Annotated in this window: 48 protein-coding genes and 2 pseudogenes (2 of these 50 running past the window's edge); 27 read left to right on the top strand and 23 right to left on the bottom strand. The window is 60.4% G+C overall.

The genetic code is table 11. The features are described 5' to 3' along the window. A protein-coding gene (locus RX328_RS29930) for a putative Na+/H+ antiporter (RefSeq protein ID WP_213252926.1) crosses the window boundary here: on the bottom strand, positions 1-1,221 show its 5' portion. Its footprint begins 42 nt before the window's first position; only the first 1,221 of its 1,263 coding nucleotides appear in the window; it begins with the start codon at positions 1,219-1,221; its stop codon lies off the left edge, out of view. A 261-nt stretch (positions 1,222-1,482) separates the two neighbouring features. Between RX328_RS29930 and RX328_RS29925 the strand changes: the two genes are divergently transcribed. From RX328_RS29925 to RX328_RS29915, 4 genes are all read left to right on the top strand, one after another. Further along, positions 1,483-2,778 carry an MASE1 domain-containing protein gene (locus RX328_RS29925; RefSeq protein WP_213252925.1) on the top strand — a complete coding sequence of 432 codons (1,296 nt, stop codon included), beginning with the start codon at positions 1,483-1,485 and terminating at the stop codon, positions 2,776-2,778. A 29-nt stretch (positions 2,779-2,807) separates the two neighbouring features. After that, complete coding sequence (locus RX328_RS43890; protein ID WP_409410844.1) at positions 2,808-3,023, top strand: ATP-binding protein; 216 nt, start codon at positions 2,808-2,810, stop codon at positions 3,021-3,023. Beyond that, the gene (locus RX328_RS29920) at positions 3,020-3,622 is read left to right on the top strand and encodes a response regulator transcription factor (protein WP_213252924.1); all 603 of its coding nucleotides are present in this window, start codon (positions 3,020-3,022) and stop codon (positions 3,620-3,622) included. Before RX328_RS43890 ends, RX328_RS29920 begins: the two co-directional genes overlap by 4 nt. 139 nt (positions 3,623-3,761) lie before the next feature. Then, positions 3,762-4,241: a Crp/Fnr family transcriptional regulator gene (locus RX328_RS29915; protein WP_213252994.1), complete on the top strand. Its 480-nt coding sequence runs from the start codon at positions 3,762-3,764 to the stop codon at positions 4,239-4,241. 40 nt (positions 4,242-4,281) lie between these two features. On the opposite strand, the gene RX328_RS29910 is transcribed toward RX328_RS29915, so the two are convergent. Together RX328_RS29910 and RX328_RS29905 are read right to left on the bottom strand one after the other, a co-directional pair. Next, positions 4,282-4,899 carry a L,D-transpeptidase gene (locus RX328_RS29910; protein WP_213252923.1) on the bottom strand — a complete coding sequence of 206 codons (618 nt, stop codon included), beginning with the start codon at positions 4,897-4,899 and terminating at the stop codon, positions 4,282-4,284. 154 nt (positions 4,900-5,053) lie between these two features. Continuing rightward, on the bottom strand, positions 5,054-6,289 hold the full coding sequence (locus tag RX328_RS29905) for a vanadium-dependent haloperoxidase (protein ID WP_317258535.1): 1,236 nt from the start codon (positions 6,287-6,289) through the stop codon (positions 5,054-5,056). 273 nt (positions 6,290-6,562) lie between these two features. Between RX328_RS29905 and RX328_RS29900 the strand changes: the two genes are divergently transcribed. The 5 genes from RX328_RS29900 (at position 6,563) to RX328_RS29880 (ending at position 10,887) form a co-directional block, all read left to right on the top strand. Beyond that, positions 6,563-7,609 carry a cyclase family protein gene (locus tag RX328_RS29900; protein ID WP_213252921.1) on the top strand — a complete coding sequence of 349 codons (1,047 nt, stop codon included), beginning with the start codon at positions 6,563-6,565 and terminating at the stop codon, positions 7,607-7,609. A 55-nt stretch (positions 7,610-7,664) separates the two neighbouring features. Then, entirely contained in the window at positions 7,665-8,150 is a 486-nt protein-coding gene (locus tag RX328_RS29895; protein ID WP_213252920.1) for a GNAT family N-acetyltransferase, read from the top strand. Positions 8,151-8,318: 168 nt separating this feature from the next. Then, entirely contained in the window at positions 8,319-8,597 is a 279-nt protein-coding gene (locus tag RX328_RS29890) for a rhodanese-like domain-containing protein (RefSeq protein WP_249726640.1), read from the top strand. Between the two features lie 7 nt (positions 8,598-8,604). After that, a complete protein-coding gene (locus RX328_RS29885; protein WP_213252918.1) occupies positions 8,605-9,777 on the top strand; it encodes an aminotransferase in 1,173 nt (390 codons plus the stop codon). A 45-nt stretch (positions 9,778-9,822) separates the two neighbouring features. Beyond that, complete coding sequence (locus RX328_RS29880; RefSeq protein WP_249726638.1) at positions 9,823-10,887, top strand: polyamine ABC transporter substrate-binding protein; 1,065 nt, start codon at positions 9,823-9,825, stop codon at positions 10,885-10,887. 508 nt (positions 10,888-11,395) lie between these two features. Here the strand turns inward: RX328_RS29880 and RX328_RS29875 are convergent. From RX328_RS29875 to RX328_RS29850, 6 genes are all read right to left on the bottom strand, one after another. Then, complete coding sequence (locus RX328_RS29875) at positions 11,396-12,331, bottom strand: lipid A biosynthesis lauroyl acyltransferase (protein ID WP_213252916.1); 936 nt, start codon at positions 12,329-12,331, stop codon at positions 11,396-11,398. A 118-nt stretch (positions 12,332-12,449) separates the two neighbouring features. After that, positions 12,450-13,727, bottom strand: coding sequence for a beta-ketoacyl-ACP synthase (locus RX328_RS29870; RefSeq protein ID WP_213252915.1), 1,278 nt, complete (start codon positions 13,725-13,727; stop codon positions 12,450-12,452). 87 nt (positions 13,728-13,814) lie between these two features. Then, on the bottom strand, positions 13,815-15,014 hold the full coding sequence (locus RX328_RS29865; RefSeq protein ID WP_213252914.1) for a beta-ketoacyl-ACP synthase: 1,200 nt from the start codon (positions 15,012-15,014) through the stop codon (positions 13,815-13,817). Next, positions 15,011-15,481 carry a 3-hydroxyacyl-ACP dehydratase FabZ family protein gene (locus tag RX328_RS29860; protein WP_213252913.1) on the bottom strand — a complete coding sequence of 157 codons (471 nt, stop codon included), beginning with the start codon at positions 15,479-15,481 and terminating at the stop codon, positions 15,011-15,013. Before RX328_RS29860 ends, RX328_RS29865 begins: the two co-directional genes overlap by 4 nt. A gap of 9 nt (positions 15,482-15,490) precedes the next feature. Continuing rightward, positions 15,491-15,784, bottom strand: a complete 294-nt coding sequence (locus RX328_RS29855) for an acyl carrier protein (RefSeq protein WP_028346689.1) — start codon at positions 15,782-15,784, stop codon at positions 15,491-15,493. A gap of 222 nt (positions 15,785-16,006) precedes the next feature. Further along, positions 16,007-17,932: an FAD-binding monooxygenase gene (locus RX328_RS29850; protein WP_213252912.1), complete on the bottom strand. Its 1,926-nt coding sequence runs from the start codon at positions 17,930-17,932 to the stop codon at positions 16,007-16,009. 197 nt (positions 17,933-18,129) lie between these two features. On the opposite strand from RX328_RS29850, the gene RX328_RS29845 reads away from it, so the two are divergent. From RX328_RS29845 to RX328_RS29835, 3 genes are all read left to right on the top strand, one after another. Further along, a complete protein-coding gene (locus RX328_RS29845; protein WP_213252993.1) occupies positions 18,130-18,597 on the top strand; it encodes a MarR family winged helix-turn-helix transcriptional regulator in 468 nt (155 codons plus the stop codon). A gap of 210 nt (positions 18,598-18,807) precedes the next feature. Beyond that, complete coding sequence (locus tag RX328_RS29840; RefSeq protein WP_213252911.1) at positions 18,808-19,377, top strand: inner membrane-spanning protein YciB; 570 nt, start codon at positions 18,808-18,810, stop codon at positions 19,375-19,377. 156 nt (positions 19,378-19,533) lie between these two features. Next, a complete protein-coding gene (locus RX328_RS29835; protein ID WP_213252910.1) occupies positions 19,534-20,157 on the top strand; it encodes a glutathione S-transferase family protein in 624 nt (207 codons plus the stop codon). Between the two features lie 26 nt (positions 20,158-20,183). Here the strand turns inward: RX328_RS29835 and RX328_RS29830 are convergent, their stop codons facing one another. Continuing rightward, on the bottom strand, positions 20,184-21,224 hold the full coding sequence (locus RX328_RS29830) for an alpha/beta hydrolase (RefSeq protein WP_312018046.1): 1,041 nt from the start codon (positions 21,222-21,224) through the stop codon (positions 20,184-20,186). 267 nt (positions 21,225-21,491) lie between these two features. Here RX328_RS29830 and RX328_RS29825 point away from each other — a divergent pair, with 267 nt between their 5' ends. The 6 genes from RX328_RS29825 to RX328_RS29800 all read left to right on the top strand — a co-directional run bounded on the left by RX328_RS29825 (position 21,492) and on the right by RX328_RS29800 (position 26,863). After that, on the top strand, positions 21,492-21,656 hold the full coding sequence (locus RX328_RS29825) for a hypothetical protein (RefSeq protein ID WP_213252908.1): 165 nt from the start codon (positions 21,492-21,494) through the stop codon (positions 21,654-21,656). 546 nt (positions 21,657-22,202) lie between these two features. Then, positions 22,203-23,468, top strand: coding sequence for an IS110 family transposase (locus tag RX328_RS29820; RefSeq protein ID WP_317258534.1), 1,266 nt, complete (start codon positions 22,203-22,205; stop codon positions 23,466-23,468). 1,773 nt (positions 23,469-25,241) lie between these two features. Beyond that, positions 25,242-25,598 carry a hypothetical protein gene (locus RX328_RS29815; protein WP_213257411.1) on the top strand — a complete coding sequence of 119 codons (357 nt, stop codon included), beginning with the start codon at positions 25,242-25,244 and terminating at the stop codon, positions 25,596-25,598. A 314-nt stretch (positions 25,599-25,912) separates the two neighbouring features. Next, positions 25,913-26,344 (top strand): SPW repeat protein, encoded by a 432-nt coding sequence (locus RX328_RS29810; RefSeq protein ID WP_213257410.1) that lies wholly within the window; start codon positions 25,913-25,915, stop codon positions 26,342-26,344. A gap of 107 nt (positions 26,345-26,451) precedes the next feature. Continuing rightward, positions 26,452-26,670, top strand: a complete 219-nt coding sequence (locus tag RX328_RS29805; RefSeq protein ID WP_213257408.1) for a hypothetical protein — start codon at positions 26,452-26,454, stop codon at positions 26,668-26,670. A 43-nt stretch (positions 26,671-26,713) separates the two neighbouring features. Further along, positions 26,714-26,863: a hypothetical protein gene (locus RX328_RS29800; RefSeq protein WP_213257406.1), complete on the top strand. Its 150-nt coding sequence runs from the start codon at positions 26,714-26,716 to the stop codon at positions 26,861-26,863. Between the two features lie 175 nt (positions 26,864-27,038). Here RX328_RS29800 and RX328_RS29795 read toward each other — a convergent pair whose 3' ends face one another. Next, a complete protein-coding gene (locus tag RX328_RS29795) occupies positions 27,039-27,512 on the bottom strand; it encodes a hypothetical protein (protein ID WP_213257404.1) in 474 nt (157 codons plus the stop codon). Positions 27,513-28,798: 1,286 nt separating this feature from the next. Here RX328_RS29795 and RX328_RS29790 point away from each other — a divergent pair. Together RX328_RS29790 and RX328_RS29785 are read left to right on the top strand one after the other, a co-directional pair. Then, positions 28,799-29,236: a hypothetical protein gene (locus RX328_RS29790; protein ID WP_213257403.1), complete on the top strand. Its 438-nt coding sequence runs from the start codon at positions 28,799-28,801 to the stop codon at positions 29,234-29,236. A gap of 482 nt (positions 29,237-29,718) precedes the next feature. Further along, on the top strand, positions 29,719-30,243 hold the full coding sequence (locus tag RX328_RS29785; protein ID WP_317258533.1) for a transposase: 525 nt from the start codon (positions 29,719-29,721) through the stop codon (positions 30,241-30,243). A gap of 414 nt (positions 30,244-30,657) precedes the next feature. On the opposite strand, the gene RX328_RS29780 is transcribed toward RX328_RS29785, so the two are convergent. The 7 genes from RX328_RS29780 to RX328_RS29750 form a co-directional block, all read right to left on the bottom strand. Continuing rightward, positions 30,658-31,101 carry a hypothetical protein gene (locus tag RX328_RS29780; protein ID WP_213256679.1) on the bottom strand — a complete coding sequence of 148 codons (444 nt, stop codon included), beginning with the start codon at positions 31,099-31,101 and terminating at the stop codon, positions 30,658-30,660. Positions 31,102-31,855: 754 nt separating this feature from the next. Next, positions 31,856-34,501, bottom strand: coding sequence for a Calx-beta domain-containing protein (locus RX328_RS29775; RefSeq protein WP_213256681.1), 2,646 nt, complete (start codon positions 34,499-34,501; stop codon positions 31,856-31,858). Positions 34,502-35,109: 608 nt separating this feature from the next. Beyond that, the gene (locus tag RX328_RS29770) at positions 35,110-35,739 is read right to left on the bottom strand and encodes an NYN domain-containing protein (RefSeq protein WP_213256683.1); all 630 of its coding nucleotides are present in this window, start codon (positions 35,737-35,739) and stop codon (positions 35,110-35,112) included. A 1,247-nt stretch (positions 35,740-36,986) separates the two neighbouring features. Further along, a complete protein-coding gene (locus tag RX328_RS29765) occupies positions 36,987-37,178 on the bottom strand; it encodes a hypothetical protein (protein ID WP_213256685.1) in 192 nt (63 codons plus the stop codon). Between the two features lie 172 nt (positions 37,179-37,350). Next, the gene (locus tag RX328_RS29760) at positions 37,351-37,566 is read right to left on the bottom strand and encodes a hypothetical protein (RefSeq protein ID WP_213256687.1); all 216 of its coding nucleotides are present in this window, start codon (positions 37,564-37,566) and stop codon (positions 37,351-37,353) included. 1,092 nt (positions 37,567-38,658) lie between these two features. Further along, positions 38,659-38,916, bottom strand: coding sequence for a hypothetical protein (locus RX328_RS29755; RefSeq protein ID WP_213256689.1), 258 nt, complete (start codon positions 38,914-38,916; stop codon positions 38,659-38,661). 449 nt (positions 38,917-39,365) lie between these two features. After that, complete coding sequence (locus tag RX328_RS29750) at positions 39,366-40,205, bottom strand: alpha/beta fold hydrolase (protein ID WP_213256691.1); 840 nt, start codon at positions 40,203-40,205, stop codon at positions 39,366-39,368. A gap of 621 nt (positions 40,206-40,826) precedes the next feature. Between RX328_RS29750 and RX328_RS29745 the strand changes: the two genes are divergently transcribed. From RX328_RS29745 to RX328_RS29725, 5 genes and pseudogenes are all read left to right on the top strand, one after another. Continuing rightward, on the top strand, positions 40,827-41,102 hold the full coding sequence (locus RX328_RS29745) for a hypothetical protein (RefSeq protein WP_213256693.1): 276 nt from the start codon (positions 40,827-40,829) through the stop codon (positions 41,100-41,102). 718 nt (positions 41,103-41,820) lie between these two features. Then, positions 41,821-42,243, top strand: a complete 423-nt coding sequence (locus RX328_RS29740; RefSeq protein ID WP_213256695.1) for a DUF2946 family protein — start codon at positions 41,821-41,823, stop codon at positions 42,241-42,243. 111 nt (positions 42,244-42,354) lie between these two features. After that, positions 42,355-44,747: pseudogene (locus tag RX328_RS29735) on the top strand (TonB-dependent receptor). A 1,443-nt stretch (positions 44,748-46,190) separates the two neighbouring features. Then, complete coding sequence (locus RX328_RS29730; RefSeq protein WP_213256697.1) at positions 46,191-47,108, top strand: glycosyltransferase family 39 protein; 918 nt, start codon at positions 46,191-46,193, stop codon at positions 47,106-47,108. Between the two features lie 534 nt (positions 47,109-47,642). Next, positions 47,643-50,102: a hypothetical protein gene (locus RX328_RS29725; RefSeq protein ID WP_249727243.1), complete on the top strand. Its 2,460-nt coding sequence runs from the start codon at positions 47,643-47,645 to the stop codon at positions 50,100-50,102. Positions 50,103-50,462: 360 nt separating this feature from the next. Here the strand turns inward: RX328_RS29725 and RX328_RS29720 are convergent. The 5 genes and pseudogenes from RX328_RS29720 to RX328_RS29700 all read right to left on the bottom strand — a co-directional run bounded on the left by RX328_RS29720 (position 50,463) and on the right by RX328_RS29700 (position 56,756). Continuing rightward, positions 50,463-51,493 (bottom strand): annotated as a pseudogene (locus tag RX328_RS29720) (IS110 family transposase). 273 nt (positions 51,494-51,766) lie between these two features. Next, on the bottom strand, positions 51,767-52,807 hold the full coding sequence (locus RX328_RS29715; RefSeq protein WP_213257396.1) for a hypothetical protein: 1,041 nt from the start codon (positions 52,805-52,807) through the stop codon (positions 51,767-51,769). Next, a complete protein-coding gene (locus RX328_RS29710; RefSeq protein WP_213257394.1) occupies positions 52,717-55,068 on the bottom strand; it encodes an ATP-binding protein in 2,352 nt (783 codons plus the stop codon). Before RX328_RS29710 ends, RX328_RS29715 begins: the two co-directional genes overlap by 91 nt. 366 nt (positions 55,069-55,434) lie before the next feature. Continuing rightward, positions 55,435-55,935 (bottom strand): hypothetical protein, encoded by a 501-nt coding sequence (locus RX328_RS29705; protein WP_213257392.1) that lies wholly within the window; start codon positions 55,933-55,935, stop codon positions 55,435-55,437. Then, complete coding sequence (locus RX328_RS29700; protein ID WP_317258532.1) at positions 55,932-56,756, bottom strand: tripartite tricarboxylate transporter substrate binding protein; 825 nt, start codon at positions 56,754-56,756, stop codon at positions 55,932-55,934. Before RX328_RS29700 ends, RX328_RS29705 begins: the two co-directional genes overlap by 4 nt. A gap of 10 nt (positions 56,757-56,766) precedes the next feature. Between RX328_RS29700 and RX328_RS29695 the strand changes: the two genes are divergently transcribed. Both RX328_RS29695 and RX328_RS29690 read left to right on the top strand, forming a co-directional pair. Further along, complete coding sequence (locus tag RX328_RS29695; RefSeq protein WP_213257390.1) at positions 56,767-57,339, top strand: hypothetical protein; 573 nt, start codon at positions 56,767-56,769, stop codon at positions 57,337-57,339. Between the two features lie 17 nt (positions 57,340-57,356). Beyond that, positions 57,357-57,671, top strand: partial view of a LysR family transcriptional regulator gene (locus RX328_RS29690; protein ID WP_213257389.1) — the 5' end (the start) only. The gene runs 648 nt beyond the window's last position; 315 of the gene's 963 nt are visible here — the first part of the coding sequence; it begins with the start codon at positions 57,357-57,359; its stop codon lies off the right edge, out of view.

The following is a 57,671-nucleotide window of genomic DNA, read 5'->3' as shown; positions in this document are numbered from 1 at the left end:
AACGAGCGCAGCCAAGGCAAGACCGCCTGCGCTGATCGTCCCGTCTTCGAAACTGTTCTTCAGGATTGCGAATCCCGCCGGATTCGGTGCGTTTGCAATTACCGTGAGCCCACCGCCCGTCACCGCTCCCGCGACCAGCGAGTATTTGAATTCGTCGGAGACACCGTCCACGAGCGAGCCAAGATATGTCAGGGCTGCGTTGTCAGTTACTGCAGTCAGCAGGGTGGCGCCCGTGAACAGCATGGTGGGCCCCATGTCGCTGAGAAGCGGTTGCAGCCACCATTTCTGCTGACCGCCGATCACCACCAAGCCGGCCAGGAAAAACGCAACCAGCAGGCCTTCCCGCAGGATGAGCGGCGACTGATAGCGCTTGTACGCCTCGGCGAAGCCGAGAAAGAACATGAAGAGCGCGAGAAACACGATCGGATGATGATTGAAGGCGACCACCGCGCCGAGAAAGGCGAGATGAACTGCGGAACTCCAGGGCGGGACATCCAGCTTTGCTGGCGACACTGCGAGCTTCCGCAGATGTTCTCGGAACAGAAACGTCACTCCTGCGGCATTGACCGCCACGGCGAGTGCCGCCTTCCATCCGAACGCCTGCAACATGAATGGAAGGTCAAAGCCCCACTGCTCTGCAACCATGAGTACGGGAGGCGCGGCGTAGGGCGTCAGCGTGCCGCCGATGGACACATTGACAAACAGGACTCCGACCGTGGCGTACATGAACTTCCTCGGCGCTCCGCCAGCAAAATACTGATCGCGGAGCAGTAGCGCCGTGAGTGTCATTGCGGCAGGTTCCGTGATGAAGGAGCCGAGCAATGGGCCAACCGAGAGCAGCGAGAGGTAGTACGCGGTGGGTTGCGACAGGGGAATCAGGTGCGAGACGAGGCGAAGCAGCGCCGCCGCCATCTGAATGACCGGTCGGCTCGCGGCAATGACCATGACCACGAAGACAAACGCCGGCTCCGTAAAATTGCGGCTTTCAAGATAGGCGAGCGCGCCGGTGCTGCCCATCTTCGCCACCATGAAGGCAATCAGAACCGCCGCCCAGAACCCGAATACCACCTCGACTTCTGCGAGCAGATGCCAAAGCCCGGCATGGCGCGGTTGAATATGCGCCATGCGTTCGAACGACCGCGTCGAGAAGGTGTGCAGCACAGCTATGGCAAAGATTGCCGCCGCCACCACCGCGACTTCGAAGGGCGTTTCATCCGGCACCGAGTCTCGCCCTTTTGTGCGCATTCCGATCGGGCTAGACTGACGACCAAGCCGCCTCTGAACAATTCGGTACGAAACCGTCGGGGCTTTTGCGGTGTGGTTATTCCCTGAGTAAAACTACCTAGTCGCGCACATCATGCGCCGCGGAGTAACGTGATCATGCGGCAACTGGAGTTCGAAAACACGGATTCAGGCGGGCCGCTGGTGCTTCGGATGTCGCGCTGGTATCCTGCGATCGGCTTGGGCTATCTAGTCAGTTACGTGCTGCTCGACTGGATCAGCTACGTCCATCCGTTCGCCACGTTCGGCATCACACCCTGGAATCCGCAAACCGGCCTCAGCTTCGCACTGATCCTGCTGTTCGGCGGCGCGTACATGCCTTGGCTGTTTGCGGCGCCGCTGACCGCCGATCTGATCGTTCGCGACATGCCTCTTCCGCCCGGGGTCGAGCTGCTTGTCGTGGCGATTACCGGCCTCGGATATGGTTCGGCTGCGCTTCTGCTGCTGCAGCGTCGCTTCGGCTTTGATCGTTCATTGTCGTCCCGCAGCTCCCTGCTATGGCTGGTGACGATAGCTGCCGCGAGCATTGCGCTCGTGTCGATTGGACACGCACTTGTTCTTGTACTGCATGGGATCATTGCATCACATGATTTCGCACAGGTGTCGCTACGAGCTTTCATCGGCGACTTGATCGGGGTGATCGTCTTCACGCCGTTTGTTCTCATCGTATTCACGCGGCGGAGCTTTCCCGTGGTCTCGTGGGAAGCCGCGGCCATTCTTCTCCTGGTTCTTGTCGGGCTCTGGGGCTTATTCGGCTTCACTGAGGCGCTCCGATTCCAGCTTTTCTATATGTTTTTCGTTCCGGTCGTCTGGATCGCCGTGCGGTTCGGTCTGGAAGGCGTGACGCTCGGCCTCGCCGTCATTCAGATTGGATTGATCGCTGCGATCGAGCTGTCACATGAAAGCGCAGCTGATGTCGTTGCCTATCAGGCGCTGATGACTGTTCTATCGGCGACCGGCCTTGCCATCGGAGTACTGGTTTCGGAGCAGCGGCGCACACAACATCAGCTCCGAATACACCAGGACGCCCTTCATCGAGCATGGCGGCTCGCAACCATGGGAGAATTTGCTGCCGCAGTCGCGCACGAGATCAACCAGCCGCTCACCGCGATCGGCAACTATGCCCGGCTTGCCAAGCGGGCCGTCGAGAAAACGCCTCCTGATACTGCAGCCGCCGCAACAGCAGCAGCGGAGGCGATCGTGCAAGTCGATCGAGCGGGAGCCGTCGTGAATCGCTTGCGCGATTTCATCCGGCTTGGGAGGATCGAGACGAGCCCCGTCAGTGTCACAACGCTCGTAGCAGAGGCAGTCGCGGTGTTCGGGCCTGAACTGGAGCGGAGGGGCATCGGGTGTCAAACGTCGGTTGTACGCGATGTTCCGCCGGTGCTCGCGGATGGCTTGCAGATTGAGCAGGTCATTTTAAATCTTGTCCGTAATGCCGCTGAAGCGTTGGCGGCGCGGGCCGGTATGATGGCAAGATCGTTATCGAGGGTCTGACAGGCCCGAATGGAAAGGTCACGATCCGCGTGAGTGACAATGGTCCGGGGATTGATCCCGATCTCGGTGACGACGCAATCGCTGCATTTGCCACGACGAAGCCAGATGGATTGGGACTAGGTCTCTCGCTTTCACGATCGGTCATCGAAGCTCATGGCGGGGAGCTTCGGATTGAAAGCACAAAGCACGGCACGACAGCATCGTTTACGCTGCCAGCCGTGCCCAGTTCGGGCTCGGGTGCATGACAATAGCTCTGATCGATGACGACGACGCAATTCTGCACTCTTTGAGCATGCTCCTTGAGGGGCGGGGAATCCCGGTGCGAGCGTATTCGTCAGCGGAGAGCTTTTTGAACGCGCTGGTCACCGAGCCGCCCCAATGCGTCGTTTCGGACATTCGCATGCCGGGGATGTCAGGTATTGAGCTGCAACAGAAGCTGAAAGAGCACGAGGGAGCGATACCGCTCATTTTCATTACCGGGCACGGTGATGTCACGATGGCGGTGCAGGCGATCAAGCAAGGCGCTTTCGATTTCATCGAGAAACCGTTGGACGATGAACGGTTGATCGCCAGCATCTCGCAAGCGATCGAAAGCGGAAACCGCCTTAGAAGCGAGCACAGAGAACGCGCGGCCCTTCAGGCGCGTGTGGCCGAGCTTTCACCGCGCCAGGTCGAAGTCATGCAACTTGTGGCGGAGGGTTTGTCAAACAAGGAGATCGCGCACAAGCTGGGGATCAGCACTCGGACTGTGGAGAATTATCGTGCCTGGGTGATGGAAAGGATGGGCGCCAACAGCCTCGCCGATCTTGTTCGAAAGGTAATTGCCCTGACATCCCGGGCCTGAATGAAACGCGCCGCTTTGGATGCCGGAAGCCGGTCTGCCTGCTCGATCGGCAGCCCGACACTCCCGCGAGCATTTGTCGCAGTTCATCCCGTGGGGTTGGCAGACTTGCCGCCGCTTGGAGCGGGCGTATATTTTGTCGATGGCTGTCAGCTCTCCCGATCTGAAAGCGTTCTTGCTCACCACACCTTTCTTCGGTGGCCTTTCAGATGCAAGCCTCGATCTCTTGATCTCGATGCTGGTCGAGCGCCGCTTCAACGCCGGTGCCACTGTCGTAGCGGAAGGAGAACCGGGGCGCTCCATGTTCATTGTTCACTCTGGCCAGCTCGTGGTGAGCAAGCTGGCGGATGCCGGACGCGTCATTCGCATGGCGGATCTCGAGCCCGGTGATTTCTTCGGCGAAATGACGCTTATCGAAATGCAGAACCGATCAGCTACCGTCGTCGCGCAGAGCCCAACCATACTGTACGAGCTCACGGCACAAAAACTCTACACGTGCTACAAGAGCGACATCCACGCGTATGTGATGGTAATGCAGAATATCAACCGCGAGCTGTGCCGGCGGCTCCGACGCGCCGACAATCGCATTGCCGAGCTGCAGATGCTTCACGCGAGACAATGACGCAGATTTCACGCACCGGCTTGTGGGATTGCGCAACTCGCTACGCACTCCGGCCCGGCGGGAGGACGACGACGATCGCGCCCAGCTTCACCCGGTTCACGAGATCGATGATGTCTTCGTTGGTCATGCGGATGCAGCCGGACGAGATGGCTTGACCGATATATTCCGGCTGGTTGGTGCCGTGGATGCGGTACAGGGTGTCCTTGTTGCCCTCGTACAGATAGATCGCCCGCGCGCCTAGCGGATTAGCCGGGCCTCCGGCGACGCGCTTCGGGTAGGGGCCGAGCCGGGCCTGGATTTCCGGCGTCGGAATCCAGTCCGGCCATTCGGCCATGCGCCCAACCGTAGCAATGCCGGACCAGGCCAGCGCTTCCTCGCCCACCGTCACGCCGTAGCGGATCGCCTTGCCTCCCGGCAGGACGTAATAGAGATAGCGCGCGTTGGTATCGACCAGGATCGTGCCCGGCTGCTCCTTGCGCGTGTAGTCGACAATATGTCGGCGGTAGGTCTCCGGAATGCTCGCTTGCGCATAAGGCGCGCGGGCGAGTAACTGCCGGTCCCTAGGGGTCAAACTGGCGTTCGATGACGGCGCAAGCGTCGTTTGCACGCAGCCGCCGAGCAGCCCCACCAGTAACAACGCGAGCCCACGCCCCATCATCGCGTGTCCTCCAAGAGTCACATGGACGCAATTTGTTTGCTCAAAAAGTGCAGAAATCAAGGCGGAGGTCCCAGACTGGTGGGAACGCAAGTCAAATCCGGGGCGAGACCCCGGATTTGCAATCCGGGGCTTCGCACGCGGCCGGCTCAAGAGCTCAACGCGTGGGCTTGAGCGTATTCTCGATCATGTAAGCCGCGACCTTTCGGCCCACTTCCTCACTGGTGCGGATCGCGAATCTGTAGTGCACGCCGCCCCAGACGCGGACATTCTTCTGCTCCTCGGCCATATCAGCCAAGCTGGCGAACTGCCGCGTGCGCTTCGCATCCCGCACATCGGTTGCCGTGAAAGGAACGGCGTTCACGGGACCGAACACCGATTCCAGAACTGCCGACGCGATCGTTGCGTTGATCGTCGCCTGCGAGGGATATTCGGGATGCATCGGGGTCGGGTTGAATGAGGTCCAGCCGGCATCTCGCTCAGTGGCATCGTTGCCATCCCGGTCGCCATTACGGATCGCGGTGACCGGTCGCCAGAAATTGTAGGCGTACTTGGCGTCCCAATTGACGATGTAGGCGTTCGCCAGACTCACGTTGAGCAGCGCGAATAGTCGGGCACATTCGACGAGCGGCATCTCGTGCTTCATCGCGAGCTCGCGTGCCGCCGCCTGCCATGCCGGGCCAAAATTAATGTTGTCCCAGAACTTGACTGCCTCGGCTTGCTCAGCGGTACGCGCCGTGCTCTTGGTGCCGCCGAGGCTCTTGACCTCGTTGTAGTCCCGGGCCCATTCGGCGCTCGACAGTGCCGGCGGCGGGCCCGGCCGGAACTGGTCGGCACTCTTGAATACCCATGGCTTCGCATGTGCATATTGCTCCCACACAGGCAGCGTGGTCGGCACATATACCCCCGGGGCCGTATACGGCCGGTAAGTGTCGGGAGCGGTGGTGCCGTCGTTTGCGCGGTCGGCCTGTACCGCGTCGGCGACCGCCATACCCAGCTTGATGCCTTCAGTCTTGGCAGACCCGTCCGGGATCGCCTTGAGCGATGCCGCGTAGGCCTCTTCGATCTTGTCTTTCTTTGCCGGGTAGATCTGAACAAGGATCTGCCGCGCGGCCGTCGCGGCCGCGGCTTCGGCCGACGCGCCGGGCGCAGCCGGATGCGTCGCGACCACGCGGGCGTAGCGGTTATGCACGGTATTGATCGCATCCGACATCGCAACATGCACCATGGCCAAGGTGCGCAGTCGGGGGTTGTTGCCGATGTCGGTGGACACCAGGGCACTGGTGGTCACGTTCCAGTCAGTGACGACATCGGCGCGCGCTGGCGCGCCCAGCAGCGCGGCAGCGATGCCCGTCAGCAAAGTAGCTGCCGACATTCCTAAAATGGATTTCATCGGAAGACTCCTTTTTGCCGCCCACGCGATGGGATGTTATTTCACGCCAGGTGGGCGTGGGCACCTTAGTCCTCCGCATTTCATCTTGGTGTGAACCACTTCACCTGTGGCGCGAGACATATGAGCGGGGCTATCGGCTTTTGCGGCACTAGCCATCGCGTCTCTCTGGATTTTTGCTGAGGCGGGCGCTGACCGACAATCTCGTTGATCCCACGGTCAGCTCAGGCCTAGACTGGCCAAGCTGAGCTATCCATGTCGTTCCAGGAGGATTCCATGAAGGTAGTTTCGCGATTCCTGCTCGCCGTGACCGTTCTCGCATTCGCCGCCGGCGGCGGCTACGCACAGGACGGTGGCATGAAGAAGTGGACAAAAGGAAAAGGGTGGGGCTGGGTCTGGGGGCCTCAGGACGAGGTCGGAAATCTCAACGAGATGACCGATGCATCACGTTTGGCCGCCTTGAAGCTCGTGACACAGGGTAGGGTCTACGATCTCGGTCTTCCGTACGACCGCTATTCATACAAGTGGCCCGGCCACAGCCCGGGAGAAATCATGAGCTTCCGCTCGCCCGCCGGCGTGAGGAGCCAGAAGGATCTGCCGTTCACCACGCCGGAGGGCGGCAATACGGGCATCACTGCCTGGCACAGCAACGCGATCTTCATGAACGATAACGTGGCGACCCAGATTGACGGGCTCGGCCACATCACGCATGGACCGAAGAACGAGTTTTACAACGGCTTCACGTCCGACGAGTGGGGCGGCGACTTCGGCCTTCGCAAGGCCGACGTGACGACGATCCCGCCGATTGTCGCGCGGGGCGTCTTGGTCGACGTTGCTGGCTTCAAGAACGTGGAGGCTCTTCCGTCTTCCTATGAAATCACTGTCGCTGATATCGAGGGCGCGTTGAAGGCGCAGAACGTCGACGTCACCCCGGGCACGGTCGTTCTGCTGCGCACGGGAACGGCCCGCTACTGGGGCGAGAACGGCCGCGACCACGCCAAGATCGGCCAGCACGACTCGGCAGGCATCGGCCTGACGGCCGCGAAGTGGCTCGTCGAGGAGAAGGGCGCGCTTGTGCTCGGTTCCGATACGTCCGGGCTCGAATATGTGCCGCCGAAGCCGGCCGACTCTCAGGCCGTTGGCGGCAGCTTCAACCCGGTCCATGTCTATCTGCTCGTCCAGCAGGGTGTCCACATCCTGGAGTTCAATAACCTCGAGCGGCTCGCCGCCGATCGTGTCTACGAGTTCGCCTATATCCTGACCACAAACGCCATCCGCGGTACTGTGGCCGGCACGGCGCTGCGGCCGCTGGCCCTCCGGTAATAGCGGCCATTGCTCTGCTGGTTCGGCAGGTCCGTTTCACGCAAGGCAGATGACGATGGGTGCCGTTTACCGTCGAGCGATGCGCAAGGACGCGGACCGTCTCTACGATATTCGGCGGCGATCGATCCTGGGACTTGCACCTCCGACGATGACCGTCGCCGAGGCGCAGGCGTGGGCGGCGAAGCTCACGCCTTCCGGCATGGAGCGGAAGCTGCGTGAGCTGGAAGTGTGGCTTGCCGAGCTGGGCAGCACTGTCGCCGGGTGGGGAGCCATTCGCGCGGACTGCCTGGAGGGCCTGTATACAGCGCCGGAATTCGCCGGGCAGGGGGTGGGTGCCGGATTGCTGGAGACGTTCGAGCGGCTAATGCGCGAGCGCGGCATTCGGGCGGTGCGGGCCGAAGCCAGTTCGAATGCACGCGAATTCTATCTCGGGCGCGGTTACCGGGCGACCGGTCCCCAAACGCCAAAAGGCGCCTGGCCCATTGCGAAAGAGCTGGCATCGTGTTCCTCCAACGGCGCCCGCGGCGGAAGCTCAGGCTGAAGTTTCGGAGGGTCGTTTAAACCGTTTACGGCGCTTGATTTTCGCCGCGCGAGGGGCGACTTTGGCGCCCGCGCGGCGCGGCTGACTGGAGCCTGCCGGCTTGTCGGGAGAATATGCGTGGCGGACCATCAGGTGCAGGATTTGACGCCGGAAGACGTTTCCAAGGGGATGGCGGAAGGGCGCTACCTTCTGGTCGATGTCCGCGAGCCCAATGAGGTGGCGGTGGAGGCCTATCCGGATGGGGTGGTCGTTCCGCTCCAGAGCTTCGATCCGGCAGCCATTCCAGAACCGCGGGGAAAGCAGGTGGTGTTCGCCTGCCGCTCGGGCAAGCGCTCGGTGACGGCTTCGCTCGCGGCGCAGGCGGCGGGGCTGCCTTATGACAAGCACCTGGCAGGGGGCATCATCGGCTGGAAGGCCGCGGGATTGCCGACCAAGACCGGCGGCTGATCTGCCAATGACCTCCATGAACAAGGTCTTTGCCGACCTTCCCGTCACCGTGTTCGAGGCGATGTCGCAGGCGGCACGCGACAACAACGCCATCAATCTCGGCCAGGGCTTTCCCGATGATCCCGGACCGGAGGACATCCGCCGCGCGGCGGCCGACGCCACGGTGAACGGCTATAACCAGTACCCGTCAATGATGGGCATTCCGGAACTCCGGCAGGCGATCGCCGCTCACTACGGCCGCTGGCACAAGCTCTCGCTCGATCCGATGACGGAAGTGATGGTGACCTCGGGCGGCACCGAGGCGCTGACCGCGTCCATTCTCGCCGTGGTCGAGCCCGGCGATGAGGTCGTCGTATTCCAGCCGGTCTATGACAGCTATTTACCGATCATCCGTCAGGCCGGCGGCATTCCGCGCCTGTTGCGGCTCGAGCCGCCGGGCTGGCGCCTAACGGAAGAGATGCTGGCGAGCGTCTTCAATCCCAAGACCAAGGCGGTGCTGTTCAACAACCCGCTCAATCCGGCGGCCGTCGTCTATCCCCGCGAAGACCTCGAACTGCTGGCGCGCTTCTGCCAGAAGTTCGATACCATCGCGATCTGCGATGAGGTCTGGGAGCACGTGATCTTCGACGGTCGCGAGCATATCCCGCTGATCACGATCCCGGGCATGCGCGACCGCACCATCAAGGTCGGCAGCGCCGGCAAGATTTTTTCGCTGACGGGATGGAAGGTCGGCTTTGTCTGCGCCGCGCCGCCGCTGCTCAGGGTGGCGGCCAAAGTGCACCAGTTCCTGACCTTCACCACCGCGCCGAACCTGCAGGCTGCGGTGGCCTATGGCCTCGGCAAATCAGACGAATATTTTTACGACATGCGCAAGGACCTGGCGCGGAGCAGGGACCGCCTGACGAAAGGGCTGGAGAGCATCGGCTTTCCCGTGCTGAAGTCGCAGGGAACCTATTTTCTCACCGTCGACCTGTCGCCACTGGGCTTGAATGAGACCGACGTCGAGTTCTGCAAGCGCATCGTGAGCGACTACAAGGTCGCCGCGATCCCGGTGTCGGCATTCTACGAGCAGGATGCGGTGACGTCGGTGGTGCGGTTCTGTTTTTCCAAGAAGGACGAGACGCTGGATACCGCGCTCGAACGCCTGTCGGACGCGGTGCATGGCCGCCGCAAGAGGTAGAAGATGCGCGCTCCAATCCGAAGCCTGCTTCGTCTGATCGGTGTGATGACGGTCGCGCTGTCTCTCTCGCCCACCCGTGCGCAGGAGCGCACCGTGAACTTCTACAACTGGTCGAACTATATGGCCCCGGGGGTGCTGGAGGACTTTACCAAGCAAACCGGTATCAAGGTGGTTTACGACACGTTCGATGCCAACGAGACGCTGGAGACGCGTCTCTTGGCAGGAAAGTCCGGTTACGATGTCGTGGTGCCGACCGGATATTTCCTGCAGCGCCAGATCACCGCAAAAGTTTTCACAAAGCTCGACAAATCGAAGCTGCCCAACCTCGCCAACGCCTGGCCGGTGGTGACCAGCCAGCTTGCGACCTATGATCCCGGCAACAATTACGCCGCCAACTACATGTGGGGCACCACGGGCATCGGCTACAACGTCAAGACGGCCGAGAGGATTCTCGGGCCCGACGCGAAGATCGACAGTTGGGATATCGTCTTCAAGCCGGAGAACCTCGCAAAATTCAAGGATTGCGGCATCCATATGCTGGACTCCGCCGACGACATTTTACCGGCGGCGCTGAGTTATCTCGGCCTCGATCCGAACTCCACCAAGCAGGCCGATCTGGAAAAGGCCGCCGATCTCGTTAGCAAGATCAGGCCCAATGTCCGGAAGTTTCACTCTTCCGAATATCTGGGCGCGCTCGCCTCCGGCGAAATCTGCTTCGTGGTGGGCTGGTCGGGCGATGTGATGCAGGCGCGCAGCCGCGCGGCGGAAGCCAAGAACGGCGTCGAGATCGGCTACACGATCCCGAAAGAGGGCGCGCAGATGTTCTTCGACAATCTTGCGATCCCGGCGGACGCGAAGAACGTCGCGGAAGCCTATGAGCTGATCAACTATCTCTACCGGCCCGAGGTGGCGGCGAAGAATTCGGACTTTTTGTCCTATGCCAACGGCAATCTCGCGAGCCAGAAGCTGATCGATCCGAAGATTTTGAACGACAAGAACATCTATCCGGACGAGGCGATGCAGAAGAAGCTGTTCGTGATCCGGGCGCGCGATTCCGCCACCCAGCGGGTCATCAACCGATTCTGGACGCGGGTGAAGACGGGGAGGTGACGGCGTCCGGCGTTTTCTCCGTCATTGCGAGGAGCGAAGCGACGAAGCAATTCATGCTTCAGCAAGCGGAGGGATGGATTGCTTCGCTTCGCTCGCAATGACGGCCCCGTAGCCCAGATGAGCGAAACGACATCCGGGAGCCGTGCCATAATACCTCAGATATCGCTGTGCTCACCGAGCCTCCGCTCGCTTCCGACAAACTTCCGTTGCCGGAACGCGAAGGAGACTCTATAGCTCGCTTCCGGGAGCATCACATGACCAACATTCTCACCTTCTTTTCAACGCGCACGCTGCTGCAGATCATCTTCGTTCTGGGATCGACGGTTGCGATGAAGGCGTGGAGCCTCGGCCTGTTCGGCGGATAAGAAAGCGGCTGTTGCGTAGCCCGGATGGAGCCAACGGGTCCGCGAATGCGCGCCCGATGACAGGCTCCGCGCAATCCGGGGACTTCAGCCGGTTGCGAGAGTGCCCCCGGGTTGCGCTGCGCTTCACCCGGGCTACATGGGCACTACCGCCATCTCCTGTGCAGCCACAGCCACTGGTCCGGATATTCCCGCACCCAGCCTTCGACCACATCAGTCACCGCCTGCATCGTGCCCTGGATGTCGATTTGCCCGGAGGCATCGCGCACCGGCTTGACCTCCTCGGACAGTTCGGCGCGGAAGCGGTGGTTGGGCAGGCGGATGATGCGCACGCCATGCACGGGGCATTCGACCTGCCGCAACAGCCGCGCCAACGTCGGGTTGGCCTTGGTCTTGCGGCCGAAGAACGTCACCTCGACGCCGTTGCCCAGGTACTGATCGACCAGCATCGCGACGTGCTGGCCCCGCTGCAGGGCCTCCGCCAGCCTGAGCGGCGCCTCGCGGCCGGCCGGCACCAGCGTGCCCATCTTGACGGCGCGAATTTTTTGGATGGCGCGGTCGGCGGCCTCGATGTTCGGCCGGCGGAACAGGATGGCGCAATCGAGCCTGTGCGCGACGGCGCCGAGCGCAGGGATCTCCCAATTGCCGAGATGGCTCGCGAAGATGATCGCCGGCTTGCCGTCGTCGCGCAGAGAATCGAAGATTTCCTTGGTCCGCGGGGGAAACTCGATGCGGCTCGGCTTCTCCGGATGATCGAGGTCGTAATCCCAGATGTGATCGAGATGGGCGAACTCGGCGCCGATGCGGCCGAGATTGTCCCACACGCCGGCCAAAATAGTTTCGATCTCTTCCGCTGATTTCTCGGGAAAGGCGGCCTTGAGATTCTCGCGCCCGATGCGGTCCTCGCGCAGCCGCCGCCCAATGAAGCGGGTGACGCGGCCGAAGAAATCGGCGGTCTTGTCCGGATCGAAATAGCGGGTGGTGCGCAACAGCGCGATCGTCAGCGCGCCGACGGCTATTTCCGCCACCGGCTTGGCGGCGTCGCGCAGGCGCGCCTTGGTGCGTAGGAGCAGGCGGTTCATTTTTGGAAGCAGCTATAGCGTTTTCAAGTGAAGTGGATACCGGTTCGCGTCAAGAAAACGCGTCAAAACAAATGACTGTAGCTCGGTTCTGATGCAATCATAACCGAGCTACAACTCGCTACACCGGTTCGCGCGTCAGGATCAGCGAGGCGTTCTGCCCGCCGAAACCGAACGAGTTCGACATCACGGCGGTGACCTTGGCGTCGCGCGCCTTGTTGCCGACCACGTCGAACAGGATCGCCGGATCCGGAATCTCGTAATTGATGGTCGGCGGTATCCGCTGATGCTCCAGCGTCAGCAGCGAGAACACGGCTTCCACCGCGCCGGCCGCGGAAATCGTATGCCCCACCATCGACTTGTTCGACGATACCGGGATCTTCGGCAAATGCTCGCCGAACACCACCGCGGTCGTGTTGTACTCCATCTTGTCATTTTCCGGCGTCGCGGTGCCGTGCGCGTTGATGTGATCGATCTGCTCCGGCTCGAGGCCGGCATCGGCCAGTGTCTTGCGCATGCAGCCGATGATCGGCTTGCCGTCCGGGCTGGAGCGGGTGCGGTGGAACGAGTCGGTCAGCTCGCCGCAGCCGGCCACCACGCCGAGAATTTTGGCGCCGCGCGCGATTGCGGATTCATAGCTCTCCAGCACCATCGCGCCGGCGCCTTCAGCCATCACAAAACCGTCGCGGTTCTTGGAGAACGGCTTTGAGGCGGCCTGCGGCGGATCGTTCTGCGTCGATAGCGCCGACAACAGCGAGAACCGCACCAAAGCTTCCGGGTTTACCGAGCCGTCGGTGCCAACGCACAGCGCGGCATCGGCTTCACCGCGGCGGATTGCCTCGACGCCGAGCTGGATCGCGGTGGCGCCGGAAGCGCAGGCGGTCGACAGCGAGATCGGCGATCCCTTGGTGCCAAACATTTCGGCCAGGTGGCTCGCTATCGAACCGAACATGAAGCGGCGATGGTAGGCTGTGAACCGGCCGCCGCCGCTGACGCGCAGCATATCCTCGTATCCGAATTCGGTGCTGCCGACGGCGCGTCCGAGCTCAAGCCGCTGCGGCCATTCGACCTCGACCGGCGCCACGGCAAGAAACAGCGGTCCGGGAAAGTCGGCCTTGCCGCCGATCGCGGCCTGTTCGAGCGCTTCCCCGGTCGCCATCTCGGCGAGACGTTCGCTGAGGCCGGTCGACGAGAACGGATCGATGGTGACGAAATCGACGGTGCCGGCCATCGTCGTCTTCAGGCCGTCGATTGGAAAGCGCGTCACGGTGCGGATGCCGGATTCACCCGCGGTCAGCTTTGCCCAATTGTCCTTTTTGCCGGCGCCGAGCGACGTCACCACGCCCATTCCGGTGACGACGACGACCGGCCTGCCGAGTTTATCGCGTGGTGCTGACATGGTTCCCCCGATGTTGCGCCGTAACTGAAAGTGCGCTCGCGCTCATTATTTGCTCTGGCCGTGCCGAAAGCGGTCTCCGGCCACGCTCTACTTGATGGCCTCGACCAGGGCCATGCCTTCGCCCTGCCAGTGACCGGCTCCCACGACGACAATCTGATCCGGGCTGCCTGCCTTTTCAACCTCGAGGCCGGTCGGGTCGTTGGGCGGGAACAGCGCGCCACGGGAGATCGACAGCGCGGCGAGCGCCAGCCCCAGCGGAAACTGCGTCTCCAGCGTATGACCGAACATCGTGCCGGTGGCGCGCACCGCAAAGCCGGGATGCTGGCGCAAAAAGGCCTTTTCGTCCGACGTCACCGGCTCGACGCCGGTTGCTCCCGTGATCAGGGCACCGCTGTCGCCGACGCCAAGCTTCGGCCACAGCGCCTCCAGCGATTTGGTCAACGCGCCCGGCTGCTTGCGCTGCGCAAGATCGGCAACGACCTTGGTCAGTTTGGCGTAAGGCTTGGCACCGCGGGCTTCGGCGTGCTCGCGGGCTTCCAGCACCAGGAAGCAGCCGGCGGAGCCGAGCGCGAAGCCGCCACGGCCTTCGCGTTGCCACACCGGCGAAAACTTTTCGGTCAGGTTGAAATCGCCGAATTCATAGAGCACCAGGAGGTCGGACCGTTCGCCATTATGGGCCGCGCCGACCAGCGCGATATCGCTTTGGCCGGCTTCGATCCGCGCCAGCGCAATCCGCGCCGCATCGATGCCGGCGGCTTCCTCGCCCATGAAGGTGCGCGACGTGCCGCAGACGCCATGGACGATGGCGATATTGCCGGCGAGCAGGTTGGAGAGCTGGGCCAGGAACAGCGTCGGCCGCAGATCGTTCATCAGCCGTTCGTTGAGAAAGCCGGGGCTCGAATTGCCCCTGGCGTCGGCGTTCAGGATCGCCGCGTCAACCGCGATGTCGCGCTCGCCACCGCCGGCCGCGACGATCATGTCCATCCGTCCGAGGATTTCCTTGTCACCTTTGACGCCGGCCGAATCCAGCGCCAGCCCGGCGGCATAGGTGCCGATGCGCTGCCACGCCTCCATCTGGCGCTGGTCGCCCTTTTTCGGAATCTGCGCGTCGAAGGTAACCGGCGCCAGCGGATGCACGATGTAGGGCGCAAACCGCTTGTCGTCGACGTTGATCTTCTTCTCGTTCAGCGCATCCCAATGCGCGTCCAGCCCCTCGCCGAGCGAGGAGACGATGCCGATGCCGGTGATCCAGACTTCCTTGGCGCCCGCGGATTTTGGCTCAGTCATTGCGTGATTGCCTGCAGTGGGAAGCCGATCTTGTTGGCCAACGCGTCCATGTGCACGCGCAAGGCCGGATCGGGGAAGGGGGAGAGGCCGAAGGTGAGCTCGGCGCTGCACTTTAATTCCTTGCCGACGCGCCCCTTGGCCTTGGTGACGGCAAAGCCGGAACCTTCGTGCTCGAGCTTCGCCTCGATCGTCAGCAACTGGCCGGGACTGACGAAACCCCGCATCTTGGCTTCCTTCACGATGGCCAGGAACGGCATGCGCTCGAACTTCAGGGCGCCGAGTATCAGCCAGCCGGAGCTCTGCGCCATCGCCTCGGTCAGCAAAACCCCGGGCATGATCGGGAAACCGGGAAAATGCCCTTCGAAGATGGTGTGAACAGCCGGAACCTGCGCCTCGACCGTGATCCTCTTTTCGTCGAGGTTCAACTCGACGACGCGGTCGATGAGCTTAAAGTAATCAAGGTCCATGGCGGGCGACTAGGCGCCCGGGGCTGCATTCTTGGCGGCGACCAGCTCGTCGATGCGATCGGCGAGATTTTGCAGCACGAAGTACTGCTCGGTCGTGGCCTTGCCGTCGTTGACCTCCTGGGTCCATTTTTCGAGCGGCATCTTGATCCCGAACGCCTTGTCGATGGCAAAGGCGATGTCCAGGAAGTCCAGGCTGTCGATGCCCAGATCGTCGATAGCGTGGCTCTCCGGCTTGATCGTGTCGCGCGGAATGTCGCAGGTCTCCGCGATAATGTTGGCGATCTGATCGAATGTGGAAGACATCATTAAGCCTTTGATATACTGGAGAAAATCCGGAACGGCTTGGAGGAGGCGGGTGCACGGCCCCGGAAGGCCCATTCCCTCGGCCGGAGTCGAGTGCCCGTATATCGGAGCGGGCCGCTGAGTTCAATGGAGGGGGGTAGTCGGGGTGGAGAGCGATTTGTGGGCAAAGATGGCGGATTTCGGTTCCGCGGAAGCTGCCACAGAAATCCCCGTGATTAGCTCTCACCCCGCCCGCAACATGAACGCATCAAAATATGCCGCAAGCTCCGCATGGCCATCGAGCGGGAGCACATGCGCGACGTACTGGTCCGGGCGCACCACGACCATGCATCCGGCGGACCGACCGATGCCGCGCATCGCGAAGATGTCGTGGCCGCTCTTGAGATCGGGGCAGAACATCTTTTCGTAGTCGATGAGCCCATAGCGTCCTTTTTGCGGAAGCAGGAGCGGGGGCATCGCCCCAATGGCGAGCTCGGTGTGCGCCTGCTGGAGCACGGCGCGGACATCGATCACTGAATCGATATCGGCGTCCGCGGACGTGTGTCGCCTCACGGGAGATTTTGGATTCTCGCTCAGGAAGTCGCACAGCGAGCGGAGAGGGGAGTTGGCGGCGGCAGGATCGTCCGCGCCGGCAAAGATGAAGAGCCGGAAGCGTCCGTCAGCTTTGGTCACGTGGCCGAGGTGAATCGGCTTGGCGTCCGAAAGCCGCACAACCGGCGCGGAGTGAAAGCGCGTGCCGATCACAAAACCCTTGGCGAGATGCTGATGGCTTGGTTCGGCGGTGATGATGGACGGGCGGTAGTGCGTCGCAGTTCCCGCAGTATAGCGGCCATGCCGGACGAAATAGTCTTGGGTTTTCGCAGCATCCGCGCCCTTGTTGTCACCCTTGGCGGACGCGAGGATCGCAGCCCATTCGCGGTCGAAGTCAATCAGTTCTTTCGCAACCGCCTGCCGTTCCGCCGAATAGGTGTGCAGAAGATGCGGCGCGCTGCGTTTGCGCAGCACGGCGGCCAATTTCCATCCGAGATTGAAGGCGTCCTGCATCGAGACGTTCATGCCCTGGCCCGCCTTGGGGCTGTGGGTGTGGCAGGCATCGCCGGCGATGAACACGCGGGGCAGGCGCGTTGCGGTTTCTTCCGCCGGCACCTCGTCGAATTTGTCGGTTAGCCGCTGGCCGATCTCGTAGACCGACCACCAGGCGATCTCTTTCACCTCGAGCGTATGCGGATGAAGAATCCGCCGCGCCTTCGCGATCAGATCGTCCGGCGTGATGTTGCGGCTGGCAACTCGCTCGTCGGCGTCGAGATTGGCGAGTTCGACATACAGCCGCACGAGATAGCCGCCTTCGCGCGGGATCACGATGATGCTGCCGTCGCGTGCCGACTGGATCAGCACCTTGAAGCGGATGTCGGGGAAATCGGTGACGGCAAGGATGTCCATCACGCCCCAGGCATGATTGGCTGAATCGCCGCGCAGCTCGCGCCCGATCGATCTGCGCACGATGCTGCGCGCGCCGTCACAGCCGACGACGTAGCGTGCCTGGACAATCTCGACATCGCCCTCGTGCCCGGCATCGAGCCGTTCGAGACGCACGGTCACCGCGTGTTCCTCGAACCGCGCTGCCGGCGCGATCGAAAGGTCCAGCAATCGACGTGAATAATAGGGCTCGAGCTTTGTGGGCGATTTGCGCATGACATCGAGGTAGCAATCATGCACGCGCGCCTGGTTCAGGATGAGGTGCGGCATTTCCGACAGGTCGTCCTCGACGTCCTGAACCCGGCCGCTGCGCACGATGTTTTCGGGCTTGCGATCGTCCGGCTTCCAGAATGTTGTTTCGGTGATCCAGCAGGCTTCCTTCAGCACGCGCTCGCCGAAACCGAAGGCGTGGAACATTTCCATGGTGCGGCAGGCGACGCCGTCGGCCTGGCCGCGCAAGAGCCGGCTCGGCTTCTGCTCGATGATGCAGGTTTTGATGTCGGCAAACGCTGAAAGCTGCGCCGCCAACGTCAGGCCTGCCGGTCCGCAGCCGACGATCAGGACGTCGACTTCCGCCGGAACGGGGCCTGATGTGCCGGAGGGTAGCACGCGCTCGGCGGGATCGGCGATCTTGGGGTCGCCCGGCTCGAAGCCATTCAGATGAAACTGCATGAGACCTGCTCCTCCTGTCCTTGGCCGACCGGAGTTGATTTTGACCGATCGAATTACCCTTCATCTATGGCCTCGGTCACTTGACTGCCGGCAGATGCCGCGATCAAAGCGCATGGAGGATATTGATCAGCATACTGATTATAACTATGCTCGTCAATTCCAGACCACCTGCTTTTGAGTTTGCCGTGGAGAATTTGGTGAGAGATAACAATGAGATGGCGGGCCATCTGGCGCGCCGCTTCCAGCAAATCGCGGTGGCCGTGTTCCTGGCCGAGGTCGAGGAGGCGGGCTTCGACCTCACGCCCGTTCAGTTCGCGGCATTGGCAGCCATCAAGATGAATCCGGGGATCGATCAGGTGACGCTCGCCGGCCTCATCGCCTATGACCGCACCACCATCACCGGCGTCGTCGACCGCCTGGTGCAGAAAGGCTTGCTGGTGCGTCACCCGAGCCCCCGCGACCGCCGCGCCCGGGAGTTGCAGGTCACGGAAGCCGGAAAGCGAACGCTGCGCGCCATCACGCCGGCCGTCGAGGCAGCCCAGCGCCTCATGCTGCGCGGCCTTACTGAGAAGGAGGGCGCGGAGCTGATGCGGCTGCTGCGCAAAGCCATCGCCGCCGGCAACGAACTGAGCCGCGCGCCGTTGCGGGAGGCAGAGTTGCGGTGAGATAGAGGGACGGGAAAAGTGGGCGGATTAGCGACAGCATAATCCGCCGTGCCGCATCAATGCTGCGCAACGTCGAGAATTCAACCGTTATCAAACGGCGGATGATGCCTGTCGCCATCCGCTCTACGTGCTATTAAGTGCACTGTCACCACAACGCAACTTCAACGGCATAGGCTACTTCAAGAGTCGAAAAGCCGGAGACCAAGAAAAATGCAGGTTGTGTTGAAGCATTTGCTTCTGGACTTTCTTTCGACGCTTGCTTTCTTTGTCATAGTACTTTTGACCAATGACGTAATGCTGGCGCTTTGTTTCGGAATTGGCTTCGGCTTTTTGCAGATTGCGGTTCAGAGATATTTACGCAGTCCCATTCCTCCGATTCAATTGATGGTGCTTGCTCTGGTGCTAGTGTTTGGCGCTTCTGCGTTTATCACAAACGACAGCCGATTTCTGATGGCAAAACCGAGTATCAGCAGAGCGGCGATCGGCATAATTATGCTTCGCCGTGGCTGGCTCGCGCGATATCTTCCAAAAATAGCCCGCGACGCATTACCTGCGGCTCTGGTTGAACGTGTGGGTTATGTATGGGCGGCCTTGATTTTTGGTCTGGCGGCCCTGAACCTGCTCGTTGCTATTACAGCGAGTGCACGCATTTGGGCGCTATATTCACTAATGGTTCCGACGACAACCAAGGCTGTAGCCTTAATCGTCACCTATCTCGTCCTCAGAAATAAGGTGAACCGTGTGTTAGCACCGGTGCGATCCGATAAGCTCGCTCGTTAGCCCGTAGGCGGCGGAGCGGTGCCGCATATCGCATGCGCTCAGGCGGGCTACTTGCTGTAGTTCATCCCGCTTTCTGCGGTGACGAAAAAAGTTGTCAGCGATGTCGGCGCGCGAGCCGTTCGCTCGTCCTTTGTGAACCAGGAAATGGAGTGCAAAATGGTCGACCTGATCCTCACCACGTTCGATTGGGTTCCCGAGATGCCGCGGGGCTATGTGCGTGACATACGCGTGCGCTGGGCGCTGGAAGAGGCCGCCTTGCCCTATCGCGTCGAAAGCGTGCCATTTCGCGCTCGCAGTGCCGAGCATTTCACGCACCAACCGTTCGGCCAGGTGCCGTGGTTGACGGATGGAGACATCTCGATCTTCGAGAGCGGCGCGATCCTGCTTCATCTGACCGAGCGAAGTGCCGCGCTGATGCCGGCCGATCCGCGCGGTCGCAGCGAGGCTTTGCAATGGCTGTTCGCGGCGCTCAATTCAGTCGAGATGGCAAGCCTGCCCTGGTCGATATTGGCGTTCTCTGGCGACACCGGTGATACGCCGGCATGGAAGCGTTTGGACGGGTTCCTCAAGGCACGGCTCGGGCACATGGAGCCGGTCCTGGCAGGGCGCGAATGGCTGGCCGGGACCTTCTCCGTCGCCGACATACTCATGGCGGATGTGCTGCGCCTTGTCGATCGGTTCGACGGGCTGGCGCGATATCCCGCCTGTCGTCACTATGTCGCGCGCGCCACGGCCCGCCCGTGTTTTCACCAGATGGCGCATTTTGCTGCGGCGGACTGAGCCAACTACCTTCACGACTTCTAGTTTCACGACCGCTTCGCCTCATCGAGAAACGCCTGCACCGCCTCGAACAGCTTGAGGCGATTGCGCTCCATGATGATGGAGTGCGTTCCTTCCGCCAGCGCCACATAGCGTTTGCCCGGCGAGTTCACCAGAAGCGGAAACAGCGTCTGCGCCATGTAAGGCGGCGTGTCGCGGTCCCATTCGGCGCCGACTAGTAATGTCGGCACCGTGATCTTGGCGGGATCGTAATAGGGTTTGCCGGCGCCGAAGAATTCGGCGCCGTCCTGCACGACACCGTTGGGGGCGCGAACGACCGGTGGATTCATCTGCGCGCCCACCGGGTCGGTGGCGAATGTTGCGTCGGCCCAGGCATCGAACCAGCCGGCGGGGATGAGGCTGGCCTTCTTGTCCTCGGGCACGCCGGTGTACCAGCGCTCCTTCGCTTGCTCGCGCGTGACCATTCGGTACGCGCCGAGCTTGCCTGAACCGGCCTGGACGAGTGACGGCGTTTGCCGGATCCAGACAGGTGCATAGAGGACAAGACGTTCGACCTTCGCAGCGTTCTGCGTGGTGTAGGTCGCCATCAGCGTGGTGCCCCAGGACCAGCCGAGCAGATTGAGGCGCGGAATGTTGCGGCGCTGCAAGATGAAATCGACGGCGGTGCCGATGTCCTTGACCGCCGTCTGGCCGGTCACGATGGGCGGATTGGCCTCGGGCTTGTCGGCCATCTCGGGAGGCCGTGTCGACCTGCCGTAGCCGCGCAGATCGAGCAGCCACACGTCATAACCGCGTGCGGCAATGTATTCCATCCAGGACAGACCATCCAGTTTGAGGTCGAACGCCGTCTCCGAAGGATAAGTCGCGCCGTGAACGTAAAGCACGGTCTGCTCCGGCCGGAAGGAAGTCATATCTGCGGGCCGCTTGTTGCGGACGTAGATCTCGATGCCGGGATCTGAAGTCTTGACCATCATCTCTTCGGTCACCAGAGCCCTCGTCTGTGCCAGCGCGGGAATCGAAAGGAGCGTTGCGAGAACAAAGCCTGCGGTTGCGATTGAAAGTCTCACCATAGCCTCCCTCGTTTTTTCTGCTTTTGTGCTTACCTAACGTAACGGCAATTGCGCCGACGGTGCATCTAATTCTCGCCTGGGGTCCATGCGCCCGACCGATGGATCGTTGATCGGGGCCAAAGGGCGCGGCGCGAATGCGCGAATTTCAGCAGTAATTTCAAGCTGATTTGCCCTGTCCAGTCTCGCGCGTAAAAATAAAGCGCTTCGCAGCGAACCCAAATCACCCTTACAACTCCGGCCATCCCGTTCCGAAGAAGAGGGGCGTTGGCCATCGTCACGAACGTTGGGACGGGTTGCGGTGGACGCGGCAGCGTCGGGCGCGTGGATGTGATGCAGGGCGGCTTTGCCGTGAGCGAACACAGCGCGCAGGACGTACGGCGCTTAAACGCTTCCGCCAGAATTTTGGCCGGCAAGCACTTGGCTGGTTGAAGTCTCTGGCAGAGGAAGCTGCGTACGGCAAAACCGTGTGGTCCTGGAATCCAGTACTTTTTTCGTTCGCAAAGGAACCGATAAAACGTAGAGAAGCCAAAGGCTTCGGCGATATTGACTGCCAAAGACATAGGCCCGCCGCAAATGAGGCGGGCCCCAATAGGCCCTAGACCGTTCATCCCTTCAAAGCGGACGTCGAACGCTCGAACATTTACGTCCGCCAAGTGCGGATTTCGTTGTAAAAGTCTTTTTGGGGTGACGAACGAAAATTTTCAGGGGCGCTGACGCGTGTTGCGCGTGGCGACGTGAGGGAACCACGTCGTTCCTCGGAAAAACGACCACGGACCTGCGTAGCGGCGTGATGTGGCTTCGCAACGTTACAGCTCTCTGAAAATCACCTTTCGCGAGATTTTCGGGATCGTTCGATTTTCGACTTTTGCAACATGGGGTAATTCCGGGATCGAGCCAGACAAAAGGCAAAGGAATCAGCTCTCCAGGAACGTAAGAGGCCAGCCTCATGTGGCCTCGCAACGATGGAGAGCGGCAATGGAATACTTTGTCGGACTGGACGTATCGTTGAAGCAGACATCGATCTGCGTGGTCGATCAGACGGGGTCGGTCGTGCGAGAGGGCGTGGTCGATTCAGATCCTGAGGCGATCTCAGTTTACGTGAGGTCAAAAGCGCCGGATGCAGTACGCATCGGCCTCGAGACCGGCCCAACGTCCACCTGGCTGTGGACCGAACTTAAGCAGCTTGGCCTACCGGTGATCTGTATCGACGCGCGCCATGCCAAGGCCGTGCTCAAGATGCAGATCAACAAAAGCGACCGCAACGATGCTATCGGGATCGCCCGCATCATGCAGACCGGCTGGTTCAAAGAGGTGCACGTCAAGGATATCGACAGCCATTCGGTCAGGGCGCTGCTGGCGAGTCGGGCGCTGCTGGTCAAGATCAAGCGCGATCTTGAGAACCATGTTCGCGGCCTTCTCAAGAACCTCGGTCTTGTCATCGGCCGCGCCACGTTCAATGTCTTCGCCGTACGAACCGAGGAGTTGATCGAGGGCCGTCCTGAGCTGATAGCTGCGATCAGACCGCTGCTCGAAGCGCGCAATGCCGTTGGGCAGCAGGTTAGCGAGCTTGAGCGCAAGGTTATGAAACTGGCCCGCCATGATGCGCAGGTCCGCCGATTTATGACGATGCCTGGGATCGGTCCGATCACCGCGCTCGCCTTCAAGGCAACGATTGACGATCCGGCACGGTTTGCGCGATCGAGAAGCGTAGGTGCTTATGTCGGGCTAACCAGTAGACGCCACGCCTCCGGAGAGCTCGATTGGTCAGGTCGCATCTCGAAGTGCGGCGACGCGATGCTACGAAGTTACCTGTTTGAAGCAGCCGGGGTTCTGCTGACGCGCGTCCCGAAGTGGTCCGCCGTGAAGGCTTGGGGGGTTAGGCTCGTCAAGCGCAACGGACTCCGCAAGGCAAGGTCGCAGTCGCGCGTAAGCTCGCGGTCATTCTGCACCGCATGTGGATCGACGGAACCGAGTTCAACTGGTCGAAAAAGGAAATTGCTGCCTAGCGAGGGCATTACAGAGTTTCTGCCAAACGGCGGGAAAAGACGTCCCAGCCGGGACGATGGCGATGGTGAGTTCGACAGATTTGGTGCGAGCGTCGGAAAGGACGACCGCGATTGCAACATTGAACCGCCAACGTCACCTTACGCCATCATGCGGAGGGTTCACCCCTACCGCGGAGAGAACAGTGGGCCCGGCAAGGATGATCGTGGAGAGCTTGACACCCAGACCCGGAATTAGAGAACAAAATCTGCCATGAACGGACGATGCCTTAACTGCCTCACTAGGGCCATGGCAGACCGCCACCACAGGGAAGCTGGATCAACAGCAATCACTTGCCTTGCACACTTGCCTCGGCCTTATCGGGCTGGCCGATCACCGCGTTGGATCAAGGTGAAGAACCCGACGTCGCCGGACATGCACCGCGCCACGAATGCGTTCTCATGATCGGTGCTGCCACGCAGGGATCGTTGGTTCCAGGAATCCTGACCCAAGATGGCATATCATCCGCCGAAGTTTCCAACCGAGCGTCAGACCGAGCAGCTGTTGGAGTTAGCCAAGCGTATCGGCAGCCAGACTCAACTTAGGAAAGGAGCCCTCGCAGAGGGTGTCCGCTGATTTCAGCTGACATTCGCAGCATGGCGTCCGGTTTGTCGTGTACTAGGTCCGCTTGCGCCAGTGGAAACGGTCTCGTGTGCATACAAGCATCCTCCGCCTTGGGACACTATCGATTTATGCGGCTGGAACACTTCGACTTGTGGAATGACGGGCGCAGGAGGCTCGGTCATGTTACTGTCTCTGACCGGCAACACCCGCAGTGTTCCTATGCCGGAACTACGTTTTTAACTCTACAGTGAGCAAAACTTGGATCAGCTTTTGTAGCAACCGGGGCCGGCGGATCAAGCTTTTTAGCACCAATTTATTTTGAGCCCGGTGGCCGCAGAGCGAGAATGCCTGCGGTCTTTTCATGCACTCAGCGGCCGTTCGATATGAGTGTGACGGTACGAAAAAGCCACCGCTGGGCATTAACAGCGGCGGCTCAGATTGGGTTCTTACAAGTCTTATTGCTTGTGAGCGCGATCTAGCTCCTCGCCGCGATCTCGGCAAGGCGCAGGCTCAGGCGCAAATGCAGGCGAGCTATGAGAATACGGATCAGGTGCATGGGGTCATCTCCGGCGACTGCTGCTTGGCCTCGTCCGGATCGTCGTCCTCACGGCCGGGCATCGTCGTGCTCAAGATCGCTGCCAGCCGGCCAGTATCCCATTTGCCAATATGATTTGTCTTGTTTGATCATGCGATCAAACGAACCCAGCGACGGTTCGGCATCTTCCGGCAACTCGCATTTCGTCCGCTGCCCTCCATGCTGATACTACTAGGCGGGCCACAGAACTAATCCCACCGGCGTGAACCGGCTACTTTTAACTCCTCGTCCGGATGCACCCACTTGTAAGGCGTGATATCGCGCATCGTGCTTGTTTGATCAAATGCACTGCACGGATGCGCGCTGGTTGGAGGGCCGCCCGCGGCGGGGTAGTCCTTAAAGGGTAGGAACGCATTTTAGAAGTTCCGCGTTGCCCAGATGCGGCGGGTACTCTCTCTGTGCGTGCAACGCCCGCCGCAGGGCCCCCTCCCTTGCGCGCTCCGCAAGATGGGGCCCTTTGGCAGGAACCGACCCTCAAGCTCACAACGACGGCGCGAGCGGCGGAGTGGCAGGACGGCCCCATGCGATATCTCAAGCCGGCAATCCTAATTTTGGCATATGCGCTGATATCATTGCCCGCGTTTGCGCAAACCTGTTGCCCCGCCGGCTGCGCGCCAGAGGCCGATCGGTGCGTGACCACGGGTCCGCTGTGGACCAGATGCATTCCCATCGCCTGCCCCGAGGGTTCTCGAAGGCCGTCCCCCGCATCCTCTGGCCCTGCGCGCGAGCACCGAAAAAGCGCGGTGCTCGCCCGCCCGCTGCGCGCAGCGCGTACTTACGTGGCCCCACGTCAGATCCCCCCGCATTGCCCATTGACGAATCCAACCAAAGCACAGGTCGACGAGGCGACCAATCAATGCGTGAACGCGTTGACCCAAAGTGCGCAGTTGCAGAATTGCTTTTTCGAGGACGATGCCGGCAGGGCCGAAGACAAAAGAACTGGCCTGAGCTGCCCTGATCGTCAAGCTGCGCTGGCTAAGCAGTGTCAAAAACGCTGCGCCAACTATGCAACCGATACGACCCATTTGGTGTGTACCGGCAGCTATCCGAACACCGTCTGGCGTATCTCCTTTGGAGATATCTCGGGCGACACCGGCAATTCCGCGCGTGTAGACCTCTGCGGGCCTCCGTTAAGAAGCATCTCGACGAAAAAGCCGCCACCAGGTTGAGAGTGGTGACGGCTTCGACTTCCCGGCGTTAACCGGCGGGCTACCGGGCGCCCAAACAACCGCGCCCCTATCTCGGCGGTCTTGCGAGCGCCGACTAGAGGGTCAGACTCGGAGGTCACGGAAGGAGGGGTTGTCGTCTTTACTCCAAACAGCGGACATCATCAGCCCGGTCCCGTAGGTCCGAAAGGTGCCAAGAAGAGACTCGTGCACTGCAACAAACTGCACCGCTATTCGATCACGTCGGCGCGGCCGAGCAGCGACAGCGGCAGGCGCGGCAGGTCCACCGCTGCCTTGCCATTATGCGGCGGGCCGCGATGGAACCGGCGCGGCGATCATACGGTGATTTGGCATGGAAGACCTCCAATGGAGGGTGTCATGCAGAATTGGCTAGAGAATTGGACGAACGCAAATTTTGTGACGTCGCGAACCTGATCCTCTGCGCGATTCTGTTCGTTTCGCCCTGGATATTCGGTTTCGATGCCGGGACAGTCTCTCAAAACGCCTATATCACCGGTATCGCCATCGCGATCCTTGCGATCGCGGCGCTGGCGGCATTCGCGGTGTGGGAGGAGTGGCTGAACCTCATCGTCGGCTTGTGGGCGTTGGTATCGCCCTGGGTATTGGGCTTCCAGGGAACCACCGCGATGACGGTGCATGTGATCATCGGCGCTGCGGTCGCGATCCAGGCAGCGATCGAGCTCTGGATGATGTCCCAGATCCCGCCGCGGCTGACCACCGGCAGCTGAGAGGCTGAGGTCGTTTGAGGTCGTCCCTGCCCGGCGCGGCAAAGCGCGGCGCGAAAAATTGGGCGGGCGAGGATGCGTGCGGGTGTCGACCGCCGAGGAGAGATGCGATGAAGCGCGGCAAAGTCCTGCAATTTGCGCAGTGGTGCCACGCGCTCGAAGTGCTCGGCAAGAAACTGAAGTCGACGAGCAAGACGCGCAAAATGCTGCTCGCCTCCGGGCGCGTAAAGCACGCGGGCCGCGGCCGATACCGGCTGATCGATGGGGTCGAAAATCGCGCCCAAAAAAATCGGCGAAGCCGGGCGTCTAATCTGGTGGAACTGTTCTAGCGGCAGACGATTGAATAACGTCCCCACCGCGCAGGAGGCTGCCATGCACCTTCACACATACCGGGACGAAAACCGCTCAAGGCACCTCGATCTCATCGGTCAGCACTGGTCAGTTGACCTAGTCACCGTCACGGCTGCCAGCATCTTGGTGTTGGGCTTCGCCTGTGCCGTCGTAGCCCTGTGGGTCCGCTAGGCGGGATGTATTGGGCCGCCCCCATTATCAGCGGGCCCCCGCCCGCCGGCAGCGCGGCCTCGGCTCAATCGCCCAGCGCGTCAGCCTTCACTGGCGGCGCGCGCAAGGGGGTGGCGGAGCGGGCGAGGGGGCGGCCGAAAAAATTTGAAGGCCGGTGGGTGCGTGTTGTTGCCAGTTAGGGAGTTAGCCCTGATTGGATTCCGGCAGCTGCGATCTCGAGCTCCTTAGCTTCGGCATTCATCCAAGCTCGCAACCGACCAACGTCCTGGTTTGCGCCGTAGCGTTCGAATCTAACGGCCCACCACAATCCCTTTCCGTGACCGATCGCGAATAGTTCATTGTAGAGCTTCGGATTTTTAGTTGCCCATGCAGGATCTATCTCGCGTAGGTCCTCCGCAAAATTCGCAGTTTCGCGATCGATGCGTCTGAGCTCCTGATCGACTAACATTTGATCGTGGGGCGATAATTCACTCATCGTTGCGGGCTTGCCCTGCAAGTAATCCGCAAAAATGCGCTTCATTGCAGCGATACGAATCATCCGCGCGCCTATTAGAGCGGCACTGACTTTGCGCTTTTCCCTCGTCTCTAGATCGCCCCTTTTGATCATGAAAATTACGAGATCTTTTATCGCTGTGGCTATTTCACCCAAGCTCAATTCTGCGGCCCGCAGAACGGTTGGTATCGGAGATAGGAGAGATAGGACCAAGAAAATCGATGTCCGCCGACTAAGAGTTGTAATCATAGCGTGCTCCGTTTTAGCGAGAGTATTTGCGTTGCCGCGCGTGTTTGCAAGTAAGCCCGTAGCATCATCCTAAAAACAGTCGGCGTTCCTCGGTCTTGGCGATGATCTTGGTGAGCGGCTGGTGCGTCCGATCGAGGTCGTGGGGGCCGAGCGTTTGAGCGCGCGCCTCTTGCCCAACATCCTCGGACACATGCCTCGTGAAATTAGGGTTTGCTTCCTTCCACTTCTTCGGTCTGACCACGGGCACTGCACGGCCCCGAGGCGCTGTCCCTGCATCCACGAGTCCGGTCGGACGAGATCAGACAGTGTGGCCGCGAATGCAGGTCCATCAATCCACGCCGTCCCCGCGCAAAGCGTGTCTATCCGCGAGTCTGACTGGCATGTTGTCGGAGACGGGTGTGCCCGCGCGCTTGTGGCGCGCTCCGGTACCGGAGAAGCGCCGCCTTAGCGAGCGCGTTTACTCGGCCATGTCGTCGCGGATCGTTTCGATTTGGGGATTCTGCCTGCCCCGGGCTCGTGGCATAGCTTCGCCGTCACCGGCAAAACCATGTCCTGGCAACACGGACGGAGTCGTTGCTTCAGGGCATAGACGGATTGACGAAACCTCGGTGTGTCGAGGGAGGCAGCCGATATGTGGCAGGCGCTCGGCTCAATGGCCGGTGGCACCTGACAAGCTACTTTTGCGAACTATTGCCTGCAGAGCGGCTCGCGTTGTGCAAGCGGTCGGATGTCCGGGGTGGGTCAATCGCGTCATTTTGGTCGTCGGCCGACTACTTCCGGTCTTGCACCGGAAACGGACATCGCCAGGATCGGTCGCTATGTCTCAAAGGTGCCAACAGCGGACATGCGGCCATCCACTAGGAAGCGGCTGAAGCAAAGAACAAGTTTCTTCACGCGGGCCCGTCAGCGAAAGCTGCGCATTGTAGCCCCGGGGGAAAAAAAGGACGCGAACAGCTATCGCGCGCTCCGCGTTGACCCCAAAAGTCGAGGCACCACGGTTTGGGCTGGCGAGTTTTTATCGAACGGGCCTCACCTCTTCAAAGCTCTGGCTGTCCTCCCATCCTCACGTGTCTTTGAAAGCAGCACCTGAGTTCTTTTTCCAATCGGCTTTGACAGCGTCTCCGATCGGGCATCGAATGCTCGACGGCGCCCGCGTCTCGTGGACGGTTAACGAACCAAGTCGGGAGGAAACCATGGGTGAAATCAACCGGCGATCTGCTCTTATGCTCGGTGTCGCGACAGCGGGAACTGCTCTTGTTGCAGCCGATCCAACGGTGGCTCAGCCTTACCGGACCGATGAAGGCAAGGAGATCGCCCCGGGTGTCCGGGTAGTGGAGGTAAGCGAGCGCGAAGCGATGCACGGACGCGTCTCGGTACTCCCAGCCTATAAGCGAATTAAGGTCGTTGACGTGGTCTCACAGCCGAAAGCAACGGAAAAGAGTGACGCCATGCAAAACGACATGGTTTGCCTCTGCCTCGACGGTGAAATGCGGATAGATCATCGCGATGGCCACGCGTTCACGGTCAAGAAAAACGACGTATGGACCTGTGTCAAAGGTGAGCCAGAAGACACTGAGAACATAGGGAATAGCGCCGCTATCATGCGAGTCATCAATCTGATACCTGCCTGAGTGGATTGCGAGAGGGAATTTCTCCTCCACCTCGCACCCATACGCGGTTCCGGCTCCAACAAACGCGCTGCTGTCCCAATCACCGGGGAGGGTCCGCTTTGTGCCGATAGTGTTGCAAAAGTCGATTTTCGCCGATGACCAAGATTCTGCGGGCAGTGGGCGCGGCATTCGTGTACAAGATGTGAGGGACCTCACGACCTCACGCAAAATTCATAGGCGACGTCGGTAACGCGATTGAGGTCATACGAATCAGCGATCGCTCGCTACTTAGTGTTTTCGCGAAAAATCTTTAGCCCTGCAACTTTCGACTTTTGCAACATGGGGTAATTCCGGGATCTAGCCAGACAAAAGGCAAAGGAATCAGCTCTCCAGGAACGTAAGAGGCCAGCCTCATGTGGCCTCGCAACGATGGAGAGCGGCAATGGAATACTATGTCGGACTGGACGTATCGTTGAAGCAGACATCGATCTGCGTGGTAGGAGTTGATCGAGGGCCGTCCTGAGCTGATAGCTGCGATCAGACCGCTGCTCGAAGCGCGCAATGCCGTTGGGCAGCAGGTTAGCGAGCTTGACCGCAAGGTTATGAAACTGGCCCGCCATGATGCGCAGGTCCGCCGATTTATGACGATGCCTGGGATCGGTCCGATCACCGCGCTCGCCTTCAAGGCAACGATTGACGATCCGGCACGGTTTGCGCGATCGAGAAGCGTAGGTGCTTATGTCGGGCTAACCAGTAGACGCCACGCCTCCGGAGAGCTCGATTGGTCAGGTCGCATCTCGAAGTGCGGCGACGCGATGCTACGAAGTTACCTGTTTGAAGCAGCCGGGGTTCTGCTGACGCGCGTCCCGAAGTGGTCCGCCGTGAAGGCTTGGGGGGTTAGGCTCGTCAAGCGCAACGGACTCCGCAAGGCAAAGGTCGCAGTCGCGCGTAAGCTCGCGGTCATTCTGCATCGCATGTGGATCGACGGAACCGAGTTCAACTGGTCGAAAAAGGAAATTGCTGCCTAGCGAGGGCATTACAGAGTTTCTGCCAAACGGCGGGAAAAGACGTCCCAGCCGGGACGATGGCGATGGTGAGTTCGACAGATTTGGTGCGAGCGTCGGAAAGGACGACCGCGATTGCAACATTGAACCGCCAACGTCACCTTACGCCATCATGCGGAGGGTTCACCCCTACCGCGGAGAGAACAGTGGGCCCGGCAAGGATGATCGTGGAGAGCTTGACACCCAGACCCGGAATTAGAGAACAGTATCTGCCAACAACGGAAGTAGCTTCCGACTCGATCGCCTCGTCGGCGAGCACGACAAGCGCCGGCGGGATCGTGAGTCGAGCGCCATTTTCGGGGGGGAAGGCCCTGCACAGGAGCAAGCGGTGGTCGGTGAGACACCGCTTGCCGAAGAATTACCAAGAGATCGTGCGGCCTACTTCCGATTAAACACCTGCGTACACCACGCCTGCTGATCTTCGGGCTTGCCCACAAAAGTACACGCAAAAGGGCCGCCGGTTATTCCGGCAAGTTTTCCAGTTCCCGTGACGATGTTCTCGCCTGTTGCCTTGCCATCGGTAACCGTGATGGTAAACGACCCCTTTAATTGGTCATCGCCGTCGCCCCACGTGAGTTCGCCCTCACCCTTATTGGTCTGTTGCGTAAGATTATAGGTCCCCGAAGCAGGTGCCACGTGCAGAGGACCGCTACCCGTGTCGTTGAAGGTGATCCCCCACAGAGTGCCGTAGGCAACTCCTTTGTCTACGCGTTCTTGGATCAGCTTCCACCCGCTGTGGAGTTTGATCGTGCCGGCGTCCTCCGCCAACGCGGGCAGTACCAAACCGGCGGTCAACATCGACGCCAAAAGAGTCTTGCGCATCTTGGAGTCTCCTGTTGGGTTTGTGTGTCAAAAAGAAAAAGGAGGATAGGGGTCACCGAAAAGGGACCCGTCAGCAAGTTGAACTGAAGGCTCGAATGCTTTGCGTTGGCATCTCGGTCAAGTTGATCGTGCGCTCATAGTGAGAACTGGTCCAGGGATATTCAAAACGGGAACCTTCTCAATTCAATTGTGGCCATGGGAAATTTAGTTATCGCGCAGCGCGAGCAGCGCAAGCGACCCACTGAGTTTTCCCTGCGCCTTTCGGCCTTAGCTGTCTCTCTATCTTCAATGGCGGCTTCGGTCGTGCCGGTAGCCTCATCCGGCGCGCTGCCCGATAGTACGTCGAATATGGCCGGTCTTTGAGGTCCGCTGCGGGTCAATCGCGTCATCTTGGTCGTCGGCCGACTACTTCCGGTCTTCCCCTAACTGCGGACATCACGCTTCGGGACCACCACTTCCGAAGAGTGCCAACTTCGGACTCATGGACCGCACCGAGCAGCACGGTTGAACGCAGCATGTGGATGCCGAATCCGGGGCTGCGATTATCTTGCCCGGATCGTCTGTGGGGTTGACACGCAGCCTGCCCAAGCAAAATCCCTGCTCAAAGCTGTCCCTAAGCTTTGGCCGGAGGAGCGCTGAACCAAAAGCGAGTGAGCTCTCTAGTCGATCGGCAATGCGCGGCGCATCCATCGGGGCCCATGGAATAAGCGGGCGATGCGCGCAGGCTGCTCCTCACGTGGCCGCTTGTCGGGCGCTACACCAAAAGCAAGCTCCCCTGAAGGTCGATCTCGATCATGCGACCATCGCTGATGTGCGAATTCCCGTAATCGGCGACAAAGAGGTTTAGTTTGGCGGGATCGTCGTTAGGGTCGCTGCTCTGCGCGAGCTCGAGGTCCTTGACGTGGGCCGATGTGTTAGTGTTGCGGAATCCCTCGAGGACGTCGAGCTTTTGCAGGATGTTGCCGCTGCGGTCGACGACCCAGATGTTCGGGCTGAAGCCGCCGCCAACATAGAAGACGTCGTGACTGGCGTCATAGGCCAGCGCCTCGGGGTCCTTGATTTCTGCCGGCAGTCGAATGACGCTATAGACTTGGGTGACCGCATCATTGGTCTCGACAATCGCGGCGCCGAAGGGTCCCCCGTTCGAGGAATTACCCGTCCCGTTAGCGATAAACAAATGGCCGTTGGTCGGATTTACGGCTACGTCCTCCGGGTCAACGATGTTGACAAGGCGAGTGTCGGCCGATTGCCCGAGCTTCACCGTTGGATTGGCTGGATCGACCCAGACGATTTTCCTTTGATCGTCGTCGGAGATGTACAGGCGCCCGTTGCTGGAGTCGAAGGCCAGGCCCGTTGGCTCATTTGTGAAGTTCAACACGCTGAACGACTGGACGAGGGTGCCGTCGGGCTGCAGCTTCCATAGGTCCTGGGTACGGAAGAACGGGCTCTCCTCAACTTCCGAGTCACTGACGAAGAATCCCATTCCCGGGACATAGGCGATCCCGGCGGGATCGGTGCTGCCGAACGCTGCCGTGTCGGTGCTCTTGACAACGGCCGGTCCTGTCCCGCCGCTGTCGTCGTTGCTGATGGTGGCGAGGCCCTGGCCGTCGACGATGGAGCCGCCGTTCGTGGCGTTGGTGAGGTTGAAGAAGAACGTCTCGTTGGGCTCGACGGAGGTGTCGCCATTGATGGTCACCAAAACCGTCCGCGTCGCGTGTCCGTCCGCGAAGCTCAAGGTGCCCGCGGTTGCCAGGTAGTCGGAACCAGCCACCGCCGTGGCGTTGGCGGTGGCGAAGTCGACGGCGAACGCCGCGGTCCCGGTGCGGCTCACCGTGAAGGTCGCCGTCTTGGTTCCGCTGTTGCCCTCAGCGATGGTGACATCGTCGATGGAGATGTCGCCGACGACCGCCGTCGCGTCGTCGTTGGTGATGGTGGCGACGCCCTGGCCGTCGACGATGGAGCCGCCGTTTGTGGCGTTGGTCAGGTTGAGGAAGAACGTCTCGTTGGATTCGACGGAGGTGTCGCCGTTGATCGTCACCGAGACCGTCCGCGTTGCCTGTCCGGCTGCGAAGTTCAAGGTGGCCCCGGTTGCCAGGTAGTCGGAGCCAGCCGCCGCCGTGCCGTTGGCGGTGGCGAAGTCAACGGCGAACGCCGCGGTGCCGGTGCGGCTCACCGTGAAGGTCGCCGTCTTGGTTCCGCTGTTGCCCTCAGCGATGGTGACATCGTCGATGGAGATGTCGCCGACGACCGCCGTCGCGTCGTCGTTGGTGATGGTGGCGAGGCCCTGGCCGTCGACGATGGAGCCGCCGTTCGTGGCGTTGGCGAGGTTGAAGAAGAACGTCTCGTTGGGCTCGACGGAGGTGTCGCCATTGATGGTCACCGAAACCGTCCGCGTCGCTTGTCCGTCCGCGAAGCTCAAGGTGCCCGCGGTTGCCAGGTAGTCGGAACCAGCCACCGCCGTGGCGTTGGCGGTGGCGAAGTCGACGGCGAACGCCGCGGTCCCGGTGCGGCTCACTGTGAAGGTCGCCGTCTTGGTTCCGCTGTTGCCCTCAGCGATGGTGACATCGTCGATGGAGATGTCGCCGACCACCGGGTTGCCGGTGGCGCCGGAAATCTCGAAGTTGCTGGCGCTAACGACGGCGCCTGTCTGCAGCGTTGCCAGCGCAATACCGGTGGCGGCACCGGAGCCGTCCGGGTCCCACATCACGGAGCGGGTAGTGGTATTGTACAGAAACTGGCCGTGGCCGGCGACCGTGCCCTGGTTCCCGGTCACGGCGGCGAACCAGGCTGGGTCCAGGACGAGTTTACCGGAGCCATTGTCGACGAGGCCGTTGCCCTGACTCAACCCATAGTCGCTGGCAGTGATGCCGAACTTGTCCTCGGCCGCGAAATCCGTGATGGTGACGGTGTTGGCTGCGTTGGCCCGGCCGAACATGAACGTATCGGCCGCCAAGCCGCCGGTGAGTGTATCCTTGCCGCCGCCGCCGCTGATGATGTTGGCGTTCGAGTTGCCTACGATCGAATTGACCTGGGCGTTGCCCGTGGCGCTGAGGGCGACCGCCGATTCCAGCAGCACCAGCCGCTCGAGGAATGGGCTCAGGGTATAGCTGACGGTGCTGTAAACCCTGTCTTTGCCCCCTTCGTCGACGCCTTGCGTTGTCGTCTCGCTGACGATGTCGTTCACATCGTCGACGTAGTAGTCGTCGTCGCCGGCCTCGCCGAACATGGTGTCGGCGCCGGCATCACCGCGCATGGCGTCGTTACCGGCCCCGCCAAACAGCGTATCGTTACCGGCGCCCCCATAAAGGTGATCGCGCCCGCCAAGGCCCGAGATGGTATCGCCTTCGGCTGTGCCAGTGAGATTGGGATCGTCAAGTTCTGTGCCGGTAATGTTTGCCATAATGCTGGCTCCGGGGCGCAATTGGGTTTGCTGCTTCACCCGCAGACGGACGATCAGGTGAGACGACAGGGATCGCCCGTTAACATGACCTATACAATCCACGCCGTCCGTAGGTAACTCCCGCTGTTGGACTACCTCGTAGTTTCCCTCTGATTTAGATCGATGGCCTTGTTTTGGACGCAGTCGCGTTGCGGCTCTGCCGTTCCTGCGTAGATAACTGTGCCCGCGTGGAATTGGTTACATGGCTTGTAACGACGTTAGGGGGTTACTAACTTTCAGCTCCCAGCTCGAGACCTTAAAGGTCGATATGAACGCCGACGGAATGGGTAGTTCAGAGTTTATCGAGCTTACCGACGCCCTCACAAGCGCATCATTCTCCAAGGCCGACTTCCGGTTTGGGTCAAAAGCGCCGTTTTGACAGTCGGCCGGTCACTTCCGGTCTGCCCCGATAATCGGACATCGTCGGCGTCGGCCGCCACTTCGCAAAAATGCCAACAGCGGTCATTTTCGAACGGCCCGAAGCGGCGCTCGCGCCGTAGTTCAACAGCTGCTCTGATGGGTTTTACGAACGATGGGCATACTGACCGTTCGTCCGCGAAGCCAGCCGCTCATTCATCGAAGTCGTCGTCTTCGCCCCGTGGTACCCTGGTGGCCCCGCGCTGCAGGAATTGCGGTGCGTGATGGCGCGGCTCGCGCGGGGCCGGCCGTTCGGAAGGGTCGCGGCCGAGCTTGGATTGCAGTTCCACCAGGTCGGTGAAGACGTCGGCCTGGCGCCGCAATTCGTCGGCGATCATCGGCGGCTGGCTCGAAATCGTCGACACCACCGTCACGCGGACGCCACGACGCTGTACCGCTTCGACCAGCGAGCGGAAATCGCCGTCACCCGAAAACAGCACCATTTGGTCGACATGTTCGGCGAGTTCCATAGCATCGACCGCGAGCTCGATATCCATGTTGCCCTTGACCTTGCGGCGGCCGGAGGCGTCGATGAATTCCTTGGTCGCCTTGGTGACGACGGTATAGCCGTTGTAATCGAGCCAGTCGATCAGGGGACGGATCGACGAGTATTCCTGATCTTCGATGATCGCGGTGTAGTAGAACGCGCGCAGCAGCGTGCCGCGGCTCTGGAATTCCTTGAGAAGGCGCTTGTAGTCGATGTCGAAGCCGAGCGTCTTGGCGGTGGCATAAAGATTGGCGCCATCGATGAAAAGCGCGATCTTGTTGGAATCGAGTGACATTTTGATAATGACCAAAGTCGAATTGGAAATGGAAGCAAACGCTTTCCCGTTTCAAGCTTTAGTTGGATTGAAAGGCACGATCACGTCTAGATTGTGGCGCCCTGGGAACCTGTCGAAATCCGAAGGGAGCGGCTCATCGGGAGAAAAACTACATCCTGTTGTTTTAAGTATCAAATTAATTCCTTGGAAGATGCTCCGCAACACAAGGGCGCGCTGCGCGAACTCTTAGGGCAAAAGGACCTCCTATGATCGCTCTTTCATGCAGTTTTGCTATACTTTGCTGTAAAACTTGAACCCTGCGACGAGATCGAGTGACACAAGATCAGGCTGACCAATGAGCGATCGCAAATGCCGAATCAATTTCCTGTTTTTGAACGGCTCTTGAAAAAGCGCGGCCGCGTATGGAGGTGGTGCCTGTGCACGACCGAAGGGAAGGTCGTCATGCACGGTACGGAAAGCAACCGAACCGCTGCCAAATACAAGGCTGATAGGGCGCTCTTCCTGATGCTGCTGTGCGCTCCATATCAGTCGACCCGCCTGAGTGACCGCGACGGCTCAGGCTACAACCGTTCAGGCCGGTCCCGTTTCACTAGCTGACTCTTCTCGACTTTGGGAAGTAGCGGGGCTGGAAAACGTCCACAGACCTGCGGTCGCTCGCGGCCTTTCCGCACGGCTCCGCAAGCTTTTGCACTATTCCACAATCGACTGAACCTATTGACTACCTTCGTTCTAACCTCGGCTTTGCGCCATTCGCGCCGTAATGACCCGCCCAGCGGACTTCCGATCTGTCTCGGATTTTGTTGCAAAAGTCGAAAATCGAACGATCCCGAAAATCTCGCGAAAGGTGATTTTCAGAGAGCTCTAACGTTGCGAAGCCACATCACGCCGCTACGCAGGTCCGGGGTCGTTTTTCCGAGGAACGACGTGGTCCCTCACGTCGCCACGTGCAACACGCGTCAGCGCCCCTGAAAATTTTCGTTCGTCACCCCAAAAGACTTTTACAACGAAATCTGTCAATAGGCGACATTGGCTCGCTCGCCTATTCTCCCCGACCGGGCGCTGATGAATCCGATCACCGGCATTGCCAGTTGCTGCGCGCGCGCCGAGAGTGGCCACGCTGCCGCACCGCCGAGTAGGGTGAAAAACGGCGTCGATGTGGTTGATCGAACGGCATCCGACCCTCAACGCAACCAATCATCGAGCCGCACCGAGATCAGGGCTGGCGAGCTGTTGCACGAGCCGTCGCGCTATTCGTCTTCATCGGGTTCTCTGACGGCCGGCGGCTGGCGCTCGTCGTCCGGTTCGGTGTCGTTGTCTTCATCCTCGTCATTATCATCATCATCGTCATCGTTGGGGTCTTGCGGCGGCATCGTGTTGCCCATGATGGTGACGAATCTCCACTCGGCCGCGGAAAAGTTCTCAGGGATGCGCTGGTTCATGGTCCGCTCCTTGCTGGATGTCGCGACATTCATGCGCGGATGTTATGGCGCGGGGCCAGAGCTCCAGCCCCTAGTTACGGTGCTTCGGGCCCCTCGTGAGTATTGTGCGTGGGAAAAGCAATCCGGTCTCGCCCCGATTCGGGTGGCCACCAAGCACCATGCGCGCGCCTCCTTAAGCGGCGGCGATCAGCGCGGTGGCAAGTTCCTGCGGCTGGTCTAACATCACGTCATGGCCGCAGGCGAAACTGACGAACTGCCAGCCTCGATCGTCCTTGAAGCGCGCGCCGAATTGCTGGAACGGCGACCGCTCCCGGCCGGTGGCGAGCATGTACACGCGCTTCGGCGCCTGCCGGCCACTGACTTCGAGCTTCTGCTCGAATGTCGCCAACCGCTGCTTGACACACATCGCATCGACCCAGGCGGCGTCCCGGGCGTTGACGGCAAAGGCAGCCGCCGGAATGGGCGTGCTCGGCTAGGCTGCGGTCGCATGTCCCTTTGCTGTGGGATACGTCGCCGACAATTCCGCAGAATCGCGTTCTCTCCAGTTGTGTAAAAACAGGCAATGGTTGGCGGGATCCCCCCGAGGCGGCGAGGCGGCGTCTGCGTTCGATGGAGCGGCGTCGATCAGGCGATTTTGACTCAGGTGCCCTTAGGAAGACTCGTGGCGCGTTTTGGCCCTTGGCTGGGGTCCACACCACGGGCAAGCGGAAATAACGCACCCTGAGCCACGCCTGAGTCATTGCGGCGACTATACAGCTTTCGGCAAGGCTCTGCGCGTCCTCGCCGGCAATATGACCGGCTGCGTGGGCCTGCCAAAGTTGGTGGGACAAAAAATCGAATTGTCGAGGATGCGTGGCGGCGATCGCGCAGCTGGTAGTACATGCAATTGTTAAAAATTATTCCGGGTTATCCGGCAGCCGGCAGACTAGTTTTCCGTCAGGGGATCGATCTTTTTTAAGGACCAGCGGCTTCGGACAGTCGATTCCGTACTCTACACAATAATCGCATATGCCAGATCGACAGGCATATTCCTTGGTCTTAAGACAGACCGATACGGGCTTGGGATCAGTGTAGTCCTGTGTACAGGCTGCGATCAGGAGTCCTAGTCCTAGGACCCCAAGATGTCGGGCTTTTAGAATCATCAGAACCACGCCTCGAGGCGTCGACGTAACTCAGAAGCAAAGCAAATCCCAGGGTCGCATCCGAGAGTGCGCTGGCCGTCATATAGACGACGAACCGACCTAGGCTGATTTCGCCTTCAGTTGGACCGACGAGCCACTCAACGAAGCCGGCGACCGACTGCCCGCGCATCGCGGCGGCGTGCTCAAGGGCAGCTCGGTGCGAGTCTGGGACACGAATTCCGATCGGGAAATGCGAGAGCCGGACATTGATTGCCGCCTGCCGGTTCTTTTTGTCGATGCCGGTGGTCCTCCAGCGCCTTCCCACCATCCTTTCGTCCCGAGGTGCGACTCAATGCGTGTTAGCCGTCGCCCCGGATATTCATTGCCCGGTAGGCCGCCGCGAGTTGCTCCGGCGGGGTTCTGGCCTTCAGGGCTTTCCAAGCCTCCCGAAACTCCGACTTGGCCGTGTTGATGTCCGGGGCTGACCCATCGGCAGTCCGTACGCTCCAGATCCAGGCGCACGGCATCCGTTCGGTGGCCAAACGGATCCGACCGATGCGCTGCCTGCCTTCGAGCGCGGCAAAGTCGCTAAGGCCGATGGAGCGCAGTTTCAGCATATCTCGTGGGCTTCAGGACACGACTACATTTCATCGGCGGCGTGACTGAGAAGAGCGTTTCCTTCTTGGCGGTGCATCGGGGATCCCGATGCAGGTCGTAAACCCGTCGGTCCCTCGCGCGGCCAAGCTGCACGGCGCGGCCTTTACGGTCTTTATTGAAATGCCGTCCGGGCCTTCCCTGCTTAATCCCGGACCGGTACTTACTGCCGGTAACGGCGGTGAGCCAGTTGGGACGGGTGCCCCGTTGGTCGGCGGTGGTTTTACCTGGAGTGTTGGAGCCTCGGTAGTAGGCGTTGTCGCCGTCTCCCCCAAGGGCGGCGGGCCAGGAAGTGGGGGAGGGCCGGGAAGCGGTGGAGGGCGTCCTATCAAGCTGCCGGGCGTTTCGAGCTGCTGTGCCAATACTGGAGACGACAAGGCCAGCAGTATTGCGGCTAGAAGGTAGTTCCGCATCAGCCCCTCCCTCGAGCCCGTCCGCACAACGCCGCACCAAGCCGAATATATTGGCTGCGATGACAAATGTTAATTCCGGTCATCCTGGCGGGTATTTTCTTGCCTGATGTCGCCGCGAGCCGCCGCCATTTTCGATCGTTCCGCGCAGCTCGAAGCCGCTCCGTTCTTCCCTTGCTAAGCCCCTTCCTAAATCTGTGACCGTGGCAGGTATTTTTTCCCCCTGTACCTGCGAACGATCGCCGCTCGGCCGATGATTTCGGTGTCGCAGCCAAGTCAGCCATGGCTGCGAAATGATCCGGACAACGTTCGTCAGGTTCTTTCGTCCCGGCCGCGGACGACGCTCGACGATTATCAGGCACGTCTCGTGCCGCCATGCGCAGAGTTAGCTGCGCCAGCTTCCGGCAGACACCGGCGCGTGCTGCAATCTCGGTGACCTTGTAACCTTCGCCGTTCTGCGCGGCGTCGTCACGCATCTGACGCGATTGCTCGGCCGGCAGATAGTCGAACAGACACTTGCCATTCTCGGGCACGAAGGCGTCGAGATAGACCAGGGAACGGATCTTCGCCGCGATCTGCTCGGCGACGCCGGTGATGACCATGCCGCCGTAGGAATGGCCACACAGCACTACGTCCGACAATTCCTCGCAGCGGATGACACCGACAATGTCCCGAACGTGCGTGTCGAGATCGATCGCGCGGTTGATCAGGTGAGCGCGCTCGCCGAGGCCGGTCAAAGTCGGCGTATAGACCTCGTGCCCGGCCTGGCGCAACAGCCGCGCCACCCGCTTGTAGCACCAGCCGCCATGCCAGGCGCCGTGGACGAGAACGAAGGTGGTCATGGTTGTCCTCCCGCTATCGGTCGGGTCTCGGCGCAACCTACCATTTTGGCACCGTCTTGTCGTCCCGCGCCTGAAGCGGCAGCCTCCATGCCACATTGAAGGACAGCGAGGACCTTCTTCGGGTCGTCGAGAGAAAAAGTCTCTATAAGTAGATCTTGTCCGCCATGTCGAGAACTTAGAACTCCTCAGCGCGTTCAGGCACTTCTGAGTTGGGTCAAACTGAGAAGTCCCGACGTGCAGCCGGGAACCCGGCACTCCAAGAGCGGACATTGTCAGTCCGGCCTCTTAGGTCCGAAAAGTGGCCGATACTGTTGCAAAAGTCGAAAGTTGCAGGGCTAAAGATTTTTCGCGAAAACACTAAGTAGCGAGCGATCGCTGATTCGTATGACCTCAATCGCGTTACCGACGTCGCCTGTGAATTTTGCGTGAGGTCGGGAGGTCCCCTCACATCTTGTACACGAATGCCGCGCCCACTGCCCGCAGAATTTTGGTCATCGGCGAAAATCGACTTTTGCAACATGGGGTAATTCCGGGATCGAGCCAGACAAAAGGCAAAGGAATCAGCTCTCCAGGAACGTAAGAGGCCAGCCTCATGTGGCCTCGCAACGATGGAGAGCGGCAATGGAATACTATGTCGGACTGGACGTATCGTTGAAGCAGACATCGATCTGCGTGGTCGATCAGACGGGGTCGGTCGTGCGAGAGGGCGTGGTCGATTCAGATCCTGAGGCGATCTCAGTTTACGTGAGGTCAAAAGCGCCGGATGCAGTACGCATCGGCCCCGACAACATCGCCCGAGCGCGTGAGTTGCTCGCCGTTTCAAATTCCCATGCCGAGCCCACCGCTGCCGCCGCCGATCCCGGCAAGCCGATTGTCCATGCTGCGGCGGTCGCATGATCATCATCGAGGTCTTCGAGCGCGGTGCAACGCCACGGCATCGGCCGACAGCTTCACCTACCGCAATCAAGATCGATACCTCATGACCGCGTCACACCCCCGCAAATCTGATCGTCGCACTAGCTGCCTCTCCACCGGCCACGGTAGAACGCGCTCAGATATCCAGCCGTCGTCTCAAATCATCCGACCCTTCACTGCGGTCGATGCGACCCGCCGCTCATCCAGCAGCCGTTTCACCGTCCACCAGCTTGCTGGAGCGCCTCGACTCCATTCACACACCTCAGCCGCGGCACTCAAATCCCCTAGCTCTCGCCGCGCTACCCTCGTGCCCCCTCCGGCGGTTTCCTCCCTTGGAGGTTTGCGGACGCCGGCCCCGCGCCCGCGGCACCACCGTCATGGGGCCGGCATGCGAAAACCTTCACAGAAGCGGTCGTAAACGATCGCGCGAGCGTTAGTGCTGATTTCATTGAGATGCAGACGTATGCCAAGGCTAGAAGCGATCGGATTGGTAGGTTGCCCCCGGGGTAGCGCTGCCGCTTTGCGGAGCGAGTTCATCGGCTTTGCGGATGGACGGTTTGTTACATCAAAAACACAAGGTCGCCGATCGCTGAAGCTTGTTTGGAGCTAAGAGTTGACATTGCAATCTGTCCTCCACGTTATAAAGTAACATTGGGACAGTCTGGAGTGCCTGCGCGGTCCCCGGTGAGCGTAGTGCGCCATGAATTGGTTTCGAAAACATCTCAAACTTGGCTCGCGGCTGGCGCTGTTTGCGCTCGCGATCCAGTTTGCGCTGTCGTTCGGGCATTTCCACGGGACAGCCGCCGTGCAGGCGGCGCCGGCCGCTCAGAGCGGGCTGGCCGACGCCGATCTCGCCATTGCCGCGACCCTTGCCGAGCGAGGAACGCACTCCGAAGCCGCGCAGCGGCAACAGCCTGCGGGCCACGATGACGACCACCACACGGCCAAGATTTGCGCGTGTTGCGCTGTCCTCTCGCTTGCCAATAATTTCCTGTTCGCCACGCCGCCGCGGCTCGAGCTGCCGCGGGCTGTCGAACTTCTGTATCTGACCACCGACGCCGAATTCGCGCATCTCGGCTCGCTCCATCCCGCATTCCACTCCCGCGCGCCTCCCGTCTCCTGACATCGATTGTTTGATGCACTCCCGAGGGGATCGCCGCGCCACGCGCGGCCGATCCACCGAGGGAAAATCGGAATCGATCCGTCGCGCATCGACGGAATCAGGATCGGGACAATGACATTCAAGAAGAAACGAGCGTTCTACATAGGTGGAACAAGCTGGCTACTGCTATGTGCGGTGGGCAATAGCGCGATGGCCCAGGATGCGGCCACGCCGCCGTCCTCGACACAGTTGCCTGAAATCACCGTGACGGCGCCGAGCCCGATCGTGCGCCGCCGCGTCGTTATTCCGGCGCGTACGCCAGTGCGCGTCGCCCGTACAGCGCCCGGCCGCACCCGTGAGCGCGCGCCGGAAGCTACGCCTGCGCCGGCCGCTCCCGCGCCTCAACAGGGCGTGCTGCCCGTCGTGACCGACCAGTTTGCCACCGTCACCGTCGTGCCCAACGAGGAGATCCGCCGCGACGGCACGGCTCAGCTCGGCGATCTCCTGTTCTCAAAACCCGGCATTACCGGCTCGACCTTTGCGCCGGGCGCCGCTAGCCGGCCGATCATCCGCGGTCTCGACGTCAATCGCGTCGGCATCACCGAAAATGGCGTCAACGCCGGCGGCGCTTCCGATCTTGGCGAAGACCATTTCGTTCCGGTCGATCCATTGGCGACAAACCAGGTCGAGGTCATCCGCGGTCCGGCGGCGATGCGGTGCGGATCGACATCGATCGGCGGCGTCGTCAGCGCAACCAACAATCGCATCCCGGACTCCCTGCCCACATGCGCGGCCACACCGTTCCAGACCTACGGACTGCCGGCTAAAGCGCCGCTCGCAAACGTGGGATCACCTTACTGCGTTACGGTCGAAACCCGAACGGCCGTCAGTTCCGTCGACCGGGGTGTCGATGGCGGCATTCTGCTCGATGCCGGCGGCGGCAATTTCGCGATCCATGCCGACGCCTATGGCCGCAAGGCCAGCGATTACAGCATTCCGGGCTATCCGTATTTGTTCGACCAGACCCGCCCGGTCAACGGCCGGCAGCCGAATTCGGCGATGCAGGCGGATGGTGCGTCGATCGGCGGCTTTTACATCTTCCATGGCGGTTTCATCGGGGCGGCGATCACGCAGAACGACACGCTTTATCGCATTCCCGGCATCGACGGCGCCGATCACCAGACCCGGATCGACGCGCATCAGACCAAATTCACGGCCAAGGGCGAATACAGGCCGGACGCGGCGGCGATCGACGCGGTACGTTTCTCGGCCGGCGCCACCGATTACAAGCACAACGAGATCGGCTCGCGGACCCCGCCGATCCGACAACGCTCGGCGTGCGGCAGACCTTTACCAACAAGGAGCAGGAAGGGCGCGTCGAGGTGCAGATGGCGCCGTTCAACGCGCGCTTTGCCGCCGTCACGACGGCATTCGGCCTGCAGGCCGGGCATCAGGAACTGACGGCGCCAAGCCCGGACGATCCAACCAGTCCGCTCAACGGATTGTTTGATCCGAACAAGAATAACAGGGGCGCCGGCTACGTCTTCAACGAATTCAAGTTCACCGAAACCACCAAGGCGCAGATCGCCGGCCGGATCGAGCATGTCAGTCTCAGCGGAACGACGCCGGCATTCATTCCGGAGCTGTTCGACCTCAATGCCAATCCTGGCGATATCGGTCCGCCGACGGCGCGCAATCCAAGCTTCACGCCGAAGAGCGCGAGCATCGGCTTGATCCAGAATCTTCCAGGCGAACTGGTTGCCAGCATCACCGCGCAATATGTCGAGCGCGCGCCCAAGCCGGCGGAATTGTTTTCGCGCGGAGCGCACGACGCAACCGCCACCTTCGACATCGGCAATCCCAATCTGGGCATCGAAACCGCCAAGTCGATCGAGATCGGACTGCGACGGGCGACCGGCCCCTTCAGGTTCGAAGCAACCGCTTACTACACCAAGTTCAATGGCTTCATTTTCCGCCGTCTTACCGGCAACACCTGCGAAGATGTCGCTTGTGTCGGTCCTGCCGACCCGGCGTATCCGCTTGAGCTGAACCAGGCGATCTATTCGCAACGCGACGCCACCTTCCGCGGCGGCGAGTTCCAGAGCCAGTTGGACGTCGGCCCGCTGAACGGTGGCATCTGGGGCATCGAGAACCAGTTCGATGTCGTGCGCGCGACTTTCAGCGACGGCACCAATGTCCCGCGCATTCCGCCGGTGCGCGTGGGCGGCGGCCTGTTCTGGCGCGATGCCAACTGGCTGACGCGGGTCAACCTGCTGCACGCCTTTGCGCAGAACGACATCGCCCCGATCGGCGAGACGCCGACCGCAGGCTATAACCTGTTGAAGGCGGAGGTCAGCTACAAGACAAAGCTCGATCCGTCCTGGTTCGGCCCACGCGAGATGATGGTCGGCCTGGTCGGCAACAACCTCTTGAACGAGAACATTCGCAACGCCGTCTCCTTCAACAAGGACCAAGTGCTGTTGCCGGGCATCGGCGTGCGGGCGTTCGCGAATCTGAAGTTTTGAGCCGAAAGGCCGAAAGGAGAGCTACCGCTGACAGCCGGAAGAGGTCTCAAGATGAGTGGCAGAGGTGGCGCAGCAATGGCCGGTGGCTGGCACGGTATCGGCGCCGATACCGGCCCCCGGAATGCTACGGAACTCGCGAATTGTGGCTGGCTCGTCGAGGTTTACTTGATTGGGGAACGCGAAACTGATCCCAGGTTCTTCGCTGTTGGAACACACGAGGCTGGCGACGCGGAAGAGGCGATCCTGCGCTATCCAGGTATCGTTCGCGAAGACAAAAGGAACGCGCGGCGACGCCTTTCCGATAAGGAGATCGCGTGTCTCGGACTGAGAGCGGATGGCGTGAGGCCGTATATTCTAGGGCCTAGTTGGGAATGATCACCGCAAGGCAAGTTCTGGATCGATGTTGCCAAAGCAGGCTCCGGGGGTGGGGCATCGAACGCTGAGTAGAAATCCGCTACGAGGTGACGTTATGACGATTGGCGATCGGTCGTCGTCGCGGCCGTATAGCTTCTCTGGAGCCGGTAATGCCCACCCGTAGAGATGTACTCCTGCCGCAGGCAACTGGTGTCCCTGCAAAACCGTGCCTGCTCATCACAATGCAAATGTTCGACGTGCAGCTTGATCACCCGTGAATTGTCGCGAACTCGGCGGCGCACGCCGGATTGTGGAGGACGAAGTGCGGACACGCCTCGCTACATACGGCACTAAGCGGCGAAGACAAATTCCACAAGTACCACCGCCAATTATCGCGCCCAATTCTGCCAAGAATCAGACCCGCTTGAACAGGCCATTCCGGGGGTAATCCGTAGTGGTAAGGCCCGGCGTATGTCTTCCGGCAACCTCGTGCGCCAGGCCGCTTATTCGTTCCACGTGCGTTCACCGCAGTCGCACTTAAACATATGAAAGACGGCTCCGCTTTCGCTGTCCACCACCGTTCTGACGAGGGCGAGCTTTCCCGCGCACAATCGGCAGGTCTCGGTTGATTGATCGTCGAAGGTGGCGATCTTCTCGGCCCAAAATAACTCCACGGCGTCCCCGCCAAAATGAACGGTTAACATAACCAGAATTGGCCAGGGAAAAAGTGGCAATTTGACCTAAGGGCCATTTCTGGTATTTCATTTGCGGGCGATGGAGAAGGCTGCCAGCGCGACGGCATGTGTCTGGCGTTGCTCGGCAAACGGCTCGCCGGCATCTGAAACGTTTGATTGCCCACAAATCAAAGGCCCGCCGGTTCATGCTGGCGGGCTTGTTCGTCGCGGCGCCGCGTCTCTTCCATGAACCGTCGCAGCTCGCGGAGTTCCTCCTTTCGGAGCTCCCAAAGCCAGACGCATCCGCCGATGAACCCGGCCAGGGTGAATGTGCCGAGGGAGTGTTCGTAGGACCACCGCTTCGAAGAGGTTGCGGACGAAGTAGATCGCGCTGATAGCGATCAGCGTCCACGCAATGAGCCTTCTCTTCAATCACGATAGCGCTACCCCGGTTGCTACCCCAGCGGGTCTTGAAATGATCGGCAATACGCCTGCGGATGCATTGCTGTTGGTATCGAACGTCGCGGGATTGCTCGCGATTGTCGTCCTTTTCAAGCTGGTTCGCGAAGAATTTGGTGATCAACTGGCTCTCGCCACAACCGCGCTGCTCAGCTTTTTTCCCGCTTCGGTCTTGCTATCGGCCGGGTATACCGAGCCCTTGGCACTGCTGCTAATCGTCTCGTTCTTTCTTGCTTTGAAACGAAAATACTACTTGTCGGCAGCACTGCTTGCAGGCTTGGCAGTCTCTACCCGATCGACGGGCGTTGTCCTATTACCTGTCCTTCTTTGGGAGATGTGGGCCAATCGCGATCAGACGAAGTTCCTTCTTGCCCTCGTGCCATGCGTCCTTCTTGCGACGTCGGGCATCTGGCTATTCATGACCTATCTCTGGAGCGCCTTCGGAACTCCGTTTGCTTTTGCGGATGGGCAGGTGGCATTCCATCAAGGAACGACGCTAGCGACAAGATTGATCGCGGCACTAAAGCTTGAGCCGTTCACACGAATAATGCTCAATGATTGGAATCCATGGGGACAAGCTAGCTGGTTTACATTATTGTTCATTGCCCTGATTGTTTTGGGCTGGTCTCGACTGCGCGCAAGCTGGACACTGTTCGCCATGGCAGTCCTGTTACTGCCATATCTAACACTCAGCGGTGGGCCAGCAGGCTTCGTCTCGATGAGTCGATTTAATCTCGTTTCATTTCCCCTGTTTGTGACGTTGGCAGGTTTAGGATTGCGAGCGAAGTGGCTTTTGGCAGGGGTGATAGGACTCTTCGGCGCGTCCTTGTTCATGAACACCGCCTTGTTTGCTCGTAGAATTTGGATCGGTTGACTCGCGATGACATGGTTGAGCAACGACTCAGTTTCACGCTGCGTGTCCACCACAGATTTTTCAGATCGAATGTTCGCTTCGGGTCAATCGCGTCGTTTTGGTCGGCTAGCCACTTCCGGACCACCCCGATCAGCGGGCATTCGCAGGGTACGTCGGCACGCCTTAAGGTGCCATAAGCCGGCCGAAATATCCGCGTTGCTGACCGAGAGTCTCGCAGATAGGCTTATAAGCAGATAGGCTTTATAAGAAGTCGAGGCGGCAATCACGGAGCCACGACCGACCAATCTCGCATGGTTTGCTTGATGCGCTCGAGCTCCTCTGACGGTATAATGCTCATGTGACAGATGGTGTTGCGTCTGACGGTGGAACCCACTCCTGCAGGCTCGGGTAGCCGCCCGACCGCCATAGGAGCCTGAATATGAACTTAGTCTGTGCGGGCGTATCAACGAGTTAGCAGGAAGTTATCCGGCGATCGCGTGTAGCGCGAATGGTCAAAGCGCAACCAATAGGGCTCCCCACCAAGAGGGCCGCGTATTGCAATCCGTATCCAAGATTCCCGGTCGCTATTATCTGGCAATCTTTGTGCTGGCGTTCGCGACGCTTTCCTACCAGATCCTGATAACGCGCTTCTTCAGCGTTATGCTCCATTATCATTTCGCATTCGCGGCCATTTCACTTGCCATGCTGGGGCTCACCCGCGGAGCGATGGAGGTCTATGGCAAGCCCGCCCGTTATGCGGCCGAGCGGGTCGGGATCGAATTCGCGCGCCACGCGTCATGGTTCGCACTCAGCAGCGTTGGCGCAATGATCGTCTTCCTGTGCGTGCCGCTCGTCGTATCTGCAGAAAATGTGCCCCTCGCTCTGGCGCTGGCGACCATCGCCTTCGTGGCTCCGTTCACGGAAGGCGGGGTTTGCATCACGCTATTGCTCACGCGCTTGCCGTATCGCGGCGGGTGGCTCTATGCGGCCGATCTCCTGGGCGCCGCAGTTGGATGTCTCTGGGTGATCTTCATACTGCTGGTGATTGACCCGGTAAGCGCCACGTTATGGATCGGAGCTTCTGCTGCCGGCGTTGGCTGGATCGTCGTGCGAACCAGCGATGACGTCCGTAGTGTGCGTTTGAGCGGGGCTGTCGCGCTAGCGCTCGCCGTCGCGGCCACCATGCACTCCGGCCTTGACCTGGCCGGTCGAAGCCATCTCGGTGTGTTCTGGGCCAAGGGCGCTGAGCAGACCGGCACGCTGTTCGAACGCTGGAATACCTATTCGCGGGTGAGGGTGCGCGAACTGGCCGACAAGGTCCCGTTTGGCTGGGGTCTGGTCCGCACTCCTGATGCCCGGATCGACCAACACTACCTCGACATCGATGCCGATGCAGGCACGGTCATCACCAGGTATGATGGCGACATCGGAAAACTCGGCTACCTGAAAGATGATGTCATCAATGCAGCCTACCTCGTGCAGCCGGCGGCCGACGTCGCTGTCGTTGGCGTCGGCGGCGGTCGTGACATCCTTTCCGGTCTGCTCTTCGGCGCCAGCCGGATTCGCGCAATTGAGATCAACCCAGCGATCTTCGAAGTGCTCACCGAAAAATTCGCCGATTTCTCCGGCCATCTCGATCGCCAGCCCGGCGTATCCTTGGTCAATGCCGAGGCGCGAAGCTACATCAACCACTCGCCCGAGCGGTACGACCTGGTGCAGATTTCACTCATCGACACCTGGGCGGCGACGGCGGCCGGCGGCCTGACGCTCACCGAAAATCATCTCTATACCGGGGAGGCGTGGGATGATTTTTACCGGGCGCTCAAGCCTGGCGGACTGTTGTCGGTATCACGCTGGTACGGTGCCGAGAAGCACCGTGGCGAGCTATACCGACTGATCGCGATTGCCGCGAGCGCGCTGCAGCTCAAGGGAGTGTCGGCCGGGGAACTGCGGCATCACGTCGTCGCGGTCAACGTCGGCAACATCGTGACGGTGATTACCCGGCCTGACGCGTTCAGCGGCGCAGAATGGCAAGGCGCGCGCGAGAGACTTCAGGCGCAGGGCTTCAAGATATTGTTGGGGCCGGACTTCACCTTCGATGCCGTCACCTCGATATTACTGTCCGACAAGGCAGACCAGGCTTTCTTCGATTCGCTGCCGGAAAACATCGCTGCTTCGACGGACGACAATCCGTTCTTCTTCTATACGTCGCGCTTCAGCGATTTCGTGAGCATCCATAGTTGGGACATCATGAGCAACAATGTCGCGATCGGCATCACCGGCTTGCTCATCATCGTAGCGCTCTGCGCTTGCGGATATTACATCGTGCTGCCCTTCCTCCGTCTTGCGACGCGGATGCCAATGGCGACACTGACGCCGCCCGTGGCCTATTTCAGCGCGATCGGGATGGGCTTCATGCTGATCGAGATATCGCAGATGCAGCGCCTGATGGTCTTTCTCGGACATCCCGTTTACGGGCTGAGCGTCGTGCTATTCACAATTCTTCTCTTTAGCGGGATTGGCAGCGCCACGGTCGGTGCGGATACCTCCTCCCGATCACGCGTCACCGTCTTCAGGACTGCCGCCCTCCTCACCACGCTCGTGGCGGCAGGGCTGCTGACACCGCTGGTCACCACCTGGGCGCGGTCGCTGTCAACCGACATGCGTATTCTGGTGTCTCTCCTGCTGCTGGCTCCTCCTGCATTCTGCATGGGGATGATGTTTCCGCTCGGCCTCGGTGTCTGGCGCCGTCATCATGAACTGCTGCCGTTCTTCTGGAGCACCAACGGAATTACGTCGATGTTCGCCTCGGTGCTGGGTGTGGCGTTGTCGATCCAGTTCGGCATCGCCAAGACCTATGCGCTGGGGGTGTGCTCTTATGCGGTCTGCGCCATCGTGATCATTGCAAGCCGCTGGGTGCAGTCGATCGACAGGTCAGCCGAGAAGGGCCCCGTTAGCCCCGAGGCTGGTATCGCAGGAAAGGAAGGCGCCGCGATTCGGCGGCCACATCAGTAAAGGGAAGTCCGAATACCGCGTCTTCGGGGAGGGGCAAGGGGGATGGCAGTCGCACCCACTGCAGATGCGAATAGTGCATCGCAAGCGCGACGTGCGGCGCACGACGGCTATGGGTCACGTGTGGACGGCGCCCTGGCAAGAACTTTCTGACGTTTTGCAGCATTGGTCGGGTGCGGTCACGTGTCCGGCCTTTTAATGCGGCAGGTGTGGCCGCTGGCCCTAATGCTCTGCGCGGATCGGGTCCCAATCGTTCGCATGCACTTGAAAGTGCGTTGACCCAAACGGGCTCTCCCAATCCCCGGAACAACCGTATCTGCATTACGTCGTCATGCCCTCGCCAATCGTTGAAACTCCTGTTGTCTATGCTGCTGGCAGCAATCTTGGCTCTTTGAACTGCTCTCCGCGTACCATCATGGCCCAGGCCATGCGCGCGATCTTATTGGCAAGCGCCACGGCGGCGACCTTGATCGGCCGGCGCTCCATAATATGCGCCAGCCAGAGGCGCCGCGTGCCATGCTGCCGCGCATATCGGATAACGGCCATGGCGCCCGTGACGAGCAGCCATCGCAAATACCGATTTCCCTGCTTTGAAATTCTGCCCAACGTTCCTTGCCGCCGGTCGAATGCTGCTTGGGAACAAGCCCGATCCAGGCCGCCAGGCTTCGTCCGGACGAGAACTCTTTCCAGTCACCGACTTCTGAGACCAGGGCGGTGGCGACGATGGGACCAACGCCTGGGATCTGCTCGAGCCGGCGACTTTCTTCGCTCGAACGATGCCAGGCATGGATGCGCTTCTCGATAGCTCCGATCTCTGCTGTGATCGCGGCGTGTTGGCCGGCAAGAACATCGAGGCTGAACCGTGCGGCCGCGGGTATCCGACCATCCTTCTCGTCAGCAATGATCTTGAACAGCTCGGCTGTGCCGTTGCGCCCCTTTGCCGAGATAATGCCGAGCTCGGCCAGGTGACCACGGATCGCGTTCGACAGCATCGTTCGTTGACGGACCAGTAGCTGTCGGCTGCGATGCAGCATCAGGCCTGATTGTTGCTGCTCGCTTTTGGTCGGTACAAAACGCATCGACGGACGTGTCACTGCCTCGCAGATCGCCGCAGCATCATTAGCGTCGTTCTTACTGCGCTTGAGATAGGCCTTCACATAACTGGGCGGCATCAGCCGCACCGTATGGCCGAGCGCCCGGAGCTCACGGCTCCAATAATGGGCACTTGGGCAAGCTTCAATGCCAACAACGCAAGCCGGCAAAGTCGAGAAGAACTCCAGCACCTTGGCGCGGCTCACACGTTTGCGGATCACAACCGCGCCATCAACATCTGCGCCGTGAACCTGGAAGACTGACTTCGCAATATCGAGACCAATCGTGCTAACCTCGCCCATGGACGGCTCCCCTCAAAGTGGTTTGCTTCAACGCAACCACCCTATGGCACTTCGATGCCGCAGAGTGGGCGCCGTCCACAGCATCAATCGCGTCGGCTTGGCCGGGACCACGGCGACTTCCGGTCTACCCCGGCGAACGGACATTCGCACAATAGGCGGGCATGTCTCAAAGGTGCCACGAACGGACTCATGCATCGCAACAAATTCGAGGAAATTCATTGGCGCAAATCTGATCTCCAGTGCGACAGGACGTCGGTGGTTTGAAATTGGTTGTCAGGCGTGCAGCTCATCGAGCAACGCCTTCGCTTCCTTCAGATCGAGTGTATCGAAGCCCTCGGTGAACCAGCCGTAGACCGGAGCGAGAAGCTCGCGGGCCGCATCTTGCTTACCCTGATCGCGCCAGAGCCGCGCCATGCTCATCGCTGCGCGTAGCTCCCAGGACTTTGCCTGCTGCGCGCGCGCGATAGCTAGGACCTGCTCGAAACATTCTTGCGCCTTCGCCGCGTCAGGCTCTGGCGGCGCCATCAACGCGATTTCGCCCGCGATACGATTGACCTCCGCCTCGAACCAACGTTCTTCGCTCTTCTTTATGATAGTCATCGCTTCATCAATGCAACGCGATGCTTCGCTTGATTGGCCGAGTGCAGTATGAACGAGCGCCATTAATGACAAGAAGAATGGCTGCAAAAACGTCGTTCCCATTGAGCGATGTGCGCTGAGCCCGCCCGTAATCATTTCAATTGCGTGCGCAGATTTCTCAGTAAGAGCCAGCACGCTACCTTGCACAAGTGTTCCGGCGACCCTATAAGTCGGGGAGCTATTCTGATCCGCCAACGCGACAAGTTCCTTACCCAACGCGTTTGCTGCTGTGTAACATCCACATGACGCTTTCATAAGACCTGTCCACCACAGCGCAAACATTAACGTAGAAGCGTGATCGATCTCCCGCGCTTCTTGCATCGCGCGCTCAGCATCCGCCAGTGCGGCGTCAGGGTAGCCAAGCATCCACATTGTCAAGGAACGAAACGACAAGTCCACAACTCGTTGGTCTTGTGCAGCAAACCTAGTTAACAGCGCACGATGGACAGTAGGATCGTACAGCGCCAGTGCCTGATCGTGGTGCGCTCGGGCTCGCAGGAACTTGCCCGCCGAAGCACAGGCAACACCCATCATGGAATGCCCGGCCATAAGCGGAGCTGTTGCACCCTGGCTCTCGGCGAGCGTCAGGAACTGCGCCGCAAGCTCGCGCAGCACGGCGCCGTTGAATCCGACAAAGTTGGCGACGCAACCGCCGAACAGAACTGAGAATAACAACAGAGGGTCTTGAGGGGCTCGCCGAGAGCTTCAGCATGTTCGATGAGTAGACGTGCACGCTCTGTAGCCGCTTTAGATTCAGCCGCAGCAAAACCTTTGACATTGAGAAGCGGCGGGACTAGCGCGACCTGAAGCTTGATTTCTTCCTGACGAAGCGCCGGCGAACTCGGTAAGGTTTTGATCTGGGCAAACGCGCGCGTCAGTTGCTCTATTGCTTCGACGAGTGACGAACGCTCCAGCGACCGCTGCCCAGCTTTGCCCCAAAGGTATACAGCCTTCTCAATCAGACCAGCCTCGGTGTAGTGGCGCGCCGCCAACTCGGGCTGGCTATCGGCGATATCCGGAAAGTAGCTTTCGATGGCTTCGGCGATCCGGGCGTGAAGCGCGCGTCTCGGCTCGCGCAGCAAAGTACCATAAGCCGCGTCCTGCACCAGTGCATGCTTGAACAGATAGCTTGCGTGCGGCAGAACACCCTGACGAAATAGCAAGCCAGCCCCTATGAGACGGTCGAGCGCTGATGCTAACTCCGGCTCGGGCTTTGTCGCGACCGCGGACAAGAGGGCATAAGAGAACTCTCGCCCAATCGCTGCGCCAATCTGCGCCACCTCCTTAGCAGGACCCAGCCGGTCGAGCCGCGCCATCAGCGAGGCATGCAAGCTTGCGGGGACTGCTAAAGCCGTATGCGGCACAGTCGCGGCAGTCCGTTGCGCTTCTTCCTCACTCCCGGCTTCCAGCACTGCCTTGGTCATTTCCTCCACGAACAGCGGGATGCCGTCCGTGCGCTCAATTATGTCGTGCCGGACGCCCGTCGGGATGAACTTGTTGCCGACGACGCCGTCAATCATGGCCTCGATGTCGCGCGGCGCCAGCCGATTGATGGTGAGAGCCGTCACGTATGGCCGCCCGATCCAGGCTGGCTCGAACTCTGGACGGAACGTCACAATCAGCAGCACAGGAAGGGAACGAACCCTATCGACGACCCGATCGAGCGTTTCCAGGCTCGTGGGGTCGGTCCAGTGCGCATCCTCGAAGATCATCAGCAAGGGGTTTTGCCGCGACAATGCCTCCACGTGCGCGGTGAGCGCTTCCAGCGTTTTCTGCCTGCGCTGTTGTGGTTCCAGATCGAGCGCCGGATAACGTCCGTCGTTCGGGAGCGACAGCATCTCGGCGAATAGTGCCGCGTCTTCCATCCGGGTCGAGGTGTCGGCCAGCACCGCGTCGAGCTTGTCGAGCTTCGTTTGCGGGGTGTCGTCGAACACAAATCCAGCGGCGCGCTCCATCTGACCGATCACTGGATAATGGGCGCTGTCGGTGTGCTGCGGAGAGCAGAAATAGCGCAAGCGCGTGTGCGGCTCGCTGACGAGGCGTTCCATGAGCGACGCAGTAAGCCGCGACTTCCCTATACCTGCCTCGCCGGAAAGCAGCACCACCTGGCCTTCACCCCTCTTTGCCCTCGACCAGCGCCGAAGAAGCAATTCGAGTTCTTCTTCCCGCCCGACCAGTGCGGTCAGACCCGCCGTGTGCAGCGCCTCGAAGCGGCTTGCCACGGAACTCGCCCGCAGCGCCGCCCAGGCCCGCACCGGTCTGGCGATACCCTTGAAGTCTTTCGCGCCGAGGTCCTCTAGCTCGAACAGATTGCCAAGAAGCGTGCGCGTGCTTTCGGCCATGACCACCGTGTTTGGCTCGGCAACGCTTTGCAGACGGGCTGCGAGGTTCGGCGTCTCGCCAACGATGCCGCGCTCCTGCGCTTCACCCGAGCCGATCAGGTCGCCGACCACGACCAGCCCAGTGGCTATGCCAACGCGAGTTTGCAATGAGACAGGAGCCTTCAACGCGCTGACCGCCGCGATCAGTTCAAGTCCAGCTCGTACCGCTCGCTCTGCGTCGTCTTCATGTGCTTGGGGATACCCGAAGTACACTAGGACCCCGTCGCCCATGTACTTCGCAACGAACCCGCCAAGGCGACGGACGGTCTCGGTGACGCATCTCTGATAGGCCGAAATGATCTCGCGCAAGTCCTCCGGGTCCATTCGCGCGGATAACGCGGTTGAACCAACCAAATCCGCGAGCATCACGGAGACTTGGCGGCGCTCTGCGCTGTCCTGTGGTTGTGGGGCCACAGGCGTTGTTGCCGCCTCAGTCGGTTTGGATTGAATTTTCTCAATGCCGTTCAGATCGGCTATCGCGCGCAACAATTCGGCAAAGCGCTGCGCATACTCGGACAAGCCGAGCTTTTTGAGCCAATCCGCAATCTGCTGCATGGCGGCGCCCCGGATTTAACGCTATCCGTTCTGGACCGGGAGGACAGAAAGTCTACCACACGCCGCAACATATTACAGCGCCCACACAAGGGGCACATGTCCGTTGAGGGTCACTCTCGGACTTCGGCGTGCGCAGTTGCGAAGTCTGCTTTGGCGCGATGAACTGACATAGTCCGGCCGCTTCGGAGGGTCCGGAAAGTGCCGATTTTGTTGCAAAAGTCGAAAATCGAACGACCCCGAAAATCTCGCGAAAGGTGATTTTCAGGAGAGCTGTACGTTGCGAAGCCACATCACGCCGCTACGCAGGTCCGTGGTCGTTTTTCCGAGGAACGACGTGGTCTCTCACGTCGCCACGTGCAACACGCGTCAGCGTCCCTGAAAATTTTCGTTCGTCACCCCAAAAAGACTTTTACAACGAAATCTGCCAAAAGCAGACCTTATTGAGAGCCTTCGAAGCCTACCGATGGCTTTGGCTGTGCGTGATGGGAGACCATGCACCAGCGCCCACCGATCTTCTCGAAGACGTTTGTCACGATCCAATCGATGTCGCGTGCGGTGCCGTCCTTTCAGCGCGCGTCCGACCTCCAGGCCGATTTGCCACGCGAGATTGCCGACTACATGAATCTGCGCGTCGGCGATCGAGACGCTACGCGACACAAATTCAATGTTGAACGACTTCCAGTATCGTTTCTGCGCGTCCCCACCGACAATGATGGACGTGCTGCTCGGTCCCACATAGGTCACGTAACGCGTGTTCGCCCAGACGGTCTCCATGCACGTACCGTCATCTAGCACCGGTAAGGCCGCATAGAAGGCGTTGCTCGCGGCCTCGACCTCTTCGATGTCCGCCCAGCGGGCTGTCGTCATTGGGGCAGCTTGATGCCGGCTTCTTTCACGACGCGGCTCCAATGGCCAACCTGTTTGCGCATGAAGTCTCTGAAATCCGGCTGGGCGCCGCCGGCGGGCGTCGCCCCTAACTTCTCAAAGGTTTCGCGAACTTTCGGGTCACGTAGCGCCCGATTCACCGCCTCGTTCAGCCGGCCAACGACGGCGTCGGGCGTCCCGCTCTTCACCGCGAAGCCGACGTAATCCTCTACAACAAGGTTCGGGAAGCCTTGCTCGACCACCGTCGGCACGTTCGGCAGGCCGACGATGCGCGACGGAGCTGTCACCGCAATCCCGCGCAGTTTGCCCGTCGCGATCAGGTCGCCGGCAGTAACGCTGGCGAGGAAATCGAAGTGATTGATACCGGTGAGCAAATCCGCGAGACGCTGCTGCGGTTGCACGTATGGAACGTGGACCGCCTGAACGCCGGCCTCCAGTTTGAACAGTTCCGCGGCCAGGTGCGCCGGCGTACCGAAGCCCGCAGAAGAGAAGTTGAACTGCCCCGGGCGCGCTTTCAACAGCGCGACAAACTCCGGCATTGTCTTCGCCGAGAAGTCCGGCGGTATAACGAGCACGTTGTACGATGTCGAAAGCTTCACGACGGGTATGAAGTCGTCATCCGGGCGAATGCCAAGCTGCGGCATCAGCGCAGGAACGGCCGCGGTGGGCACACTCATCGGGTAGATCGTCAGGCCGTCAGCCGGCTGCTTCAAAACGTCCAGCATTGCGACCGTTTGCAATGCACCGGGCCGGTTCTCCACCACCACGCGCCATCCTTCGCGCTCGGAAAGCTGCGACGCCACGACCCGGCTGATGACGTCCGGTGGTGTGCCGGGCGGCGTCGGCACGACAATCCGGATGGCCCTGGAGGGAAACGATTCAGCGTGGGCGGGCGCAGGCGAGCCCCAACCGGCGAGCCCGAAAGCGAAGACCGATATCAATGCTGTAGACCACTTCATCTTGCCCGAGCCTCCTCTGACGATCACTTGCTCGATGGTTTGGTCGCCGGTCTTACGGAATCGGCACATTCCACCTTTCCTTCTGCTTGCGCCGGATTTCCGCGAGGCCATTCAGACAGCGTGTATACCTTCCCTGGGGCTCCTCGAATCCGAGGTCGGTGCAAAGCATTCTGTCTTCCTGCGCGATCTCGGCCCTCTTGGCGGCGTCTGCGGCGATCTGCGCGTTCCGACCGATTGTGAAACCCCACGCAAGCAGAGCGGCGATCAAGGCGAAACCCAGAACCGATGCGGCCCTCGAAAACGAAATTCGCTCACCGGCAACGCTTGCTCCGTTCTCGTCATCGCTCGCTCCCAAACCGCTTGTCGTGACGAGAGTTTGCCGGAAAACCATATAGTCGATAAGCTCGATTTTTTATCGCCCCTATAGCTTTTAGGAATATCGGCATGGACGACGACCAGATCAGCCGCCGCATCAAGCTGCGGCACCTCCGGACACTTATCGCCGTTGCCCACAGCGGCAGCATGGCAAGAGCCGCCGAGCAGCTATCAGTCTCTCAGCCGGTCGTCTCAAAGGCGATTGCTGAGCTGGAGCAGATCGTCGGTGTCGCATTGTTCGATCGGATCGCTCACGGCGTGACGCCGACGCTCTACGGGCGCGCGCTGCTCAACCGAAGCGCCGCGCTCATAGACGATCTGAATACGACCGTGAGCGAACTGAGACACCTCGCGGACCCCACGCACGGCAAGCTTCGAATAGGC

Origin of the sequence: Bradyrhizobium sp. sBnM-33, assembly GCF_032917945.1 — a bacterium.
Taxonomy (GTDB): Bacteria; Pseudomonadota; Alphaproteobacteria; order Rhizobiales; family Xanthobacteraceae; genus Bradyrhizobium.
Note: the sequence above shows the minus strand (reverse complement) of the source record. Positions and strands in the feature narration are given on the sequence as shown.

Coding starts and splice junctions, on each gene's coding strand:
- RX328_RS29905 (WP_317258535.1), bottom strand. CDS start 6,289: ATGAAATCCATTTTAGGAATGTCGGCAGCTACTTTGCTGACGGGCATC.
- RX328_RS29740 (WP_213256695.1), top strand. CDS start 41,821: ATGAATTGGTTTCGAAAACATCTCAAACTTGGCTCGCGGCTGGCGCTG.
- RX328_RS29865 (WP_213252914.1), bottom strand. CDS start 15,014: ATGACTGAGCCAAAATCCGCGGGCGCCAAGGAAGTCTGGATCACCGGC.
- RX328_RS29810 (WP_213257410.1), top strand. CDS start 25,913: ATGGAACCGGCGCGGCGATCATACGGTGATTTGGCATGGAAGACCTCC.
- RX328_RS29800 (WP_213257406.1), top strand. CDS start 26,714: ATGCACCTTCACACATACCGGGACGAAAACCGCTCAAGGCACCTCGAT.
- RX328_RS29695 (WP_213257390.1), top strand. CDS start 56,767: ATGACGTCCGGTGGTGTGCCGGGCGGCGTCGGCACGACAATCCGGATG.
- RX328_RS29885 (WP_213252918.1), top strand. CDS start 8,605: ATGACCTCCATGAACAAGGTCTTTGCCGACCTTCCCGTCACCGTGTTC.
- RX328_RS29895 (WP_213252920.1), top strand. CDS start 7,665: ATGGGTGCCGTTTACCGTCGAGCGATGCGCAAGGACGCGGACCGTCTC.
- RX328_RS29750 (WP_213256691.1), bottom strand. CDS start 40,205: ATGACCACCTTCGTTCTCGTCCACGGCGCCTGGCATGGCGGCTGGTGC.
- RX328_RS29910 (WP_213252923.1), bottom strand. CDS start 4,899: ATGATGGGGCGTGGGCTCGCGTTGTTACTGGTGGGGCTGCTCGGCGGC.
- RX328_RS29765 (WP_213256685.1), bottom strand. CDS start 37,178: ATGAACCAGCGCATCCCTGAGAACTTTTCCGCGGCCGAGTGGAGATTC.
- RX328_RS29870 (WP_213252915.1), bottom strand. CDS start 13,727: ATGTCAGCACCACGCGATAAACTCGGCAGGCCGGTCGTCGTCGTCACC.
- RX328_RS29780 (WP_213256679.1), bottom strand. CDS start 31,101: ATGCGCAAGACTCTTTTGGCGTCGATGTTGACCGCCGGTTTGGTACTG.
- RX328_RS29790 (WP_213257403.1), top strand. CDS start 28,799: ATGGGTGAAATCAACCGGCGATCTGCTCTTATGCTCGGTGTCGCGACA.
- RX328_RS29860 (WP_213252913.1), bottom strand. CDS start 15,481: ATGGACCTTGATTACTTTAAGCTCATCGACCGCGTCGTCGAGTTGAAC.
- RX328_RS29855 (WP_028346689.1), bottom strand. CDS start 15,784: ATGTCTTCCACATTCGATCAGATCGCCAACATTATCGCGGAGACCTGC.
- RX328_RS29880 (WP_249726638.1), top strand. CDS start 9,823: ATGACGGTCGCGCTGTCTCTCTCGCCCACCCGTGCGCAGGAGCGCACC.
- RX328_RS29890 (WP_249726640.1), top strand. CDS start 8,319: ATGGCGGAAGGGCGCTACCTTCTGGTCGATGTCCGCGAGCCCAATGAG.
- RX328_RS29875 (WP_213252916.1), bottom strand. CDS start 12,331: ATGAACCGCCTGCTCCTACGCACCAAGGCGCGCCTGCGCGACGCCGCC.
- RX328_RS29730 (WP_213256697.1), top strand. CDS start 46,191: ATGAGCCTTCTCTTCAATCACGATAGCGCTACCCCGGTTGCTACCCCA.
- RX328_RS29840 (WP_213252911.1), top strand. CDS start 18,808: ATGCAGGTTGTGTTGAAGCATTTGCTTCTGGACTTTCTTTCGACGCTT.
- RX328_RS29835 (WP_213252910.1), top strand. CDS start 19,534: ATGGTCGACCTGATCCTCACCACGTTCGATTGGGTTCCCGAGATGCCG.
- RX328_RS29850 (WP_213252912.1), bottom strand. CDS start 17,932: ATGCAGTTTCATCTGAATGGCTTCGAGCCGGGCGACCCCAAGATCGCC.
- RX328_RS29820 (WP_317258534.1), top strand. CDS start 22,203: ATGGAATACTTTGTCGGACTGGACGTATCGTTGAAGCAGACATCGATC.
- RX328_RS29710 (WP_213257394.1), bottom strand. CDS start 55,068: ATGCAGCAGATTGCGGATTGGCTCAAAAAGCTCGGCTTGTCCGAGTAT.
- RX328_RS29775 (WP_213256681.1), bottom strand. CDS start 34,501: ATGGCAAACATTACCGGCACAGAACTTGACGATCCCAATCTCACTGGC.
- RX328_RS29915 (WP_213252994.1), top strand. CDS start 3,762: ATGGCTGTCAGCTCTCCCGATCTGAAAGCGTTCTTGCTCACCACACCT.
- RX328_RS29805 (WP_213257408.1), top strand. CDS start 26,452: ATGAAGCGCGGCAAAGTCCTGCAATTTGCGCAGTGGTGCCACGCGCTC.
- RX328_RS29745 (WP_213256693.1), top strand. CDS start 40,827: ATGGAATACTATGTCGGACTGGACGTATCGTTGAAGCAGACATCGATC.
- RX328_RS29755 (WP_213256689.1), bottom strand. CDS start 38,916: ATGCTGAAACTGCGCTCCATCGGCCTTAGCGACTTTGCCGCGCTCGAA.
- RX328_RS29705 (WP_213257392.1), bottom strand. CDS start 55,935: ATGACGACAGCCCGCTGGGCGGACATCGAAGAGGTCGAGGCCGCGAGC.
- RX328_RS29900 (WP_213252921.1), top strand. CDS start 6,563: ATGAAGGTAGTTTCGCGATTCCTGCTCGCCGTGACCGTTCTCGCATTC.
- RX328_RS29770 (WP_213256683.1), bottom strand. CDS start 35,739: ATGTCACTCGATTCCAACAAGATCGCGCTTTTCATCGATGGCGCCAAT.
- RX328_RS29920 (WP_213252924.1), top strand. CDS start 3,020: ATGACAATAGCTCTGATCGATGACGACGACGCAATTCTGCACTCTTTG.